Origin of the sequence: Methanobrevibacter sp. UBA188, from assembly GCF_905234905.1 — an archaeon.
Classification (GTDB): Archaea; Methanobacteriota; Methanobacteria; order Methanobacteriales; family Methanobacteriaceae; genus Methanocatella.
Map to the genome: position 1 here is coordinate 1 of NZ_CAJOJM010000009.1, position 56,129 is coordinate 56,129.

59 protein-coding genes and 1 pseudogene are annotated in these 56,129 nt (G+C 33.2%); 24 read left to right on the plus strand and 36 right to left on the minus strand.

All coding sequences use genetic code 11. From position 1 onward, the window contains the following. From QZ143_RS02930 to QZ143_RS02960, 6 genes and pseudogenes are all read left to right on the plus strand, one after another. A partial coding sequence (locus tag QZ143_RS02930; RefSeq protein WP_292881045.1) for a uroporphyrinogen-III synthase occupies positions 1–601 on the plus strand: 601 nt, incomplete at its 5' end. Next, on the plus strand, positions 594–1,697 hold the full coding sequence (locus QZ143_RS02935; protein ID WP_292881048.1) for a glycosyltransferase: 1,104 nt from the start codon (positions 594–596) through the stop codon (positions 1,695–1,697). The genes QZ143_RS02930 and QZ143_RS02935, both read left to right, overlap by 8 nt. A gap of 4 nt (positions 1,698–1,701) precedes the next feature. Continuing rightward, positions 1,702–2,777 (plus strand): annotated as a pseudogene (gene glf, locus QZ143_RS09930) (UDP-galactopyranose mutase). Positions 2,778–2,785: 8 nt separating this feature from the next. Then, positions 2,786–3,055 carry a signal recognition particle subunit SRP19/SEC65 family protein gene (locus QZ143_RS02950; RefSeq protein WP_292606971.1) on the plus strand — a complete coding sequence of 90 codons (270 nt, stop codon included), beginning with the start codon at positions 2,786–2,788 and terminating at the stop codon, positions 3,053–3,055. A gap of 5 nt (positions 3,056–3,060) precedes the next feature. Beyond that, positions 3,061–4,467 (plus strand): single-stranded-DNA-specific exonuclease RecJ, encoded by a 1,407-nt coding sequence (recJ, locus tag QZ143_RS02955; protein WP_292881060.1) that lies wholly within the window; start codon positions 3,061–3,063, stop codon positions 4,465–4,467. A 58-nt stretch (positions 4,468–4,525) separates the two neighbouring features. Further along, positions 4,526–5,329 carry a winged helix-turn-helix transcriptional regulator gene (locus tag QZ143_RS02960; RefSeq protein WP_292881063.1) on the plus strand — a complete coding sequence of 268 codons (804 nt, stop codon included), beginning with the start codon at positions 4,526–4,528 and terminating at the stop codon, positions 5,327–5,329. On the opposite strand, the gene QZ143_RS02965 is transcribed toward QZ143_RS02960, so the two are convergent. Together QZ143_RS02965 and QZ143_RS02970 are read right to left on the minus strand one after the other, a co-directional pair. After that, a complete protein-coding gene (locus QZ143_RS02965; RefSeq protein ID WP_292881066.1) occupies positions 5,330–6,610 on the minus strand; it encodes a DEAD/DEAH box helicase in 1,281 nt (426 codons plus the stop codon). A gap of 28 nt (positions 6,611–6,638) precedes the next feature. Then, entirely contained in the window at positions 6,639–7,478 is an 840-nt protein-coding gene (locus tag QZ143_RS02970; protein ID WP_292881070.1) for a radical SAM protein, read from the minus strand. Positions 7,479–7,563: 85 nt separating this feature from the next. Between QZ143_RS02970 and cas4 the strand changes: the two genes are divergently transcribed. Beyond that, positions 7,564–8,256, plus strand: coding sequence for a CRISPR-associated protein Cas4 (cas4, locus tag QZ143_RS02975; RefSeq protein WP_292606984.1), 693 nt, complete (start codon positions 7,564–7,566; stop codon positions 8,254–8,256). Positions 8,257–8,258: 2 nt separating this feature from the next. Continuing rightward, positions 8,259–8,726, plus strand: a complete 468-nt coding sequence (locus tag QZ143_RS02980) for a thermonuclease family protein (RefSeq protein WP_292606986.1) — start codon at positions 8,259–8,261, stop codon at positions 8,724–8,726. Position 8,727: 1 nt separating this feature from the next. On the opposite strand, the gene QZ143_RS02985 is transcribed toward QZ143_RS02980, so the two are convergent. The 8 genes from QZ143_RS02985 to QZ143_RS03020 all read right to left on the minus strand — a co-directional run bounded on the left by QZ143_RS02985 (position 8,728) and on the right by QZ143_RS03020 (position 12,650). After that, on the minus strand, positions 8,728–9,366 hold the full coding sequence (locus QZ143_RS02985; protein WP_292881072.1) for a hypothetical protein: 639 nt from the start codon (positions 9,364–9,366) through the stop codon (positions 8,728–8,730). Positions 9,367–9,398: 32 nt separating this feature from the next. After that, a complete protein-coding gene (locus QZ143_RS02990; protein ID WP_292881074.1) occupies positions 9,399–9,806 on the minus strand; it encodes an RDD family protein in 408 nt (135 codons plus the stop codon). A gap of 9 nt (positions 9,807–9,815) precedes the next feature. Continuing rightward, a complete protein-coding gene (hypE, locus tag QZ143_RS02995; RefSeq protein WP_292881076.1) occupies positions 9,816–10,835 on the minus strand; it encodes a hydrogenase expression/formation protein HypE in 1,020 nt (339 codons plus the stop codon). A gap of 107 nt (positions 10,836–10,942) precedes the next feature. Beyond that, positions 10,943–11,317 carry a 30S ribosomal protein S8e gene (locus QZ143_RS03000; RefSeq protein ID WP_292881078.1) on the minus strand — a complete coding sequence of 125 codons (375 nt, stop codon included), beginning with the start codon at positions 11,315–11,317 and terminating at the stop codon, positions 10,943–10,945. A gap of 193 nt (positions 11,318–11,510) precedes the next feature. Beyond that, complete coding sequence (locus tag QZ143_RS03005) at positions 11,511–11,744, minus strand: hypothetical protein (RefSeq protein WP_292881081.1); 234 nt, start codon at positions 11,742–11,744, stop codon at positions 11,511–11,513. A gap of 2 nt (positions 11,745–11,746) precedes the next feature. After that, positions 11,747–12,028 carry a hypothetical protein gene (locus QZ143_RS03010; RefSeq protein ID WP_292881084.1) on the minus strand — a complete coding sequence of 94 codons (282 nt, stop codon included), beginning with the start codon at positions 12,026–12,028 and terminating at the stop codon, positions 11,747–11,749. A 12-nt stretch (positions 12,029–12,040) separates the two neighbouring features. Beyond that, positions 12,041–12,208 (minus strand): hypothetical protein, encoded by a 168-nt coding sequence (locus QZ143_RS03015; RefSeq protein WP_292606600.1) that lies wholly within the window; start codon positions 12,206–12,208, stop codon positions 12,041–12,043. Positions 12,209–12,305: 97 nt separating this feature from the next. Further along, on the minus strand, positions 12,306–12,650 hold the full coding sequence (locus QZ143_RS03020) for a hypothetical protein (protein ID WP_292881087.1): 345 nt from the start codon (positions 12,648–12,650) through the stop codon (positions 12,306–12,308). A gap of 200 nt (positions 12,651–12,850) precedes the next feature. On the opposite strand from QZ143_RS03020, the gene QZ143_RS03025 reads away from it, so the two are divergent. After that, positions 12,851–13,534, plus strand: a complete 684-nt coding sequence (locus QZ143_RS03025) for a DNA polymerase domain-containing protein (RefSeq protein ID WP_292606604.1) — start codon at positions 12,851–12,853, stop codon at positions 13,532–13,534. A 38-nt stretch (positions 13,535–13,572) separates the two neighbouring features. Beyond that, a complete protein-coding gene (locus QZ143_RS03030) occupies positions 13,573–14,265 on the plus strand; it encodes a TIGR02253 family HAD-type hydrolase (protein ID WP_292606606.1) in 693 nt (230 codons plus the stop codon). A gap of 21 nt (positions 14,266–14,286) precedes the next feature. Here the strand turns inward: QZ143_RS03030 and QZ143_RS03035 are convergent, their stop codons facing one another. The 8 genes from QZ143_RS03035 to hemB all read right to left on the minus strand — a co-directional run bounded on the left by QZ143_RS03035 (position 14,287) and on the right by hemB (position 21,153). Next, positions 14,287–15,060, minus strand: a complete 774-nt coding sequence (locus QZ143_RS03035) for an exodeoxyribonuclease III (protein ID WP_292606608.1) — start codon at positions 15,058–15,060, stop codon at positions 14,287–14,289. After that, the gene (locus QZ143_RS03040) at positions 15,060–16,601 is read right to left on the minus strand and encodes a phenylalanine--tRNA ligase subunit alpha (RefSeq protein ID WP_292606610.1); all 1,542 of its coding nucleotides are present in this window, start codon (positions 16,599–16,601) and stop codon (positions 15,060–15,062) included. The genes QZ143_RS03035 and QZ143_RS03040 overlap by 1 nt, the downstream gene beginning before the upstream one ends. Positions 16,602–16,727: 126 nt before the next feature. Further along, positions 16,728–17,117, minus strand: a complete 390-nt coding sequence (locus QZ143_RS03045) for a putative zinc-binding protein (RefSeq protein ID WP_292881091.1) — start codon at positions 17,115–17,117, stop codon at positions 16,728–16,730. Positions 17,118–17,213: 96 nt separating this feature from the next. Then, positions 17,214–17,945: an NAD(P)H-dependent oxidoreductase gene (locus tag QZ143_RS03050; protein WP_292606614.1), complete on the minus strand. Its 732-nt coding sequence runs from the start codon at positions 17,943–17,945 to the stop codon at positions 17,214–17,216. Between the two features lie 2 nt (positions 17,946–17,947). Beyond that, positions 17,948–18,559, minus strand: coding sequence for an N-acetyltransferase (locus QZ143_RS03055; protein WP_292881095.1), 612 nt, complete (start codon positions 18,557–18,559; stop codon positions 17,948–17,950). A gap of 7 nt (positions 18,560–18,566) precedes the next feature. Then, entirely contained in the window at positions 18,567–19,181 is a 615-nt protein-coding gene (locus tag QZ143_RS03060; protein WP_292881098.1) for a TetR/AcrR family transcriptional regulator, read from the minus strand. Positions 19,182–19,272: 91 nt separating this feature from the next. Beyond that, a complete protein-coding gene (locus tag QZ143_RS03065) occupies positions 19,273–20,151 on the minus strand; it encodes a triphosphoribosyl-dephospho-CoA synthase (protein WP_292606619.1) in 879 nt (292 codons plus the stop codon). Beyond that, the gene (gene hemB / locus QZ143_RS03070; protein WP_292881101.1) at positions 20,152–21,153 is read right to left on the minus strand and encodes a porphobilinogen synthase; all 1,002 of its coding nucleotides are present in this window, start codon (positions 21,151–21,153) and stop codon (positions 20,152–20,154) included. A 194-nt stretch (positions 21,154–21,347) separates the two neighbouring features. Between hemB and aroC the strand changes: the two genes are divergently transcribed. After that, complete coding sequence (gene aroC / locus QZ143_RS03075; RefSeq protein WP_292881104.1) at positions 21,348–22,442, plus strand: chorismate synthase; 1,095 nt, start codon at positions 21,348–21,350, stop codon at positions 22,440–22,442. On the opposite strand, the gene QZ143_RS03080 is transcribed toward aroC, so the two are convergent. Both QZ143_RS03080 and QZ143_RS03085 read right to left on the minus strand, forming a co-directional pair. Next, positions 22,439–23,368, minus strand: coding sequence for an MBL fold metallo-hydrolase (locus tag QZ143_RS03080; protein ID WP_292606664.1), 930 nt, complete (start codon positions 23,366–23,368; stop codon positions 22,439–22,441). The genes aroC and QZ143_RS03080 overlap by 4 nt on opposite strands. A gap of 10 nt (positions 23,369–23,378) precedes the next feature. Beyond that, positions 23,379–24,299, minus strand: coding sequence for a DUF2121 domain-containing protein (locus tag QZ143_RS03085; RefSeq protein WP_292606625.1), 921 nt, complete (start codon positions 24,297–24,299; stop codon positions 23,379–23,381). Positions 24,300–24,653: 354 nt separating this feature from the next. Between QZ143_RS03085 and acs the strand changes: the two genes are divergently transcribed. The 3 genes from acs to QZ143_RS03100 are packed head-to-tail and all read left to right on the plus strand — an operon-like array spanning position 24,654 to position 27,796. After that, positions 24,654–26,750 (plus strand): acetate--CoA ligase alpha subunit, encoded by a 2,097-nt coding sequence (gene acs / locus QZ143_RS03090; RefSeq protein WP_292606627.1) that lies wholly within the window; start codon positions 24,654–24,656, stop codon positions 26,748–26,750. Between the two features lie 60 nt (positions 26,751–26,810). Further along, positions 26,811–27,173 carry a hypothetical protein gene (locus QZ143_RS03095; RefSeq protein WP_292606629.1) on the plus strand — a complete coding sequence of 121 codons (363 nt, stop codon included), beginning with the start codon at positions 26,811–26,813 and terminating at the stop codon, positions 27,171–27,173. After that, complete coding sequence (locus QZ143_RS03100) at positions 27,170–27,796, plus strand: DUF447 domain-containing protein (RefSeq protein ID WP_292881107.1); 627 nt, start codon at positions 27,170–27,172, stop codon at positions 27,794–27,796. The genes QZ143_RS03095 and QZ143_RS03100 overlap by 4 nt, the downstream gene beginning before the upstream one ends. Before the next feature lie 21 nt (positions 27,797–27,817). Here the strand turns inward: QZ143_RS03100 and QZ143_RS03105 are convergent, their stop codons facing one another. The 6 genes from QZ143_RS03105 to QZ143_RS03130 form a co-directional block, all read right to left on the minus strand. Next, positions 27,818–28,789 carry an ABC transporter substrate-binding protein gene (locus tag QZ143_RS03105; RefSeq protein WP_292606633.1) on the minus strand — a complete coding sequence of 324 codons (972 nt, stop codon included), beginning with the start codon at positions 28,787–28,789 and terminating at the stop codon, positions 27,818–27,820. A gap of 160 nt (positions 28,790–28,949) precedes the next feature. Further along, positions 28,950–29,150 carry a MoaD/ThiS family protein gene (locus tag QZ143_RS03110; RefSeq protein ID WP_292881110.1) on the minus strand — a complete coding sequence of 67 codons (201 nt, stop codon included), beginning with the start codon at positions 29,148–29,150 and terminating at the stop codon, positions 28,950–28,952. 69 nt (positions 29,151–29,219) lie between these two features. Further along, the gene (gene fdhD / locus QZ143_RS03115) at positions 29,220–30,050 is read right to left on the minus strand and encodes a formate dehydrogenase accessory sulfurtransferase FdhD (protein WP_292606636.1); all 831 of its coding nucleotides are present in this window, start codon (positions 30,048–30,050) and stop codon (positions 29,220–29,222) included. Between the two features lie 37 nt (positions 30,051–30,087). Further along, entirely contained in the window at positions 30,088–31,476 is a 1,389-nt protein-coding gene (locus tag QZ143_RS03120; protein ID WP_292881113.1) for a glutamate--cysteine ligase, read from the minus strand. A gap of 17 nt (positions 31,477–31,493) precedes the next feature. Then, the gene (locus QZ143_RS03125; RefSeq protein WP_292881115.1) at positions 31,494–32,891 is read right to left on the minus strand and encodes a hypothetical protein; all 1,398 of its coding nucleotides are present in this window, start codon (positions 32,889–32,891) and stop codon (positions 31,494–31,496) included. Beyond that, positions 32,884–33,681, minus strand: coding sequence for a class II glutamine amidotransferase (locus QZ143_RS03130; RefSeq protein ID WP_292881118.1), 798 nt, complete (start codon positions 33,679–33,681; stop codon positions 32,884–32,886). Before QZ143_RS03130 ends, QZ143_RS03125 begins: the two co-directional genes overlap by 8 nt. 175 nt (positions 33,682–33,856) lie before the next feature. On the opposite strand from QZ143_RS03130, the gene QZ143_RS03135 reads away from it, so the two are divergent. The 3 genes from QZ143_RS03135 (at position 33,857) to QZ143_RS03145 (ending at position 36,427) form a co-directional block, all read left to right on the plus strand. Next, positions 33,857–34,471, plus strand: coding sequence for a class I SAM-dependent methyltransferase (locus QZ143_RS03135; RefSeq protein ID WP_292881121.1), 615 nt, complete (start codon positions 33,857–33,859; stop codon positions 34,469–34,471). A gap of 184 nt (positions 34,472–34,655) precedes the next feature. Further along, positions 34,656–35,663 carry a 7-cyano-7-deazaguanine synthase gene (locus QZ143_RS03140; RefSeq protein WP_292881125.1) on the plus strand — a complete coding sequence of 336 codons (1,008 nt, stop codon included), beginning with the start codon at positions 34,656–34,658 and terminating at the stop codon, positions 35,661–35,663. Between the two features lie 8 nt (positions 35,664–35,671). Next, positions 35,672–36,427, plus strand: a complete 756-nt coding sequence (locus tag QZ143_RS03145; RefSeq protein ID WP_292606648.1) for a HesA/MoeB/ThiF family protein — start codon at positions 35,672–35,674, stop codon at positions 36,425–36,427. Positions 36,428–36,443: 16 nt separating this feature from the next. Here the strand turns inward: QZ143_RS03145 and QZ143_RS03150 are convergent, their stop codons facing one another. Next, entirely contained in the window at positions 36,444–38,915 is a 2,472-nt protein-coding gene (locus tag QZ143_RS03150) for an ATP-binding cassette domain-containing protein (protein WP_292881128.1), read from the minus strand. Positions 38,916–39,062: 147 nt separating this feature from the next. Between QZ143_RS03150 and QZ143_RS03155 the strand changes: the two genes are divergently transcribed. Continuing rightward, positions 39,063–39,746 carry a CPBP family glutamic-type intramembrane protease gene (locus tag QZ143_RS03155; RefSeq protein ID WP_292606652.1) on the plus strand — a complete coding sequence of 228 codons (684 nt, stop codon included), beginning with the start codon at positions 39,063–39,065 and terminating at the stop codon, positions 39,744–39,746. Between the two features lie 87 nt (positions 39,747–39,833). Here QZ143_RS03155 and QZ143_RS03160 read toward each other — a convergent pair whose 3' ends face one another. The 3 genes from QZ143_RS03160 to QZ143_RS03170 form a co-directional block, all read right to left on the minus strand. Further along, entirely contained in the window at positions 39,834–40,949 is a 1,116-nt protein-coding gene (locus QZ143_RS03160; RefSeq protein ID WP_292881131.1) for an SPFH domain-containing protein, read from the minus strand. An 18-nt stretch (positions 40,950–40,967) separates the two neighbouring features. After that, positions 40,968–41,732, minus strand: a complete 765-nt coding sequence (locus tag QZ143_RS03165; RefSeq protein ID WP_292881134.1) for a hypothetical protein — start codon at positions 41,730–41,732, stop codon at positions 40,968–40,970. A 179-nt stretch (positions 41,733–41,911) separates the two neighbouring features. Further along, the gene (locus QZ143_RS03170) at positions 41,912–42,931 is read right to left on the minus strand and encodes an adenylosuccinate synthetase (protein ID WP_292606658.1); all 1,020 of its coding nucleotides are present in this window, start codon (positions 42,929–42,931) and stop codon (positions 41,912–41,914) included. A gap of 157 nt (positions 42,932–43,088) precedes the next feature. Between QZ143_RS03170 and QZ143_RS03175 the strand changes: the two genes are divergently transcribed. From QZ143_RS03175 to QZ143_RS03195, 5 genes are read left to right on the plus strand one after another with little or no spacing between them, the layout of a single operon-like run. Beyond that, on the plus strand, positions 43,089–44,972 hold the full coding sequence (locus tag QZ143_RS03175; RefSeq protein WP_292881137.1) for a histidine kinase dimerization/phosphoacceptor domain -containing protein: 1,884 nt from the start codon (positions 43,089–43,091) through the stop codon (positions 44,970–44,972). Continuing rightward, positions 44,969–46,843 carry a histidine kinase dimerization/phosphoacceptor domain -containing protein gene (locus QZ143_RS03180; RefSeq protein ID WP_292881140.1) on the plus strand — a complete coding sequence of 625 codons (1,875 nt, stop codon included), beginning with the start codon at positions 44,969–44,971 and terminating at the stop codon, positions 46,841–46,843. The genes QZ143_RS03175 and QZ143_RS03180 overlap by 4 nt, the downstream gene beginning before the upstream one ends. Before the next feature lie 59 nt (positions 46,844–46,902). Further along, positions 46,903–47,313: a response regulator gene (locus tag QZ143_RS03185; protein ID WP_292609955.1), complete on the plus strand. Its 411-nt coding sequence runs from the start codon at positions 46,903–46,905 to the stop codon at positions 47,311–47,313. A 6-nt stretch (positions 47,314–47,319) separates the two neighbouring features. Further along, positions 47,320–49,065 (plus strand): glycosyltransferase, encoded by a 1,746-nt coding sequence (locus QZ143_RS03190; protein ID WP_292881143.1) that lies wholly within the window; start codon positions 47,320–47,322, stop codon positions 49,063–49,065. Continuing rightward, a complete protein-coding gene (locus QZ143_RS03195) occupies positions 49,065–49,682 on the plus strand; it encodes a hypothetical protein (RefSeq protein WP_292609951.1) in 618 nt (205 codons plus the stop codon). The genes QZ143_RS03190 and QZ143_RS03195 overlap by 1 nt, the downstream gene beginning before the upstream one ends. Before the next feature lie 117 nt (positions 49,683–49,799). On the opposite strand, the gene QZ143_RS03200 is transcribed toward QZ143_RS03195, so the two are convergent. Genes QZ143_RS03200 through QZ143_RS03215 form a run of 4 tightly spaced genes read right to left on the minus strand, consistent with a single transcriptional unit; the run spans position 49,800 to position 52,905 of the window. After that, positions 49,800–50,393: a hypothetical protein gene (locus QZ143_RS03200; RefSeq protein WP_292881146.1), complete on the minus strand. Its 594-nt coding sequence runs from the start codon at positions 50,391–50,393 to the stop codon at positions 49,800–49,802. Beyond that, the gene (locus tag QZ143_RS03205; protein ID WP_292881149.1) at positions 50,394–50,999 is read right to left on the minus strand and encodes a hypothetical protein; all 606 of its coding nucleotides are present in this window, start codon (positions 50,997–50,999) and stop codon (positions 50,394–50,396) included. Beyond that, entirely contained in the window at positions 50,992–51,669 is a 678-nt protein-coding gene (locus tag QZ143_RS03210) for a DUF6882 domain-containing protein (protein ID WP_292881151.1), read from the minus strand. The genes QZ143_RS03205 and QZ143_RS03210 overlap by 8 nt, the downstream gene beginning before the upstream one ends. Next, on the minus strand, positions 51,670–52,905 hold the full coding sequence (locus QZ143_RS03215; RefSeq protein ID WP_292881154.1) for an LL-diaminopimelate aminotransferase: 1,236 nt from the start codon (positions 52,903–52,905) through the stop codon (positions 51,670–51,672). Between the two features lie 208 nt (positions 52,906–53,113). Between QZ143_RS03215 and QZ143_RS03220 the strand changes: the two genes are divergently transcribed. Further along, positions 53,114–54,730 carry an ATPase gene (locus QZ143_RS03220; RefSeq protein WP_292881157.1) on the plus strand — a complete coding sequence of 539 codons (1,617 nt, stop codon included), beginning with the start codon at positions 53,114–53,116 and terminating at the stop codon, positions 54,728–54,730. A 138-nt stretch (positions 54,731–54,868) separates the two neighbouring features. On the opposite strand, the gene QZ143_RS03225 is transcribed toward QZ143_RS03220, so the two are convergent. Both QZ143_RS03225 and QZ143_RS03230 read right to left on the minus strand, forming a co-directional pair. Further along, entirely contained in the window at positions 54,869–55,336 is a 468-nt protein-coding gene (locus QZ143_RS03225) for a hypothetical protein (RefSeq protein ID WP_292881160.1), read from the minus strand. Between the two features lie 9 nt (positions 55,337–55,345). Then, the coding region (locus QZ143_RS03230) for a glutamate--tRNA ligase family protein (protein WP_292881163.1) at positions 55,346–56,129 on the minus strand (784 nt) is incomplete at its 5' end.

Here is a 56,129-nt window from a genome sequence, read left to right on the forward strand (position 1 = left end):
GATTATCTTTACATCCCCAACAACTATCGTTTCACTGAATAAATTTTATCCAGATTTTATTCCAACTTTAAACTGCAAATTAGCTGTAATTGGAAATAAAACCGGAAAGTTAGCTGAAAAAAACGGACTGACTGTTGACTTGATGCCTGAAGACTTTACAGCCGAAGGCCTGATTGAAGAGTTCAAAAAACGTGAAATTACCAAAAAAACCATAGGCATTCCAAGAACCGCTTCTGCAAGGCCAGTTCTTCCACAGGAACTTGAAAAACTTGGAAATGAAGTGATTTTGGCTGAAGCATACAAATCATTGTTTCCAATGGATGAAAATGCGGTGCAGGAACTGATACGAAAAATCGAAAATAAGGAAATCGATGCAATCACATTTACAAGTCCTTTGACTGTTGAAAATTTCTTCCAGATAGCAGAGAATAAAGAAAAACTTGCACAACTGTTGAATGACAACCTGTTAGTTGTCTGCATTGGCCCGATTACCGCAAAGGTTTTGAAAAAATATAATATTGCCTACATTTACCCTGACACTTACACAGTTCCAGACATGATGGAATTATTATTCAAGACATGGAGGGAAGAAAATGAATGATAAGATAAGCATTATCCTACCAATATTTAATGTTGGAGACCATCTTAGAGGTGGAATCGACTCTCTTATAAACCAAACAATTGGAAATGAAAATCTGGAAATAATCATGGTTAACGATTGCTCTACAGACGGATCAGACAAGGTAATCGATGAATATGCTGAAAAATACGATTGCTGTGTTGCAATCCATCATGAAACCAACAGCGGCGGCGCTCACACCCCCCGTAACACAGGTATCGAAGCGGCCACCGGTGACTATATCATGTTTTTAGACCCTGACGACAGATACACTCCGGATGCATGCGAGACATTATACAATACAATCAAAAAATACGATGTCGACATGGCATTTGCAAGATTCAGAAGAATATTCGAATACGGAGGATATGTCCAGAAATCCTACTCCCCTTATGAGGATGAGCTTGAAAAGGCATATCCTAATGAAACCTTTGAGTCTGCAAACTTTTTGGATATTCCGGACGTCATATGGGACAATGTTGTTGAAAGGGTTCTTTACGGTAAAAACCTGGAGGTAACCTATCCAAGAGACAAGCCAATCGACATAATCCATGTTGACAATATTGAAGAGGAGCCTGACTTATTGAAAATGCAGCCTTCAGTATGGTGTAAAATCTACAGAAGAGAACTGATAATGGACAATAATATCCGCTTCAAGAAGTTCGTTTCAGGAGATGATCTTGCATTTACCCTGGAAGCCCTTTTAAACTCAAACGGAATCGTATATCTAAACAATTTCATCTCCTATGATTATTATATTCGCGATTTGCCGGATGACAAATCCATTACCAATACCGTCAATGTAAGGCTTCTTGATGAGCTGATGGAATCCTACATTTACTGCAGAAAACGTACCGAAGGATTTTCAAAGGATGTTCAGAACGTTTCCATCAATCCGCACCTGCTTCACTGGATGCACACATGGAAAAATTCACCGTTTACAAAAGAAGAGAATAGATTATTATTGAAAAAGGTAAACAGACTTAGAAAGATTCATAAAACCGATTTTAAAACTAGAATGCTATTGGGCTCAATGACAACTGCCATTGAGTCAAGAATACAGATTTCAAAGGAGTGAAATGATGGCTGATTATAAATATGTAATTGTCGGCGCAGGTCTTTCAGGCCTGACAATAGCCGAAAGAATAGCCAATGAACTGGATGAAAAAGTCCTCGTCATTGAAAAGAGAGACCACATAGGCGGAAACGTATATGACTTTTATGACAACGGCATCTTAATCCAAAAGTACGGACCTCACATCTACCATACAAACGACAAGAAAGTTCACGATTACCTTTCACAATTTACAGAATGGAACGATTATGTCCACAGGGTTTTAAGCTGCGTTGACGGAAAACTCGTGCCTATGCCTATTTGCATCGATACATTGAATGCATTATATGACCTTGATTTGGATGAAGACTCCATGCGCCAATGGATTGATGAACATAAGAAGGATCCGAAGACGTGGTTTTAAAGAATGCCGGCCGTGACATTTACGAAAAATTATTTAAAAACTACACAGAAAAGCAATGGGGAACATCAGCTGCCAACTTAAGCTCCAGCGTAATTTCAAGAATCCCATTCAGGTTCAATCATGACGACAGATACTTTGCAGATACCTATCAAGGAATGCCGAAAGAGGGTTTCACCAAAATGTGTGAAAATATGGCAAAAAGCGACAATATCCACATAGGTCTCAAATCAGATTATAAGGATTACATAGATAAGATAAACTATGAAACCCTAATCTATACAGGTCCGATTGATTACTTTTACGATTACAAATACGGAGAACTGTTATACAGATGTCTTAACTTCGTTTATGAAATTTTAGATGAGGATTCATTCCAGGAAGTTGCCGTAGTCAACTATCCCAATGACCCTTACTTTACAAGAATTACCGAGTTCAAGAAATTGACCTGGCAGGAAGTGGAAGGAAAAACTGCAATCATGAGAGAATATCCCGGATTCAACGGTGAGAAATGCTACCCTTACCCGACACAGGAATATCTCGACAAGTTCAAGTTATATGAAGCTGAAATGGAAAAAGAAGAAAACGTGATATTTGCGGGAAGACTAGCCAAATACAAATATTACAATATGGATCTGGTTGTCCGAGAAGCATTGGACATCTTTGAAAATCAAATTAAATAGGTGAAAATATGATTACTGTATGGCCACAATATATGGATAAAAACTTAAGCCTTTCTGAAGGCCGCAAAATTGCAAAAAACGACTGCATTAGCGAACCGACAGTTAAGGACATTGAAACCGCATTGAAAAGACTTAATTTAAAGTATAATGTACAAAAAGAATTTTCATATCCTGGAAAATGGTATGAAAAATCCGGAAGAGTACTGGTGGAATGGGAAGGAACAAAATTAGACCTCATTCGTGAAATTAGTTTAAAGATTAAAGAAATAAGAAATTGATTACTATGGAAATACCACAACAAATGTCTGAACAATACCAAAAAGCCAAAGAGATAATTGAAAACTCCGAAGACATCAAGATATACTCACACATTGACTGTGACGGAATCTGTTCAGGCGCTATATTATCAACCATCCTAGATAGGCAAAACAAGGAACATGACATCGAATTCGTTAATCTGGATGTCCTGGACGACATTGACCTGGACCATGAACTCACAATATTTTCCGATTTGGGTTCAGGCCAAAGAATTGATACGAAAGCACGTGAAGGCCAGAAGATAATTATCCTGGACCACCACCCCCCATTAAGAGACCCAGACTATAAAGACGACAAAGACTACACTTACCTTGAAATCAATCCGATTCATCACGGAATTGATGGGTCATACTATGTCTGCGGCGGAGGATTATGCTATTTTCTTGCAAAAGAATTCGGATATGATGACTTGAGTTGGATCGGTGTTCTTTCAGCCATTGGAGATATGCAGAATACCAAAACAGGTCGTTTTGAAGGTTTAAATAAGATTATTCAGCAAGATGCAATTGACGGAGGATATCTTCAGCTGACCGAAAACGACATCAACATTTACGGAAGAAATACACGGCCGCTATTCGTTGCACTTTCATATTTCAGTGACGTCAAGCTTCCGATTACCAACAATACAACTGAAACCATGGCAATACTGGAAGAATTGGGAATAGATGAAAAGCACAACAGAAAAACCTTAAATGAACTTACTATGGATGAGAAGGTCAAGCTGTTCCAAAAACTTCTTGAAATGATTTCCAAAGTTGTTCCGGGAAGATATGTCAAATATATACCCCAACTGATTATTGGAGATTCATATACCTTTTTAAAAGAAGATGAAGACAGTTTCTTGAGAGACGGTTCCGAATTTTCAACAGCAATGAACGCTTGCGGAAGAAACCATGAAGAAAAGGTAGCCATGGAAGTTTTAAAGGGAGATAGAATTGAAGCTCTTGACGAACTTGAAGCCATAAGCAAAACCCACCGTTACAATCTGGCAACATCCATTACACAGATTGCTGAAAGTGATGAAGCCAATATTATAGAACTGGAAAACCTCCAGTATTTTGATGGAACAGGAATCAAGCCAGAAATAGTCGGGACTGTTGCAGGAATGATTTTGGGATACTGCAATTGGAAAAAACCAGTAATAGGATTTGCACAAACCGATGAAGAAGGTCTTAAGATTTCACTTAGATGCTCCAGACTCTTATCCTATGACGGAATTCATTTTGGACATATAATTCGCAAGATTTCCAGCGAAGTTGGAGGCAGTGGAGGAGGACATGCAATGGCATGCGGTGCATACATTCCAATCGATAAAAAAGATGAATTCATAGAACTATTCAATCAGGAATTGGAAGGAAAATTAACAAACTAATATATACTAATAACAAAATAAATAAATATATCATATTAAATTAGAGAGATGAAAAAATATGAAAGCATTTAAAAAAAGAGGTGCACTTACACATTTTCAAATTTTAAGTGAAATATCTAAACAAGATCCTCACCTCAAACAAAAAGATTTGGCTAAAAGTTTGGGAATTACAATACAAGCGGTTTCCGAAAATATCAAAACATTGATGGAATTAGGTTATATCACTTCCAAAGATGGCAGATCTCCTTATAAAATAACTCAGGCAGGTATTGATAAAGTTAAAAGAGATGCCATCAGTTTAAGAAAGTATACTGATTCCGTTTTAGAAACTATGAACCATTACAAAACCATATGGCCAGCAATAGCAACTGAAGATTTGAAAAAGGATGACATTGTCGGATTGTATATGGAAGATGGAGTTCTTTATGCTCATAAAAAAGAGGAAAATGCAACAGGTATGGTTTTAGATGATGCTGAAGCAAATAGCGACGTATCACTATCCAATCTTACTGGAATCATTGACATGAGTGTTGGGGAAGTTACTGTTATCAATGTTCCTACAATAAAGGATGGCGGTTCAAAGTCATGTGATTTGGAATTAATAAAAAACATTTATAAAAATGGAACAAACAGCGGACATGAAATCGATAAAATCGCTGTTGCAGGTACTGTTGCACGTGCTGTTGCAAATAAGCTTGATATACCAATCGACATCGAATTTGCAGCCCCTCAAGCAACTGCCAATGCGGCCCGTAAAGGATTGAATGTTATTGCAATATGTGTTGGGGATATGAGCAAGGCATTTATCCGTGAACTTGAAAATGAAAAAATCAAATTTAATATTATAGATGGCGGGAAATAACTAATTTTCCCTCATCATTTTTAATAGACCAGCAGCCATTTCATCAACTGTAAACTCCTTTGAAGAATTCTTTTTTATTATCTTCAGATAGTCATCCAGATTATCGTTTTTAATTGAGTTTTTAACCTTATCAAGAATTATCTGATTTTTTAATGCATTCATTTCTTTATCAGTCGGCAAATCCTTTTCAATTATTTTTACATTGCTTTTGCGTTTGATATTTTCAAATAAGAATGAATCTCTGGAAGTGACTAAAGTAAATGCAAAACCTGCATTTCCAGCCCTGGCGGTTCTTCCGATTCTGTGAACATAATCATCAAAATTTTGAGGAACATCATAATTGACAATGATATCCAGATTGGAGATATCCAATCCCCTTGCAGCCACATCCGTTGCAACCAGATAATTGATATTTCCATTTCTGAACCTGTTCATTACCTTATCCCTTATCTTTTGTGTCATGTCCCCATGCAATGCATCAGATGAATAATCATTCTTTTTTAAATTTTTAAATACAAAATCAACGCCTTTTTTAGTATTGCAGAAAATCAATGCAGATTTGACATCATAAGCCTCCAATAACCTGCACAAATCCTTGAATTTATATTTGGGATTAGTCCTGAATGAATATTGAGTGATTTTTGGAGTTGTCTTCTTATTGGATTTGATTTTGATGAATTTTGGATTTTTCTGATAATTTTTAGCAATTTTTTTAATTTCCTGAGGTATTGTAGCGGAAAATAGCAAAGTCTGCCTTTGGCGAGGAGTATTCTTTAAAATTGTTTCAATATCCTCTCTAAAACCCATGTCAAGCATTTCATCCGCTTCATCCAAAACAACACTTTCAATGCCAATCAATTCAAGATTGCCTCTTTGAATATGGTCAATTACACGTCCGGGAGTTCCAACAACAACATGGACACCTTTCTTAAGGACTCTTGTTTGCTTTCCAATAGGCTGGCCTCCATAAACGGCAAGAACCTTGAATTTTTTAATGTATTTCGCAAGTTTTTCAATTTCGCCAGCCACTTGAATGCACAATTCCCTTGTTGGACACAAAATGATGGCCTGAGGAGATTTATCGGCAATGAAAATCTTTTGAAGAATTGGAATGGAATAGGCAATTGTTTTTCCACTTCCTGTTTGTGCCTGAGCGGTAATGTCTCTACCTTTTAATCCAAGAGGAATCGCCTCTTTTTGAATGGGAGTTGTGTTTTTAAAACCCATTTCACTAACTGCTTTTTTAATTTCATCCAAAATATCCAAATCATTAAATTTCATCATTATTAATATTTAAAAAAACAGTTATTTAAATTAGCTTAGTCTGGTAGGACTTTTGAGGAAAATCATGCAGGTACTCAAATATTTCATCAGGAGTGTTTAAAATATTGTTTTTGGAGGTTTTCCTTTCAAATAACCTCATTAAATTATCGCTTTCAGGAGATGGAATCGAATAGCTATTGCCATATTCCCTGACATATCTCTCTTTAAGACCCGGAAAATTCTCATCCAGCTTTTTATAGAAATATTCCCTATTGCCTTTCCTTAATGTGAGACCCATTCCAAAGCACAGCACTCCCTTTACATTGGTTTCAATGCATGAATCCAAAAGAGAATTGATGTTTTCATCATTATCGTTGATATATGGCAGAATTGGACATAGCCAAACAACGGTTGGAATTCCTTCTTCATTTAAAATATAAGTATTGCAGACATTTGGCTCCAAAACAGAGCACAATTCATCATCGGAAGTTGTCAATGTCATTTGAATCACAACTTTTGATTTGGAATTGATCTTTTTAAGCAAATCCAAATCCCTTAAAAGCAAATCTGACTTTGTAATGCAGGTAAAACCGAATCCGTATTTGTAAATCAGTTCAAGTGACTGCCTGAGATATCTTAAATGCTTTTCCAATGGAACATATGGGTCAGTCATTGCTCCGGTTCCAATCATAGCCCTTGGCCTTTTAATCAATTCCTTTTTAAGCAATTCTATGGAGTTTTTCTTTACTTCAATGTCCTCAAACTTATGGTCCATGCCATATACCTCACTTCTGGAATCGCAGTATATACATCCATGAGTGCATCCCCTATAGAGGTTCATTCCATTATTTTTTGAAAGAATGCTTTTTGACGAAACGTAGTGCATGAAAATATTTTGAACAGGAAAATATTTAAAGCATACCCAAGAGCGGCTGTAAAGTAATAAGTATCAAGAGAAATAAAATAAAATTATGCAACAGAAAAACATTACAGGATATGGAAAAGAATATGAAATTAAAAAGCATCCTGATATAAAAGGAGTTCAAATAATTGAAGGAAAAAACAATTTCCCGATTAGTTGGCTCAACCAGCAAGGATATTGTGAATACCAGATATATCTCGAATACATGAAAGGAATAGAAACTGCACCTACAAGTGCAATGACACATGGAAGCGAAATTCACAACCAGCTTGAAAACATATTCAAGCAGGATGCAACACCTGCAACATTTGAAGAGGTTGTTGAAACATCCAAAAGCGAAGCAAGCATGTCAAGAGAATGCTTTGTAATTTCACCAAGCTACGGAATAAGAGGATACATTGATGAAATCTGGATGACACCAGAAGAAATTGTAATAATTGATGACAAACCTGGCAGAACACCATACCAATCAACAATGAATCAAGTAAGGGCATACTGCCTGGCCTTCAAAGACATGACAAACGATTCAAGGATGATAAAGGGAGCTTTAAGAGAACGTGGCACAAACAACCTATTCTGGATTGAAATTTTTACTCCTGAAATTGAAAAGGAAATTGAATTTACAATAAATAGGATGCAAGGATTATTGGATAGCTCAAAACCATTCATTCCAACCAAAAATCCAAACAAATGCAGATCCTGCAGATACAAAAGGTATTGTGAACACTACAAAAAAGGATAGCCATGAACAAGCAAAAACTCTCAGTGATATTTTTAATCATATTCATTTTAGGCATTTCACTGACAATAGCTAATTCGCTAATGAACGACACACATACAATCGAGAACAAAACAGGAACACTGACTATTGAAAACAAGACCATAAACTACGAAAATGCAGGAAAATGCGTTGAAGTAATAGACGGCAACACAATACAGGTCTACGGCGTGGGAAAAGTTCAACTGTCCCAGGTGAAGACCCCTCAAAAAAATGAATCTGGATTCAGCGATGCAAAGAAATTTGTTGAAGACAAATGTCTTGGAAAAACAGTATATCTTGATATAGACAATGCACAGCCTAAAGACAAATATGAACGAACACTAGCCATCGTATATACAGACTCAGAAGACATAAACAAAGCACTGATTGAAAATAAGCTGGCTGAAATATCATATTTCGAGCCAAGTGAATTTAAAAAGGGTGAAATATGAGTTAAACAACTCTATTCAAACCCAAATATATTTTATTTTTATTATAAACATTATCTAAAATTTCATTCCATTCTTCAGAAGTGATGCGACCCTTTTTTGGAATCAAATTGTCTAGAGAAGATTCATTTATATTTAAGATATCTGCAAGAACATATGATAATGTTTTACCTGTCAATGACAAATCATAAGGGTCATAACCAGTCACAGCCAACACCCACAATTTTTCACGGGTTAATATCTTGTATTCTTTTTTAAGTGAATCAAACCAGCTGACAATCCTATTGCCATCACAGCCTATTCCATCACCAATGGAAATATAATAATCTTCACCGCTGAACTCAATGGATTTAATTGCATTATCGATTTTGGATTTGAGTTCCGGGGAATCAAGGCTCAATTCGAATTCATTATTTGTTATAAAATCAGAAACATAATTTTCAATTTCTTTTTTATTTTTAAAAAATCCGATAGGTTCCAGCCTATCCGAATCAATATCACACAAATCATAGATTAAATCTTCATCGACATCACAGATTTCATATCCTTCAAGCTTATGTGACTTGTATTCCTTAAAATCAATGCAGTAATTTTCCAAATCTTCTTTATTTAGATACCATAAAACTTGGATTTTCCTAATCATCTTATCAAATTAAAAAAAATAAAATAGAGAACTTATCTAAGCTCATCAATCACAACAGTTTTTGTAACGCTTCCAAGGAACCTATTATTTCCTGCACCTAATAATTTACCGATAAGCCAATCGAAAATAACTGGAATCCAATAAATTTTAGATAAATTACGAACAATAGCCTGAGCCCAATTTATCCTTGCACCGTTTCTTGATCTGACTTCCAAATACATTAAAGCTTTACCCACAGTAGCGCCTTTGGACTTTTCAAGCACTATGAAGTATATCAATATTATAATAGGCAGTACTATTGGGAAAAACTGATAAACTGCAAATGTTTCATATGGATTCATTAAGAAATAACATAAATATGATACAATCCACATGAATGCGGAAACAACAAAAAAATCAAGAATGTATGCAATCACTCTTCTTGTAAATACACTTGCCATTTAAACACCTCAACAAACTCTTGGAACTGGATCTGCTATTGGTGCTTCAAGAATTCTTTCACCACCAATAGGAGTATTAACAATTACATAATCTCCTTCAACCACTTCACCAATAATTGCAGCATTTTCACCATATTTTTCACCCTTAATTGCCTCAAGGATCTCATCAGCCTTATCGGCCTTAACTCCCATAACCACTTTTCCTTCATTGGCTACTTCAAATGGATCAATACCCAACATTTCGGATACAGCATGAACTTCTTCTTTTATTGGGATTGAATCTTGCTCTAAAACAACACCAACACCCGCTTTTGAAGCCATTTCATTAATAGCATTAGCAAAGCCACCGCGAGTAGGATCTTTCATTGCTGTAACTCCTCCAATTTCTAAAGCTTTATTAATAATATTCCACATTGGAGCAACATCAGATTTTAAGTCAGTTTCAAAACCGAAACCTTCTCTGAAAGACATCAAACTCATTCCATGGTCGCCTAAGCTACCTGTAACAATAATTTTGTCTCCAACTTCCAAAGTTGAATCACGAATCACTTCACCTTTTTTAGCTATTCCAATACCTGTAGTCACCATTACAATTCCATCAAGCTTATCTTGTGGCATTACTTTAGTGTCTCCAGTAATTACTGCAACATCAACCTCACTGCAAGTCTCATTTAAGGACTTCATTATCTTGTCCAAATCTTCAATTGGAAATCCTTCTTGCATGATTATTGCATTAGAAATAGCTAATGGACGAGCACCCATTACAGAAACATCATTGATAGTTCCTGCCGCTGAAATTCTACCGATATCCCCGCCAGGGAAGAATAATGGATCGATAGTATGACCATCAGTTGTGACGACAATCTCATAATCGCCTAATGGGATAGATGCACCATCATCCAAATCATCTAAGCTAATACCACCATTTACACTCTTTTTAGTGATATTATCCAAGACTGTGCTAGCTATTAAGTTAGCCATTACTTCTCCACCAGCACCATGATTCATATTAATTTTATCATCTGACATTTTATCTCCTAAAATAAATAATATTTAATGAAATAATATCTGTAAAAACAAGTATATAATTATTAGTTAAAAAGTTAAAAAAAAAAGAGAATTTAAATATGAAATATTTAAATTAAAATTCCGTTAATAACACCGTCTTGACCAGGTCTGGATGTTACTTTAGCATTACCTTCAGTGGTTTCTACAATAGCACCTTTGGTAATGATGTTCCTTCTTACGTAGTTAGGGTTTGCGGTGTTTTCTATTACTCCAAGAATATCTACTACTTGGGTTTTACCGTTAGCGTCAGTAACATTGATTTTATTACCTGTAGCTAATCTGAGTTTTTCGTTTCCGCCACGGGTTCTGATTTTTCTTAATTTTTTTTCATCTAATCTAGTTTCAGCAGGATCTCTTCCTAATTCTGATTTTCTTTTTCCACGGTTTGCAACATTTCTTGCACCAGATGGACTTCTAGTTGATTTTCCTTGAGAAATTGCCATTATTTCACCTAAATAAATATAATATATTAATTAATAATCGCGTCAATAAGACTCTTTCAATTAAAACTGTAAAGCAAGAAAAAATAACAGTTCAATTATGAGAGCAATAAAGAGCCCTAAAGAATAATGATAATAAAATATTACTTTTTCATTATATATAAATGTTTTATTTTTTGTTAAAAAAGGAGGAATTTTATTTTTTATTGTTTGAAATAAAATTATCAAGCAATCTGTCAAAATCTTCTTCACTGAGATTTTTATCCGAAGCCGCATCCAGTATTTTTTGAATTTCTTCTTCGGAAACGGAATCTCCTAAAAAATCAATCAGCAATTCCCTCAAATCACCATCATCAATATAAGCTTCCTTGGAAGATATTGAGTGGGAATTTCCATCATCATCCAAAATGTAGTATGGGACTTCCTTCATTTTTAATCCTCATCATTGACAAACTCATAATAGACTACATCATAAGGATCATCATCAAAACGCCATTCGTTAGGTTCATCCATTTCATCATCTTCCAAAAAGAGTTCATCATCGTCTGAACCTTCACCTTCAACTTGAATGACAATATTGACATCTCCTTCAAGGTTTTCAACATCAATTCCCAATTCATCCAAATCTATTACGATTTCATCTTCATCAGTACCTTCAGGAACCACAATAACAATTTCATCTCCAGGTTGAATATTGACTTTTTCATCACGCATATTATCACTCCATCAATCTATATTTCCTTCAAATAATTCTATAGAATTATTTTGGATATTGCTGGCCAATAAATAGCCTTTTGCAAATAATTCTTCCACATCTATATTACATTCAGGGCATACAAAACTTCCTTGAGTCAGTTCACTGCCGCATGAAGGACAAAAATTTATTGCAACCATCAAAATACCTCAACAATAATTATTATAATTTTAAACAAACTCATATTTAAACGTTAACTTAGAAATTCCGAAAAAAAAATAAAAAAATGGATGCAACTCATAAGCTACTATCCATCAAGCATTTTAAATTTGGGATTCCAAAACTGTTAGGGCATTTAACAGAACATATTTTGGAATTTTCAACAAACATATTAAATAGCAAACAATTTTCGTCACAATCAATGTCTATTTTTACATCATCACTCTCCAAACACTGTTTTGGAATATTTAGAACTTCAGATGCACGGGAAACTAAAACAAAGGTTGGGAAATTAAAGATGTCAATTCCCAAATATATTCCATTTGAAATTCCAAAGTCTGCACAATATCCATTTTTACCATCAATTTTACCTACAAAGGTATCGTTTACCTCATCATAACTTGATATTAATCTTTTTTTCATTATATCAACCTCACACATACTATGACCAATATAACTTATATAATGAACCCAAGAGCATATGAAAAGTAATATAAAAACCTTATAATGTAAATAAGTCAATTTTAATGCAATAAAATTGATTTAATATTAAAAAATTGATTTAGAAAAGTATTATAACGACATGGCATATATTATACTATATCAACAAAAAGGTGTCCCGATTGATTGAAGAGACAGAAGAACAATTAGCTCTCGAAGCTGAAATCAAAAATCAAGCTCAAAAATTCATCTCATATATTAATTCAACCCTTCCGGAAAGCATGGAATTGGAATATGAAGGGTTTTACAGAAGAGGATTTTTTGTAAGTAAAAAAAGATATGCTGTAATTGAAGATGGAGAAATCATAGCTAAAGGATTGGAATTAGTCAGAAGAGACTGGGCACCGATTGTTAAAAAAACCCAGGAAGCTGTTTTAATGGCCATATTGAAAGAGGGAGATTCCAATAAAGCCATCAAAGAAGTTAAAAAAGTATTCAAAAGAATCAAAAATGGCGAAGTGGAAAACAAGGAACTGATTATCCACACACAAATCACCAAACCCCTTGACCAATACAAGCAGGTTGGACCACATGTTATTGCTGCAAGGAAAATAGAAGAACATGGCATTAAAGTCACACGAGGAACCATTGTACAGTATATAATCGTAAGGGGAAAAGGTTCTATTAGTCAGCGTGCAATACCTTATGAGTATAGTGAAGGATATGCATATGACAAGGACTATTATATCAATAATCAACTTATTCCAGCAATCGAAAGAATCATGTATTCATTCGGATATTCCAAAAAGGATTTGCAGGACATGTCACGGGGCGAGGTCCAGCAAAGTCTAGATGCATTTTTCTAAAAAAATATATAATACATCACCACCAAAACTAAAAGTATATGATTAATAATGATGAACGTGTTGTTTTCTTTGACGTAGATGGTACTCTACTTGACACATCCGATTTTGCTGAAACTGCAAGAAAAGCAGCTATTGGATTGATGGTGGATAATGGATTACCATTAGATAAAGATGAAGCATACGGTGTTTTAAAAACTATAATTCGAGAAAAAGGATCAAATTACGGAAGACACTTTAATGTATTGACCCAAGTTGTTCTCGGTCATGAAGATCCTATGCTTGTAGCACTAGGAATGATAACCTACCACAATGTTAAAATGGCGCTTTTAAGACCATTTCCAGAAACAATAAATACATTGATATATTTAAAAAGCCAAGGTTATCGCTTAGCAGTTATTTCAAACGGTATTACAATCAAGCAATGGGAAAAATTAGTTAGACTTAACGTACACTCATTTTTTGATGCAGTAATAACCTCCGAAGAAGTCGGAAAAAACAAACCGCAAAAATTGATTTATGATGTTGCACTTAGAAAAATGAACGGTAATCCTGAAAAATCTGTAATGATTGGAAATAAGTTCAAAGAAGATGCATTAGGTGCTGTTAATGCTGGAATGAGTGCTATTCTTGTAAATTCAGACATTACTGAAGAAGACAGAGAATACATAAAAAAAGAAAAATTAGACATTACAATTGCTGAAGATATTGGTGATGTAAAAACAATATTATAAATCACCAATCCAAACTATTTTTTAAAATTCCAATTCCAAAGTCACAGGACAGTGGTCGGAACCGTAAATTTCATTTAAAATTTTAGCAGATTTTACATTATCCTTAATCTCTTCATTAACATAGAAATAATCCAGTCTCCAACCGGCATTCCTTTCACGTGCGCGAGTTCTGTAACTCCACCAAGTAAAGTTATTTTCACCCTCATCAAAGATTCTGAACGTATCAACAAAACCGGCCTTTTCAAGTTCATCCAGCCATGCACGTTCTTCAGGCAAATAACCTGATTTTCCTTCACAATTTTTAGGGTTGTAAACATCAATAGGATTGTGAGCTATATTATAATCACCGGTAATGACAATGTTTTTTCCTGCATTTTTTAGCTCAACCAGCTGCTCCAATAATGCATTGCAAAAATCGACCTTAAAATCAAGTCTTTTTGCATTCATACCACTGTTTGGAAAGTAAATATTATATAAAATAAAATCAGGATACTCGATTTTTAAAACCCTGCCTTCACTGTCAAGATCTTCTACACCAAGACCTTTAGTAACCTCAACAGGTTCTATTTTTGAATAGGTTCCAACACCGCTGTATCCTTTCTTTTCAGCTTCATTGAAATACTGTTCATATCCATCGACATCAGCCAATTTCTTGGGAATTTTATCTTGGGTAGCCCTAACTTCCTGAAAGTTAATAATATCTGCATCAGTATTGTCAAACCAGTCCCAGAATTCATCCTTTTTGGAGACTGCCCTAATACCATTCACATTCCAAGAAACCAGCTTGATTGACATTATAATCTAACTCCTTTATCAAGAGGCACTTCACGAAGCCAGTTAATATCACTTTTGTAAAGCATACGAATATCTTCTACACCATATCTAATCATTGCAAGTCTTTCAATACCCATACCGAAAGCTAAAGCAGGTTGATTGATGCCTAATGGTTTTAATACTTCTGGTCTGAACATTCCAGCACCACCAAGTTCAATCCAACTGCCTTTTTCTTCCAAATAAATTTCAGATTCAGTAGATAAATAAGTATAAGGGAAATAAGCAGGTCTGAACCTTACTTCAAAACCTAATTTTTTATAGAATTCCTTCAAGGTTCCTAAAAGATTTTGATAACTGATATCCTCACCGCAGACAAGACCTTCAACCTGATGGAATTCAGGCAAATGTTTATAATCAAAAGTTTCTCTTCTAAATACCCTACCTACAGAAAACATTTTAATTGGAGGCTCATGTTCAAACAGATGCTTTGTTGAAATTCCAGTTGTGTGTGTTCTCAATACGCTTTGGCGTGCAATGTCTTCACTCCAATCATATTTCCAACCGATTGAACCTGTATCGGCACCTGTTTCATGAGTTTCAGCAGTAAGCTTTACCAAATCATCATCAGGCAAATCACAAGTCAAAGGATTTTTAAGATAAAATGTATCCTGCATTTCACGAGCAGCATGATCCTGCGGTTGGAAAAGTGAGTCAAAGTTCCAGAATGCAGATTCCACATATTCACCGTTGTCTTCTGAAAAACCCATATTTAAAAAGATTTCCCTAATTTCATCAATGATTACTCTTAAAGGATGTTTTTTACCAGCAAAAACTGTTGGCGCTTCTGCATTAATATCATATGGACGGTATTCTAAACTTTTCCATTCTCCTTCTTTTAAATGTTCATGGGTTAATTGGGTGGCCTGTTCTTTGATAGTGAAACCATGTTTAAGAATTTCTTCACCTTTTGGCAATATTATAAATGAGTGTGATGTTTCTTTTTTAATATTTAAAATATTTTTCCTACCAGTTAATTTTTTAAATCCTTCCATTAAATCATCAGTGAAGAGTTTAACTCCATCTGCATTAGCTTTAAGATAATCAAGAACTTTTTCGTCAACACCTGCTTTATTGGCAAAATCTACGCCCACATCCGTAATATTAACTACACCTTTATCGATTTGAGCCCAATTTTTACGGCGCAACCAACCAAGAGCAATATTAGCTTCTTTTTTGTCCATGCCTGTTTCAGAAGCCAAATCTTTCATGTGGATTTCTCTTTTTTCAGCCAATGCATCCAATATTTTTCTTTCAGGAAGTCCGTCTTCGGCATATTTTAAACCGTCATCAGTTAAGGAATAGATTTCCTGAACTTTTTTGTTTACTTCAATTATATCCTTTGAAGCAAGTGATCCTGCTGCACTCATAACTGATTTGATATCCATACCAGTATTTACAGATATCTGCATAGGAGTACTTACAGGATTAGCTTCCAGTTCTTTTAAAAGTTTCTTTTCATATATATGTAATTCTTTAATGGTTTTTTCAATATCATCACTCATTTAAACACCATGATTTATAAATTGATAATATAATAGTATATGTTTAAAATGATTTATAAAGATAGTGCTAATCTTGAATTACAACAACTTTATCAAATACATGAAAAAAGAATTTAAGTCGATAGTCTATAGCTTCTGTAAATTTTCTATTGTTTTATTTAATTCTTCGACAATTATTTTCACACACTCTTCAGCTTCATCATCCAATCTGAAAGGGTCTCTTGCAGATACTTCAAAGCATTCTAAAATTTCGTTTACTGCAATTGTACCAGCCACATTAATTCCCTTATTTTTTAGGATTTTGTTAACACATCCGTTAGGACATCCATTAACCGCAACAAGAGGATACTTTTTAAGCATTTCATCATTTTTGCCTTCAATATCTGCTGATGTTGAACCCATGCAAATAGATATTACATTTTCATTGTCTTTTTTACAGTCCCCAACTGCAACACGAGATACCAACCCATTGGGACTCATTCCGTTGCATGGGGCAAATGCAATTTTTTCCGCCATATTATCATCAATCAATTTATAAGTTTTAAAACCTTTTTCTTTTACTATCAAAATTAATTAGCATTGCTAGAACCTTTGATTTTACCAACATTTATACTATTTCATCACCCTTTTAAGTATGAAAAACATTGTTTTTGAAAATAGTTTCTTCAATGGATTTAATTTGATTTCAGGAGAAAAATCATTATTAATCAAATCAGTTTTTATCCAATATTGCTTATCCGCTTCCATGGAATTTTCTGAATGTGCCAAAGTTCTCCAAACATTATAAAAGACAATATCACCTAATTTTGGATTGTGCAATTTCCCTGATTCAACATCGCCACCAAATTTTTGTGAAATCTCATTGATGTTTTTTGAATCGATTGAATCCTTTCCACCACATGCATAAGTAATCTTATATGTCCTGTTTATACCCCAATGCCTTAATGTTTCATCAATATATTTGGCCACATCCTTTTGACCGGCTCCAGCCGTGGATACAATTACCAAAGCTTTTTTAGTGAAAAATTCAGGCCTGTGATATAGATAGGCAGTATGGTCAAAGAAATTCTTTAAAAGAGCAGATACATTCATGGCATATACAGGACAGGCTATAATGATGCCATCGGCCCATTTTATCTTATCAAGAATTTCCTTAATTTTATCATAGTGAGGGCATTTTTCTTCACTTTCCAGAATGCATTTAAAACAGCCATTGCAAAACGGAATTTTTTCCTTCATCAGATGGATTTCCTCAAAATTCCCGTTAAGATTCTTTTTTGCCTGTTCAACCATTTTCCAGGTATTTTTACGTCTCGGCGAACCGTTGATAATAACATAATTCATAATTACAACTCCTTAAGTTGAGTATCCAAAACTAATTTTTCCCTATATTCAAATCGTTTGTCAAATTCATCAACATCACTCTGATTAACATCAAACACATCCGGATTGTGAAATATTCCCATTTTACTTTCAGGTTTTGTCTCATTCAGCATCTTTATCATGAAAAAGGGACATTCATCTGTGGTATCGGTTCCCTCTAGAAAAATATTATAATTCGATGCACTTTCAAAGCCAAATCTTTGATAGTAATTTTCATCACCAACTACAAAAACGAATGGGATATCTTCTTTTTTTGCAAGATCAAGAGTATATTCGATTAATTTTGAACCCAAACCCTGATTTTGATAATTCTCATGGATTGATATTGGACCCAATATGGCAGCATCAACTTTTTCATCATCATAATCAATCAGACCCCATGAATAATTGATATGGCCAATAATTTCACCGTCACATTCGATTACATAAGCCAATTCACTAATGAAAGATTTGTCGTTTCTTAAATTATGAACAATGTAATGCTCAAATGCTCCCGGCCGATAGATATTCCAAAAGGAGTTTCTTACCATCTCTTCAACACTTAAATAATCATTTTCATTTTCCAATCTTATCATGATAACATTACCTCCTTACAGAATCATAAAGCAGTTTAATATGCTCTTGTGACTTGCCACATAACTCATCAACGAACTTGGCATCATCTTCGGGGTAATTTATGATATAATGCTCATAGAGCAAAAACAGCCCATACTTGTAGAATGATTCTGCAAGCTGTCTTGAGTCAACATCCTCCCTGATCAACCTTTTAGATTTCATTAAATCGAACAGCACAATCCAGCCGTTGACTGCCTCTTCAATTATGCTTTTTTTAAGAAAATCCCTTATTTTATCATTGTGATAGGATTCTATCAGGATTATTCTTGTGATTTTAGACATTTTTTCATCTTTCAGCTGTGATGCAAAGGCGTTTAAGCCGGCATTGTAAAAATAGTCAAAGCTTATGTCCAGATTCGCACTTGCTTCATTGAGTGGAATCTCCTCAGACAGCATCTTATCAATGTAATAATTTAGAATTGAATCCAAAATAGCTTCCTTACTTGGATAATGATTGTAAATGGAGCTTTCCTTTATTCCAACCTCTCGGGCAATCTGGCGAATCGATACACCATCATAACCACGCTCTGAAAACAAATCAACTGAAACGTTGAAAATTTTTTCCTTATTATTGACTTTCATATCATCACAACTAACAGGTGTTAGTTATAAATATATATTACAATTATATAAAACTAACGATTGTTAGTTTAAAAAATAATAAAAAAAGGAGTTATTCGAAATGGGATTTCAAATAACTGACAAATATTGAAGCTGCTGTTAAATCTGCAGTGGTTCCAGGATTATATTTATTTTTAAACATATAATCATCAAATTCACTAACCCTATCGATGAAGTCTGGTGAATCCTTCATTTTAAGCAAATCTCTGGTCATCAAGGATATCTTAAGCGCTTCCTCATCACCATATTTTCTAGATATTAATGTATCCGGAACATGTGACAGAATTGTTAAAAATGTTAAAAGGCAAGCATCATTTTGGGATTTTTCTTCCCTGAGATTGTGGTAAGTCGGATAGCCTATCTCAAAAACGGCAGGCATGTCAGAGGTCATTTCACGGGCAAGCATATCCCATGGAGCTGAAATCTTCAATACATCAAACATTGTTTGACCGTTTTCCCTTAACTCCTGTTTTGCATTGTCGCTTGCAACGTCATACTCATCCTGGTCGCCCATTCCACCAGCATCTGCAATATTTATTGCATCATACAAATCACAGGCATCGTCAACAGACGTATTTCCCATCAACAATTTGATATTTTCACGAATATCATCAAATGAATCACTTATTGATGCTGCAACAGCAATAGGTGTTGTCATCATAACAATACCAAGATTGGTGTTGTTTTTAATCCATCTGTCGGTTTCAGCTACAGCCTGTAAAATATATTTGCCCAATTTTGGATTGTCAACATCCACATCAGTACATGCTTCGCGAATGGTATCTCCAATTACGATTCCACTTATTACAAAGTCCTCAAAGACCATATCATCATAATCTCTAGTCCTGTGGACATTACCTGGCTTTGGATATCCGCTCACTTCAAGTGCTGATGCAATTTGAGCTATTTTTGCAATTTCATTAGCTTCCATTTATATCATCTCATTCAAAAGTAAATATGGTGCGAAATTAGTGATTATCAAGTCTGCTCCAGCACGTTTAATTGAAAGCAAAGCTTCCAAAATTGCTTTTTCTGTTAAAAATCCTTTTTCAATGGCTGCCACAAGCATTGCATATTCTCCACTTACATTATATGCAACAAGAGGCAACATGAACTCATCCCTAACCATGCGCACAACATCAAGGTACGGCAACGCAGGTTTGACCATTAAAAAGTCACATCCTTCAATCACATCAAGTTCACATTCGCGAATTGCCTCAACTGCATTGGCAGGGTCCATCTGATAGGATTTTCTGTCTCCGGCATGAGGAGATGAACATGCAGCAACCCTGAACGGTTCATAAAATGCTGAGGCATATTTTGCAGAATATGACATAATCATTACATTATAAAATCCATTTTCATCCAATGTTTCACGAATTGCCTTGACTCTACCATCCATCATGTCTGAAGGCGCTACAATATCCGCACCAGCCTGTGCATGTGAAAGAGCAACTTTAGCAATATACGGCAGGGATTCATCATTTAAAATCTCGATTCCATCATCAGTATCATCATTTTCAACTATCATTCCACAATGACCATGTGAAGTGTATTGGCATAAGCACACATCAGTGATAACGACCAGGTCTGTTTCCTTTTTAAGTCTTCTAACAGCTTTCTGCACAATTCCTGTAGATGAATAGTCAGGAGTTGCAATTTCATCTTTAGTATCTTCAGCAGGAATTCCAAATACAATAATTGATTTCAATCCTTTTTCTTCCAATTGTTTAGCAAATTCAACTCCACTATCCAAGGAATATCTATATTCACCCGGAAGAGAGGAAATCTCCTCTTTTTCATCACCATTGAGCTCTTCCTTAAAATAAATCGGATAAATCAAATCTTCTTTTTCAAGTTTTGTCTCACGAACAATATTTCTAATTTTGGCATTCTTTCTAAGTCTTCTCATTCTTGTAGTCGGAAATTCCATAACAATCACTCAAATATCAATTACTTATACTTTTTATCAATCAACATATATAGAAATTTTGAAAAAAATTCATATCATACACAATATTGATTTTGATTAAACTGTTTTAAGTTTCCAACAATGCAAAAATATTTGTGAAAATTTAAATGTTTAGAATACAAATATACCATCAATTATCATAAGAGGCCAAATTCATGTCAAATTCTATAGGAGAAAAATTCAGAATAACAAGTTTCGGGTCAAGCCATGGAAAGGCTTTAGGTGCCGTTGTCGATGGATGTCCTGCAAACTTAGAATTAACCGTTGAAGATATTCAAAAAGAACTGGATAAAAGAAAACCTGGAACAAGCAGTGTTACAACACCCCGAAAAGAAGGAGACGAGGTCCAAATACTGTCTGGAATTTTTGAAGGAAAAACAGATGGAACCCCAATTACAGGTGTTGTTTTCAACAAAAACCAACATTCTAAAGATTATTCAATGTTTAAAAATACTCCTCGCCCATCACATGGTGATTTTGGCTGGATGATGAAATACGGAAACTACGACTATAACGGAGGAGGTCGTGGAAGCGGAAGAGTGACTATTGGTCATGTAATCGGAGGAGCAGTAGCTAAAAAGCTCCTTGAAACAAAAGAAATTGAAATCATATCCCACGTTACACAAATCGGAGACATCACCGCAGACCCGCAAGATTTCAATGCAATAAAAGAAAACATAGAAAAGAATCCCATTCGCTGTGCTGATTTAAAAGCTGCAAAAGAAATGGAAGATTTTATTATTTCAAAAAAAGAGGAAGGCGATTCTGTTGGAGGCATTGTGGAAACAATAGCCATTGGAATCCCTGCAGGTATTGGAGAACCTGTTTTTGAAAGACTGGATGGAGACCTTGCAAGAATATTAATGAACATAGGTGCTGTAAAAGGTGTTGAAATAGGTCTTGGATTTGACGTTGCAAAGCATCTAGGTTCCCAAATCAATGATGAGTATCAAATTGAAAATAATCAGATAACAACAAAAACAAACAATTCAGGAGGAATAATTGGTGGAATGAGCAATGGAATGCCAATCATATCCCGAATTGCAGTAAAACCTACACCATCAATTTCCAAATGTCAGGATTCTATTAATCTGGAAAAAAGAGAAAATGAAAAAATAGAAATTAAAGGCAGACACGACCCTTGCATCTGTCCTAGAGTGACTGCTGTTGCCGAATCCAGCACTGCAATTGTTTTGGCAGATCATATGATTCGTTCAGGATTTATTCATCCGACAAATTTAAAACATTAATTTTTTCTTTTTCTTAATATTGAAAGTTCATCAAACTCGTTGTTTTTAAATGCGAGTTGATATGAATTTTTTCTTTCACTGTCATACAATGTATGGCTGGTGCTGTGAGCATGTGATTCTGTATCCTTAAGTGAGATTATTCTAAATCTTTTAGGATTTTTATAGTTAACATTGAATGACAGTCCATCAAAAGCGGCAATTACTTTAACGCCAGTTTCTTTAGAAATCTTTTTGGCTTCAGTAACAGGATTTGAAGAAATCATTTTAAGACCCAAATGAGTCATAACAGCAACTTTCGGTTTTACTTTATTTATCAAGTCAATGAAATTGCGAGAACACATATGCCCATTAATGGTTCTGTTACCAGGCCTCAATACACTGGCTATTAAAATATCCGCACCTTCATGACATTCACCCAATTCATCAAAGTATCCAGTATCAGAAGTGTAAGATACCTTAAATCCATTGTAATTTAGTTGAAAGCCAACACCTGCAGGATCACCATGTTGAGTTTTTGTTCCCTTTACTTCAATGCCATCAGCTTCAACAACCTCATCAGGCTTTAAAAGCACAGTATTGGACTTGGATTGATGGTAAGCAGAAATGCATGGACCCCATTTTTCAAAACCGTTTAAAACACTAGTGCTTCCAAAAATGGTTCCATATCTTCTGGTCATTCCTTTAGTCATAGCCTCAATAAGAATTTCAGCATCATTATAATGGTCAGTGTGTGCATGAGAAACAAATACTCCACTTAGATTGCGGGGATCAAAACCGAACTGATAAGTTCTTATAAGAGCTCCTGGTCCAGGGTCAATATGATAATTTTTTCCATTGATATTATCAATTCTAAACCCTCCAGTCATCCTTCTTTGAGAGATAGCGGAAAATCTTCCACCACCACTTCCTAAAAATGTCAATTTCATTTTAATCCCATCATATTGAACATAGAATAACATCACATTTCAGAGGAGACTTGTCTTTTTTAAGACATAAATCCTCATTATCTATAGTGACTTTATCTCCAATTTTAACATCATTGCTTTCTGTAAACATTATGACATTTTGACCAGGTGCTGCCAATTGTTTCCAATTTCCATCCATTGCCTGTGTTTTATCATTTAATTGAACATACAATATATTTCCATCAATGGAAACAACTTTTCCAATGTCACCATCATTGATGATTTTTTTGGCCAATTCGATTTCAATGCTTTGCTGAACAATCTGTTCGGTTAAAGTCTGTCTGAACTTAGCCAATACTTTTACATCATTATCAATAGTTACGTTCAAGTGTCTTTGAGCTTGGGATTCGTCAAAATTAGGTTCTTGTTTTAAAACATCACAATTAATACCGACAGTAGGGGTTTTAGCGGCTACTTCTCTTAAAATTTCTTCAAACATTTCTCCCTTGGATTTCAAACTGGAAGAAGGTTTTAATCTTTTTGAAATTAAACGTTCAGCCATTTTCTTGGCAAAATTATTACCGAAAATAACTATACCTGTTTTGCCGGAAGTACGTGATGTCACTTCAGATCCTACCAATTCAACCAATTGATAACCGTTACTGGTTCCGTAAACCCTTCTACGTTTTGTTTCAAAGGTTCCTTTGGTGCTCACTTCACCTCTAACACAATTGCCAACTATTTTTAACTTAGTTGCATCGTCAGTAATTTTTACAGAAATTCCCAATTCATCAGCCCTTCTTTTAAATTCGCCATCAGAACTGATGTCACCATTATACAATTCTTGTTCCAATATTTCTAAATTTTCCTTATCACCGAAATAACCTATTTTCCTTTTATCCGCTGCCATTACACATCCTTTTTTTCCAATGTAAGCAATAATTAAGCTCATATAATTCCCCTTGATACCATATATCATAATTTCAAAAAATTATAATATCAAAAATTTATTATTTATATATAATTATAGTTATCCTATATTATATAGTTTAAGAGAAAATCAGAATTTTTCAAAAAATTCCACATTTATTTTTTAGATAGTATCTGTTCAAGTTTAGTAAAAATAAGTGATTTAAAAATTTTTAAAAAAGCGATAAGTGTAAAATAATGCCGAATGTGTTAAATCAAACAACATATTTAAATATTAATATAACATATATTATAATTATAATAATTGTTAATTATTTATCATTATGAATCAGAATAATGTTTATAATATTAACAAAAAGAATAAGGAGAAAAACTTATGAAAGATCTCAATAAGATGTTTAAACCTGAATCCGTGGCTGTTATTGGTGCATCCAATACACCTGGAAAAGTAGGATACATCATTGTCGATAACCTCATCAATGATGGATTTAAAGGCGAAATATATCCAGTAAACCCAAAGGGTGGAGAGATTTTAGGAAAAAAAGCATATGCAAACATAAAAGATATACCTGAAAAAGTAGACTTGGCAATAATTACCATACCAGTTAAATTTGTAAACCCAACTGTCAAGGAATGTGGTGAAGCTGGCGTGGAAAACATGGTTGTTATTACTGCAGGTTTCAAAGAAGTAGGAGAAGAAGGTGCTAAATTAGAAGCTGAATTAACAGCACTTGGTGAAGAATACGGTATAAACATTATTGGACCAAACAGTTTAGGAATAACTGATTCACACACTCCATTAAACGGATCATTTTCACAAATGATGCCACCAAAAGGAAACATGGCATTCATTTCCCAAAGTGGAGCTATGATGGTAGCTATTATCGATTGGAGTGTAACTTCAGGAATTGGATTCAGTAAAGTAATCAGTTTAGGAAACAAAGCTGGTGTAACTGAAATTGAATTATTACAATACTTGGCAGACGATGACGAAACCAATGTAATCATCTGTTACTTAGAATCAATTTCCGATGACGACGACTTCGTAAGAACCATGAGAGAAACAGCTCATAAAAAACCTATTATTGTTCTTAAATCAGGTTCCAGTTCAGCTGGAGCAGCAGCTGCATCTTCACACACAGGTGCACTTGCAGGAAGTGACCTTGCATTCGACACAGCATTCCATCAATCCGGAATTATGCGTGTAGAAACCATGGCTGAATTATTTGACCTAGGTTTAGCATTCTCCAAAGCACCACTTCCAGAAGGAGATAATGTAGCAATTATTACCAACGCTGGTGGTGGAGGAGTATTAACCGTAGATGCAATGGAAAAAGCTGGCTTAAACCTCGTGCAATTTGATGAAGAAACCACTGCAAAACTAAAAGAATGCGTAACTGAAGAAGGAAGTGCTAAAAACCCTATCGATGTATTAGGTGATGCACCAGTAATCAGATACAAAGAATCATTAGAACTTGTTTTAGGTTATGAAGATGTTGACAGTTTAATCGTTATGGTATGTCCAACTGCATCTGCTGACCCTGATGGAATTGCAGAAGCAATCATTGAAGAGAAAAATAAATTTGAAAAACCTGTTATTGTCGTTAATATGGGAGGTCCATCATTTGAAGCCGCAAATGATGTTTTAAGAGAAAACGGTATACCAACCTACGTATTCCCTGAAACTGCTGTAACTGCTCTTGAAGCAATGGTTAGATTCAAAAGATTAGAAGAAAGAACCTATGATGATGTAGTTGAAAAAGTAGATGATGTTGACAAAGATGCCGTTAAAGCAATATTTGATAAAGTCAAAGCTGATGGAAGAGACACATTACTTGGTAGTGAAGCTTATGCAGTAGCTGAAGCTTATGGAATTTCCGCAGCACCTATCAAATTATCCACATCTGCTGATGAAGCTGCAAGTTTGGCAGAAGAAATGGAATTCCCTGTTGTACTTAAAATCGCATCCGATAAAATTTTACACAAATCAGATATCGGCGGTGTAAAAGTAGGAATCTCCTCAGCTGAAGAAGCAAAAGCAACCTATGAAGAAATTATTGCAAACGCTAATAAAGCACACCCAGATATTGTTCCTGATGGTGTAGAAGTACAAAAAATGATGGATTCCGGTGAAGAAGTCATTGTAGGTATGATTCGTGACAAACAATTTGGTCCTATGATTGCATTCGGTATGGGTGGAATCTATGTAAACCTTATTGAAGACGTTTCATTCAACCTTGCAAAAGGAATGAGCTCTCAAGAAATTGATGAACAAATTAATTCAACCAAAGTATCCAAATTACTTGAAGGATACAGAGGTGAAGCTCCTTGTGATGTCGAAGAAGTTAAAGAAGCTATTAAAAGAGTAGCTAGATTAACCTTAGACTTCCCAGAAATATCTGAGTTAGACATTAACCCAATCTTCGTATACGAAGAAGGTTCATCTGCACTCGATATTAAAATCAAATTATAATTTCTCATACGAGAAATTACTCTTTTTTTATTTTTTGAATCATTTATTATAAGTGATTTTATGAATGGTGAAATTGATTTAGAACTTTATACTATTTCTATAATTAGATTAAACAACGCTTTAGAAAAATTAGAAACTTCACAAAATAATGATGACATTAAAGAAATGTTCAAAGAAAGTTGTAGGGATTTTGAAGAGTTATATAAAGATATCATTTCTGATTTAAATGGAGAAGAAATACAGTTTAATGATTATTATCTATTTTTTGAAAACGGAAAACAGGTGTTTCCGCAGTATATTGACGCTTTGAAAAAAATTGAAAATGAAGAAATTAAAGAATACATTGATTCACTGATAAATGTATTTGCAAACCTTAACAAAATATCTAAATCTTTTCCAAGCCAGCAGGACATGGTAAAATGAGTTTTGATTTAGAAAAAATTGGAATTAACACCGAAGAAAGATACGAATGTATTTACACTACAATTGATGAAAACGGCATTAAAAACTCTGCCGCAATTGGTTTAAAGTATTTTGGAAAAGACAATGTAGGATGTAGGATATTTGAAGGATCAAAAACTCTGGAAAACATTCAAAAAAGCAAAAGATATGTTGTAAACATTACACAAGATCCAATAATATTTACTAAATCCACAATCGACAAACTTCCAAGCGAATATTACACAGATGATGAGGACATTGCCATTTTAAAGGATGCAGGATCATATATAATCGTTAATGTGGTTGATATTGAAGAACAAAAATCTGAAAATACTCCAATCGACAATGACCAAAGTATATTTTTAATCAAAGGCAAGATTGAAAGTGTGACAATCAATGATGAAAGTATTAAAGCATATAATCGAGGATTATCCGGTTTAATTGAATGCTTAGTTAACTTTTCAAGATATTGCATTGTCGATGATGAAAAAAGAGCAGTTTACATGGAAAGAGTCATTGAAAACGAAAGGATGATTGGAAGAATCGGAGATACACAAACAAAAGAAGCTATGAAAATAATCAAAAAAGAATACGAAAAAAATTAAAAAAAAAGCATAGTTAAGTAACTATGCTTCCCAGTACAATTTATCGTGAGAAACAGTACCGTTTAAGATACCAATATCCACTTCTAATTTTTGGAATGCATCCACATCTGCTTTGAAAGCATTATCAATACCAGAAATGAATGGGAAACTTTGTAGGGAATTTGCTTCTAAATGAGCATCTGAAACAATATCTTCAGGTAAAAGTTTTACAACTTCAGAAGAATTACCTGCGGCTACTTTATCATTAATGAATTTAGTAGCATTTTTATGGATATCTACAATATCTTTAGCTTTGTCTTCATGGTTTTTAATGAAATCATCTGATGCGACAACTACACAACATGGGTGATTTGGTAAAATTCCAGAAGAGTTTTCCAAAACAACATTGCTAGTATCGTTTGCTGCAATACTTACATAAGGTTGGAAAGTAATAATACCGTCAATCTGTTTGGTTTTTAAAGCATCATTCATTGAAGGCACTTTCATAGCAGAAATGTTTAAATCATTTGTTGACAATCCATTCTTTTTCAAGTAGTATGAAAGTAAAACATGCTGAATTGAAGCTTCACCAGGAGTTGCAATTGATTTACCTTTCAAATCAGCTGCAGAGTTAATTCCAGAATCTTTAGTTACAACAATTCCACTACCTTCAGTTTGAGCAGAGGAAATCACTTTAACAGGAACTCCTTTAGAAACAGAAGATAAAACAGGAGCAATTCCTACATATCCAACATCAACTTCACCACTAGCCATAGCGGTCATCAAGTCTCCACCATTATTAAACTGAACAAGTTCAGTAGTAATATTCTTATCAGCATATAAACCTTGTTTATCAGCGACGAACAATGCAGCGTCGTGGTCTGAAGGTAAATATCCTATTTTTACAGTGTTGTCTCCTCCCCCTAAGAAGTCGAAAAGACCTGCACTAGCTGAACCCATTACCAAAAATGCAGCAAGTGCCAACACTAAAACAAAAGTTATCTTTTTATTCATTATATTCACCGAATTAATTTAAATTAATTACAATTATTAATTATTATAAATATCCTATAAATATATGCTTAATTAACAATTGTTATATTTGAATCCCCAATTATACTATAAATTATAAATATTATATAAATATTTTGAAAAAATTTTACGACAAAACAAACTATCCGCCATAAATTATTTGAATCAACTGAATTGTATCACCATTATTAATCACACTTTCCTCAACAGCAATTTCACCATTCTGCTTTGCAACAATCGTTTGGCTGGATACGCTCAAATCATCAAACAAATTTTTTATAGAATAATTCTCATTTAAATTTCTTTCCTCATCAATATCATTGAATTTTAAATTAAACTTCATTATTTCACCTCTTCTAATCACATAAAAATATATTTAAATGGATTTTTCACAGCTGCATTATCCGATAAACTATTCCTCAAAATTCACTCTTTCAGGTGCAGTGAAAACCGTAAAACGATTATCCCTTACAAAACCTATCATTGTAATGTTACCTGCACGTGCAACATCAATTCCAGAGGATGCTGGAGCAGCATTTGAAATGATTATGGGAATACCTACTCGGATTACTTTTATCAGCATGTCCGCAGGCATTCTTCCACTGTATGAAACATAACATTGACTAAAATCATAACCCTCTTTTGCAGCAGCTCCAATGACCTTGTCAACTGCAACATGACGACTTACATCCTCACGAATTATGATGTTATCCTTATACTTGAGTTGGGCAACATGCACACCTGCTGTTTTTTGCCATATTTTTGCCTCATCTGTCAAATGTTCCATGTCTTCAATAATCTGAGTTGCATTAATCTTCAAATCCGAATCATTGCGCTCGATTGTTTTCAACTCTGATCTTATTCCTCCAGCATTATCTGAGTTTACCCCCTGATATTCCAGCAATCTGCAAACACATGCATGTTCACAGTTGCCTTTTCTCTCTTGAACAATACCATCCTGTTCCAGGTCTTCTTCAGGGTCATGGCTCAACTTTGTAGAAATTAGCAGGTTTGTTCCATCTACTGTTATTGACTCGATATCACTATAATCTTTTATTAAACCTTCTCCGAGACAATATCCTACAGCAAAATCTTTTAAATCTATTGGATAAGTTGAAAACTTGCGGGGAGGCAAATAATCAATAAACAGATAAGTATATTCATCATCAACACTATTTTCCTTAATTGTCTGGTATTCACCATCTTTCCACTGGATTACCTCAGTTTGTCTTAAAAACTCCATAATATCACTACATTCGAAATTAAATTAAAAATAAAAATTATTTGCCTGCCAATGCAACATCAAAATACTTTTTAACTTCATCACAACTATCAATGTCACAATTTCTCAAATTATCCATGCTGATTTGCTTATTATTTTTAGATAACATTATATGAGTGTTGATGTAACCATGTTGCTCGATTAAACTTAAAAGCATTTTACCATAAGTAAAATCTGGATTTAAAACACGATTCATCATTAAATTCAAAGTATCAAATCCATCTATACCCAATTCATCACACATATCATACATTTCATTTATAATTTCATGAGCCCAATCTTTAAGGGTTACTTCACAACCGTCCCTCAATAATCTCATTGAATCAACATAACCAGATTCGGCAGTTCTTTCCTCATTGATTTTAGCTTCATTTTGCCAAGCCAGATAATCCGATTCATCTTTGACAAGCATATAAATCAAAAACAAATGCAGGAATTTCATATCACGATTTACAATTCCACATTGATAAAACGGATTAATATCCAATGTTCTTATTTCAATATATTCTATACCACTGTCCTTTAAGGAATTCAATAAGTCTTTAGGATTTTTTGGTTTTAGTCTAATTTGAGTGTATAACTCTTTTGCTTCAGACAAATCCCCATTATCAATGAAACTGTTAATATCACCTACGAATTCATTAACAGAATTATAGGAAGGATACAAATCTTTTAAATTTTTATATCCGCAAGAAGCATTTCTAAATGAAGGACCTCTGGTGGAGTAATAACTGCCGTAATCGTCCTTAGCATCCATCAAGTGAATGCAATCATTTGAAAATGTTTTATGAGAACCGATTGAACATCCAGTCAGATAAATAATCAGCCAGCAATATCTCAAATAATTTCTGGCTATCTTTAAGTAAATGTCATCTTTAAAATCCTTAAAGCTTAAATCATCATTTTCCAGAGAGTATAATTTTTTTAAGAATCTTTCAGAAAACGAAAAGTTAAAATGGACTCCTGAAATCATCTGTTTTTTAACACCATATCTGCGGGCGAGATCTTCACGATATTTCTGTGATGATTCACCTTCCCCAGAGTACTGCGCTATTGGAATTTGGTCCCAATACGGCAAAATACATGGAATTGACTGAAACCAAAGATACTCATCCCGAGGAAGTGAGGCATTTACCATATCCGACAATAATGAAAAGTTTTCAAATGCATCATCAATAGTGTCAAAGGTTGGAGTTATTATTTCTATTTGACTTTCAGAAAAATCAGTAGTAATTAAAGGATTTGTAAGTTTATCTCCAAAAACAGCGGGATGAGGTGTTAAAGATAATTTACCATCATCTTTTGCCCTTAAAGATTCCCATTCAATACCAAATGAACCTTCCAAAATTTCATTTGAAGATAATTTAGATAAATTCGCCAAATTCATTTCATCACTTCCTTCATCTAAATTATGCTTAATCTACCATAATCATCAATCAGTTTCTCGATTTTGACATTATTTTTTATTGAATCAATGATTATCTTTCCAGGATTTGTATGTTTTTTAATACGATCATATAAAGGATTTAGGAATACCTCTTCACCAATTCCTCTTTCTTTAAGCCCATCTTTTGCCAAATCGACAATTTCTTTAGATAATGCACACAATTCCTTTTTGTTAAATATCTTTGGAATTTCATCCTGAATCAATAATTTTCTAAGTTCACCTGCAGTATATCCCTTATGATATATTGCAGTATCCTTAGTAATTATATCATCCAATTCATCGAGTTTTCCTTTAAGACCTAAATGAAATGCCGCAACGGACATGGAATCGCGAATTGGTTGAGTGCAAATACTTCTAAATTCAACTGTACCTCTGAATGTTAAATTAATAAATTTAAATGGCCTTAAATATTTAATGTCACTAATGCAAGGTTTTATTTCAATATCTCTATATTCTCCGTTGCAATAGATTTCGCCCCTAACATAATCTCTGCTGAAATATTCCAAAAGATTCATTGAAGGGAAATTGATATATGCTCCGTCTCTCATGACACAATATATATTTAAAGACTCAAGATAAGATTGAAGGTCATTTAAATCCTTAAAATCGACATCATACATTCCAATATTATGAGGATTTACCCCATGAGTTGAATATTCCCATAATGCATCCCTAAAGCAAGTAATATTATCATTTTGTCCAAATAAAACGGAATTAGAAAATAATAATGCCTTAATCGGTTCAATTTTAGAAAAGACATTGATTGTTTTTACCAAATCATCCCTGTAAATATCCAATTGAACCTGTGAAGCAGATGAAAACATTCCATATTCCGGGAATCTGTGAAAATGCATTGGAATGTCTTTATAATTCTTAAAAGATTTTAAATGATGATAAAGCATCAAATATCTTTCAGATGGAATAGGGATATTTTCATTATATTTTCTGTATGGATTTATGCCCATTCCAGTTAATGTATGATTATGCTCTTCAAAAGATTCCTTTACAAATGAATAATAGTCACAGAATCTGTCATTGATAGCAAATAGCTCCTCTTCACGACCCATTGCAAATTCTATATTATTATAAGAACAATCATAGCAAACGATATCATCAGTCTTCGGGTTTTTCAGTGCAAAAACATTACCCTCATAATCAATACCCTCAGTTTTGAAATCAGAGTATTGATTTTGAAATTTATGAGTAATTTCATGAACTAAATCAAAATCCACTGCTTTTTTATCAAGATTAATGATTGGAATTTCAATTTCAACACCAATAAAATCCTTTTTTTGATTAGTTGGCTGTATAAATTCATCATACAATTTGTTTCTAATCTGTTCCTTATTAATCATTAATCCCATCCCCATTTAATGAATTTAAAAATTCTTCAATAGCTTTTTCATGCTCTTCGGTCAATATAAATTCGTTTTCATGCTCACTACTTTCGAAAATAATATTTCCATCAATCAAACCGAACAGTTTATTTAATTCCACAGGTTTCCAATTCTCATCATCAGTCAGTGGAGTTGATGCAACTAAAAAGCCCTCTTCATTTTTTAAATAATATAGGGAATTCCTCATATTGGAATGAATATATGTTAAATCCCCATCATAAATCATTAAATTTAACTTATTATTTTTAGATAAATCTGATATTACTTCTGTTAATATATTAAATCGCTCTTTTATTGTTGATAAGCCACCTTTAGCTTTTTCAAAATCGTTAATTTTATCAATTATATATAATAGTATTCGCTCAGAATCAGTATCTCCAGATTCTTGATCAATGTAGTTGTCAAGCGGAGGATAATCGAATATAGTTCCATTATGGATTAACATCCAGGATCTGTTATTATCATCCACTTGTGTAAATGGGTGGCAATTGGGAGATATTATCTCACCCACAGTGGCTAATCTGATATGAGCGAATACATTTTTTCCAACAACAGGATTGGACAATATATTTTTTAAGTGTTGACTACATGTTGCTTTTACAGGTTCTTTATCTATAACAAATTCATTAGAGTGCATATTAGCTAATCCCCATCCATGCGGATGTTCCTCAGAGTGATTATAAAAACACTGTAGACATTCATTTACTTGCTTTGGCGTATTTGAATTAAAACAAAAAATTTCACACATATATTATCCTCCTATTATTGATTATCACAATAGTTATATTATGATAACAATTGTTATATTTATTTTAATATATAAACATTTCCTAAAAAAAGAAACACATTTTTAAATTAACATTAATTTTTTAACAATTGTTGTACCAAACTATTACCATATGCAAAATATTGAAGGTCTGATTATGGTAGATCAAAAAATTACCCAATGCATGAAACCCCATGGTGAAGAAGGCATTCAAACAATTAGAAATATGAATGAAAACCACAAGAACATATCCGAATTCGCTTTTGAATCCATAGACATTAACGAAGACGACAGAATATTGGATATCGGTTGTGGTGGTGGAGTCAATATTGAAAAATTCCTTAAACTGACTACAGCAAATGTGGATGGATTGGATTATTCTGAAGTTTCTGTGAAGGCTTCAATTAAGCAGAACCAACAAGCGGTCGATAATGGAAGATGCAATATAATTCAAGCGGATGTCAGTGATATGCACATTGATAATGACACATATGATTTAGTGAGTGCTTTTGAAACCATATATTTCTGGCCAGATATTGGTGAAACATTTAAAGAAGTATTCAGGATAATCAAACCTGATGGGCGATTCATGATTGCACAGGGAACAGATGGAACACACCCCGATGATGAAAAATGGCTAGCGACAGTTGAGGGAATGAGTGTTTATAATGCATCACAGCTAAAAGAATATTTGATTAATGCAGGATTTAAAAGTGTTGAAATCTTTAAAAAAGAAAATGATTATATTTTAGTAGTGATTGCTAAAAGATAACATGACTTTTTCAAAACATTTATATATCAATTTAACAATTAATTAATTATGGAAAAAATAACTATTGTTATATTTTTCCTAAAGCATTTCATTGTGCATGACTCCAAAATCTAAAATATAAATAAAACAAAAAATATTAATGAATTTGGAATATCAACACATTAATTATTTTGAAAGGGATAAGATGAATTTAGAAGATAAAATTAAAATCGTTGAAAACATTTTAAAGGACAAAAAAGTAGCTGTTGGTTTTTCAGGCGGTGCCGATTCAACACTAATAGCTTATTTATCTTCTAAAGTTTCTAAAGATACATTGGCCATTACCATCAACAATCACTTAATGCCAACTTATTTTTTGGAACATAGCGAAAGAATGGCCAAACATTTTGGAATCGAACATGAAATAGTTGATATTAACTTTTATGAAAACGAATATTTCCTATCCAATGATGCGAAGCGCTGTTTTACATGCAGAGATTTGATGTATACAAAAATCAAAGACATCGCCAAAGAAAATGGATTTGAATATATTTGTGATGGAAATAATATCAGCGATTTAGTTTGCGATAGGCCAGGGATTTTAATCACTTATGAAAAAGGATTTGAGACACCATTAATTACTGCAAATTTAACATCTAAAGAAATTCATAAATATCTGGACAGTCACAATATTCCTTATTCGAAATCCACTACCTGTCTTGCAACTAGAATCCCAACAAATACACGTACGACTAAAGAAAAGATTGAAAGAATTAGACACTGCGAAAATTTTATTTTAGATAGAACTAACTGCGAAATTGTGAAAGTTAGGGATTTAGGAGAAATTGGTATTATTGAAGTTGATAAAATAAATGAAATTTTCGATAAAGAACAATATAAACAGATAAATGATGAATTAAAAAGACAAGGTTTTAAAAAAATTGTTTTAAATTTATCACAAATTAATGATGATGACACAATAATAATCGACTATTTTGAAGGTTCATTTTCATACCAACTTCCATTTTCAGTCAACATGAAAAATACCAAAAAACAAATTAAAGACATTATATCCGAATCAAGTGAAAAGATAGAATTGGAAAACATTACTATTTTTGAAAACGGATTAATTGAAGGCCATGATTTTGAAAATTATGACCTTGCGCTTAATGAATTTATGGAAATATTGAAAAAATTGCGGAGAAACGTATAGGTGATAAAATGCCAACAAGATATATCGGTGATGGATATTGGGAAATTGCATCACGTCAAATGAGCATAGTAACAAGAAGCGAACAACAAAGATTCAAAGATGCGAAAGTCACAGTAATCGGCTGTGGTGGAATTGGTGGAGAGACTATCGAAATGCTTGCAAGAATGGGTATTGGAGAACTCGTTCTAGTTGACAAGGATGCATTTGACTTATCAAATTTAAATCGTCAAACATTAGCTACAATTTCCGATTTGGGACTTGATAAAAGTAGTGTAGCAGCAGAAAAAGTCAGATTAATCAATCCCTACGTAAAAACTACAATATTCAATGAACATGTTGACCAGAACAATATTGAAAAAGTAATTGGAAACTCCAATATTGTTATTGATGCTCTTGATAATGTCTTAACAAGAGTCATCGTATCACGAAAAGCCAATGAGCTTGGAATTCCCTACATTCATGGTGCAATTCATGGAACATTAGGTCAAGTTACAGTATTTTTACCGAATAGCGACAAAAGTTATGAAGAAATGTTTAACTTGCCTTCACTCGGCAAGGAATTAACTGAAGATGTCATCAGCGATTTGAAAAATGTTACTTCAGGTGTTCCACCAGTTATTGGACCAACACCAAATTTAATCGGATGTCTTGAAGCTTTTGAAGCATATAAAATAATAACCGGAGTTGGAAAAGTAACTGTTGCTCCGAAAATATTAACATTTGATTTATTAGATTTAAGTTCATTTTCACTAAATGAACTTTAAACAATATTTTTTTGAATTACAAACCATCCCACAACTCTTTTTCAGCCAAATATTTACCTGTTAAACTTTTTTTAGATTCAATTATATCTTTCAGACTACCTTTGGCCAGAATCTCTCCTCCACTATTGTCATCATCTATTCCAATATCAACAATATAATCTGCATTAGCTATCAAATCCAAATCATGTTCTATTACGATTACCGTTGCACCCTTTTCAATCAAATGATTGAAAACATCAATTAAGACTTTTACATCCAAAGGATGAAGGCCTATTGTTGGTTCATCGAATATGAATATTGAATTTCTTTGGGATTTTCCAATTTCAGAAGCTAATTTGAGTCTTTGTGCCTCACCCCCAGATAAACTTGGAGTTGCTTCACCCAAGGTCAGATAACCCAAGCCCAAATCAGAAAGTTTTTGCAGTTTGTTTGTAACTTTTTTAAGACCAAATAATTCTTCCAATGCCTCATCAACTGTTAAACTCATAATATCCGATAAAGAAAGACTATTATATCTAACCTCTTCAATTTTTTTGCTGTATCTGAGTCCATCGCAATCAGGACATGTCAATTCAACATCAGGCAGGAACTGTATATCCATTGACACACTTCCAGTACCATTGCAAGTTTCACATCTTAGTTTTCCAGTATTATATGAAAAATCAGACATTTTATATTCATCCGTTAGTTTAGCAAATTCACGCCTCAAATCATCTAAAACCTTTGAATATGTTGCAACAGTGCTTCTGACATTTTTACCAATCGGAACGCTGTCAATCAAATCAATCTTTTTAATTCCATCACAATCAATATCATAAACTCCATCAGGCAGTTTTTCATCATTAATATATGATTTAACAGCAGGGTATAATGCTTCCAAAAGTAGAGTGGTCTTTCCACTCCCGGAAACTCCGCTGACTACTGTCAATTTTCCTTTCGGTATTCCAACATCCATTTCCTTAACATTGTGTATCTCATTTGTTTTAATTCGAATTTCACCATTCTCAAAAATATCCGAAGACTTTTCCCTTACAATAACATTTTCAGAGTTTGTTAAAAATGGAGCGATTTGAGATGAAGAATTCTTCTTGATTTCATCTAAAGATCCCTGTGCGATAATATTTCCTCCATCAGCACCAGCTTCAGGACCCATTTCAACCATGTAATCAGCAATATTCAATATCTTTGTGTCATGGTCAACCAAAATAATTGAATTTCCATCATCAACCAATCTTTTAATAACATTAATGAGACCATCAACATTATTGGGATGAAGACCTATTGAAGGTTCATCCAAAACATATAGAACACCAGTCGTCCTATTTCTTAATGTTTTTGCAAGCTGAACTCTTTGCAATTCTCCAGTGGACAATGTATTTGACGGCCTATCAAGGGAAATATAACTTAAACCCAAATCAAGCAAAATCTTTGCATTGTCCATGAATTCCTCAGTTATATCCTCCGCCATTTCCCGTACATTATCAGGCAATTCTCTCACCACATCCTTAACCCATGAAACCAAGTCTTTCAGATTCATTTCACAAGCTTGAGATATATTGATTCCACCCAATAATGTCTGTCTAGCTTTGAAATTTAATCTAGTACCTTCACAATCCCTGCAAACTTTAGTTGTTAAGAATTTATTAATTTTTGTCAGTCCCTTTTCGGTTTTTGCATTCTTCAAAGCCTCTTCAATAGCTCGATGAGCATTTCTATATTCCGCATTCAATTCAAACAGCTTACCGTTTTTGGAAGGAATATTTATATATTTTTTAACTGCCGGACCATTATAAACAATATCCTTTTCATCATCTGTTAATTCATTAAATGGAACATCCACTCTTACACCAAGCTCTCCTGCAACATGATACATCCAGGAAATACCAAACTGATTCCATGCGTCAACGGCACCTTCCTCCAATGTTTTTGACTCGTCAGACACTAATTTAGCACCATCCACATCACGAATGTAACCTGTACCACTACATGACGGACATGCTCCATCTGAATTGAATGCATATTCCTCAGCCCCAAGACCATAGAACTCTTCACCACATTCAGGACATTTCAATGGAATTTCACGAGCCACATTTAAAGTTGGCTCCTGCATATGCCCATTTGGACAAAAATAGTTACCGCACCGTGAATATAATAACCTTAGAGAGTTTAAAAGTTCTGTTGAAGTTCCAAAAGTAGATCGAATATTTGGAATATCAGGTCTTTGATGAAGAGCCAAAGATGCAGGAACATATTGGACCAAATCAACCTGAGCTTTTTGAGATTGTGTGATTCTGCGACGAGTATAAGTTGACAAAGCATCCAAATATCTTCGAGACCCCTCAGAATACAATACACCCAAAGCAAGCGATGATTTGCCGCTTCCGGAAACTCCGCTAATTGCCACAATTTTTCCAAGCGGAATATCAACGTCAATATTTTTTAGATTATGAACTTTTGCTCCCCTAACGATTATCATATCTTTATACATAAAAAATTATTTAAAAATAAGAATTAATAAAGTTTAAGATAATTGTAAAATATATCTATTAATATATTCTAGAACGGATTTTATTTAGGAAATATAATCATGTATCCAATTTGAAATCCTATCTTCAAATCAATCAAGGTGTTTTTAATGTTAAATTTAGATAATAATAGAGACTTTCCATATTATAATGAGAATCCGAAGATGTCCAAGATTGGATGGTTGGTATTGTTAATATGCATTCCTGTTGCATATTATGCTAACGGATTCGTCAGCGTTTTTTCAAATGAAATAATAGGCAGCATATCTTTCCTTCTGATATTGTTAATTCCATTGTTATACTTTTCAAATTGGGATTATTCCTTGTTTTTTCAAAAACCAACAAAAAATGAACTTATTCTTGCAGTATTGATGTGTTTGGCATATATTGTTTATTCAAGTATACTCACCAATCTATTAGGTACTTGGGGCATTCCAGATGTTGGAAATAGCAATGCGAATATTGTTACAATTGTATCTTTGATATTTTCCATGATGGCTGAAGAATTAATAAAATTCATTCCATTGATGTTCTTATTGAGGGTTTTATTCAAATACACTTCCAATCGCAGATTATCAATTATAGTATCATCCATATTTACATTAATCTTTTTTGGTTTGATACATTTAGAACCTAGCACAACTATTCTCTCAGTACTGGTGATTCAAGGAGCAGGTTCAATATTTCATTTATATGTCTATTTAAAAACTAAAAACTTGTTCGCATCTTATTTGTCTCATCTGATGACAGATGCATCTGTTTTAATCCTAGTCATGATGGGACTTATAGGTTGAACATTCAAGAATATTTTCTTGCATAATCAACACATAGACTGGTGATGGACTTACTAGTGAAAATGAATGATGAAAATATTATTTCATCTATTCATTAGTAGGATGACCACATCCTGAACAGAACATGTCACCGGGTTCAAGTGATCTTCCACAGTTGCTGCATTTTAGCTCTTGCTGTACCTTGTTTCCACATTTAGAGCAAAACATTGCATCAGGAGCTAATTTGTTGCCACATTTGGTACAAAATACTGCATCACCTTGTGGTTCATTACTAACTGGTTGTTGTTCCTGACTTGCTTGTTGTTGGTTAGCTCCGAAGTTCTGACCAGCTGCAAACAATCCTCCAGACATGTTTCCACCAACATTGTTTCCCAACATTTGGCCAAAAGCCATAGCCATAGGAAAACCGGTCACCATACCATTAACGCCACTTTTATTTCCAGGATTTTCCGCATATTTTTTAGCGACATCAGCCATTTGTTCATCAGCCCAATTGAATCCTAGAGTACCATATTCCATTTTTTTGTTTAATACATCCTCAAGTTTTTTGGTTTCTTCTTTAGGAACAACAATATTGGATATGTAAAATGTAACGAGATTTACACCATATTCCTTAAAATCTTCTTTCAATTTTTCATGTAATGCCTCTGAAATTTCTTCCAGATGCTGTGTAATATTGTAATAGCTTACTTCAGACATTATTTTTGACAGATAGTTTTTGACCTTAGTGGTGATTTTGCCTTTGAAATAATCAGTAACTTGATCAATTGTGTTGAATGTTTGTGTTCCCACAACATTTACCATGAATTTTTTAGCATCATCAATTACAATGTCCATAGCACCTGATGCACCAACATTTATTGGTATTTGGAATGTTGGTTCAATTACTGGAAAACGGCTGCTTGTTCCCCAGATTACATTTAATGATGTTGCCTTGTTGATGAAATAAACTTCACAATGAAATTGGCTTACTCCTTCTGTAGGAAGATCAATAAGTGCCCTCAAAATTGGTATGTTTCCAGTTTCTAATGTGTATTTTCCAGGACCAAATTCATCCAAAGCCTTTCCGTCTTTATAAAATATTGCTACTTGAGATTCATGAACAATTAGTTTTGAATGTGTGTTGAAATCTTCGGCAGGATGTTTCCAGACTAAAGTGTCCTTGTCTCCTTCAAATTTAATTACTTTTAAAAGTTCAACCATTTAATTCCTCCATATATTTTATATTATACCAAATAGTTTTTTAGGTTTAGGTTTTTGATAATCAGGATCATATTCCCGTATTTTTTCAACATAATCATCTATATATTTATCATGATCCCCCTTATCAAAAAAGCCTATGTGACTATACATTGGTGTGTGAAGGTCTATGGAATAAATCCAAGAGTCCATAGCATCCTGATATGTATCATCAGTTACGTTCTCAACCAAATCACCATAATAATTTAATAGATAGCATAATTCTAAAAGAACATTGACATACCATGTATAATACTCGCCGTCAGGGGATTCATATTCCATTTCTTCAAAATATGATTCGTAAAAACTACCGACAAGCCCAAATGTTTCATCTGTAAACAGACTTATCGCATCGTTTTTCTCTTCAACATCATCAATGCCTTCAACAATTGATACTGCGGATGCAGTTGAATTGTAAAAATCATCAATTGCATTTTCATCCAAAAAATCATTTAAAAATGCTCTAAAGTAACCCACATAGTATTGAGCTTCCCAGTCGTTAGGTTCTTTTATCAGAATCTCACTGTAATATTTGAATCCAAACTCACTGTCTCCATTGTCACGTGCTCTTCTTGCGAGTTCATATAAATTATCTAATTCTGCAGAAGATTCACCGCCAAATTGGTGATTTTCACCTGTTTTGGAGTCGTTAATGGGAAATTTAGTACCGCAAGCTTGACAGACATAAAATCCGCCTTCGATTATAACCATGTTGCTTCCACACATTTCACACATCAATTCATTCATTTAAACTACCTTTTAGATTAAATATATTAATAATTATGTAGCTTATTGTATTTTAACGTTTATTTAAAATTAAAAAATATTGCCGAAAAACATCCAAATGACAATATATTCAACAGCTAGTGATTACTATGGTAATCAATACCACATTTATTATAAAAAAAAGAGAGTTGAAAAAGAATTTATAACAATTCTTTTCTTAAATCAATTGTATCTTTTAAATCTGGTCCAGTAGAAATAATGGTTACCGGCACGCCAGTTTCAGTTTGGATATCTTCAATGAAAGCTTTAGTCTCAACAGACAATTCATCGTAGTTTTGGACACGTGCACAGTCAAATAACCTATCAACACAAGTAAGAGCAATTTGAGTTGCACCATTGATTCTGCAGGATTCCTTTGCAAGTTCCATATCAAAGTAACCTATTCTTCTACGTCTTCCAGTTACTACACCATATTCTTCAAGACCTTTGCTTTCAGCTTCTTCCTGAGTCATTTCTGTTGGGAATGGACCTTCTCCAACACGGGAAATATAAGCTTTAAATACATCGATTACTTCATCTACTTTAGTTGGTCCGACTCCCACATCAGCAGCGAATGTTGATGCGGTGGTATCTTTACTTGTTACATATGGATATGATCCATAGTAAAGTGAAAGAGCAAAACCCTGTGACCCTTCAATAAATACGTTCTCACCATTATCAATAGCTTCATTACAAGCCATTGACACGTCAGTAATATACTCTTCAAGTTCAGGAATATCTTTTGCAAGCTCTATTGTCCTCATTACACGGTCTGAGTTTGCAGGCCCACAGCCAGAACCAGTACTTCCTATTTTTTTAGCTAAATGTTCTGAAGATTTATCACGAGTCATGTGATCCTCATTAATTATTGCACATCTAGGATCAACGCACATTCTTTCTTTAACATTATACTTTTTCAGGTTTTCAAATTCGCTAAACAATACATCAGGATTTACTAAAACACCAGCACCGATCATGAGTTTAGCATCAGTATGTACAAAACCTGATGGGGTTAACCTTAATCCATATTTTTCTCCATTAAATTCGACAGAGTGGCCTGCATTTGGCCCAACTCCTGCACGAGCGATAATATCCGGCTTATCATTATCACAAAGGTAAGTGATACATTTTCCTTTACCTTCATCACCCCATGCACCACCAACTAAAATACTACAAGTCATTTAATAACTCCTATAAAATTAATATTAAAATGAAAATTAGAAAATTTTCATACCACTATTATTTTATCATTTAATTATTAAAAAGTTTTTCCAATATTATAAATATTAAATGAATTATAAATATATTATGTATTAATGAAACTTTAGGGTAATACGCATGCATATTGAAAGACAATACAGAGAACTAGAAAAAATAGAAGAGATTCGAGTTTATAATGTAGACTCTTCAAAATTTTATCAGGAAGCCCCTCAAGTAATGAAACCCGATAAAGTTCCTTTTAGCAAGCTTATGAAACATGTTCCTGCAGATATCGATGTATTTTTACCAGTTGATGATGGAGAAGATTTTATAATAGAAAGAATTGGATGGAACATGCTTCAAAGGGCAAACGTGAATCCTGAAGATGTTGAGTATAGATTATTTAGTCAATGTTCTCCATTTTTCTATGATCTTTTAAAAGATGATTTAAAAGAGGTTTATAAAACCGGAAATACAAAAGCCTTAAGAATAATTTATTACATAAGCGATAGAATTAGAACACTGACAAATATACACATTATTCTAGAGGAAGATGAAATATATTTAATTTCCGATTTCAAAGAAAATAAACCCGAAGCAGAAATTAGTGAAGAAGAACAGAAATTGCAGGATAATGAAAATAAAGCCAATTTAATAGAATATTTCTCCCAAACCGGAAGCTATTATAAAACAAGAGACGAATATGTTTGGACACCAGGAATATATAACATTATAAATCGTTCAAAAGAGCCAAGGGACGCATTTTATAATATAATTTTTGATTTGGTCATACCTGAAGACAAGCCTCTAGTTGAGGAATTACTTGAAACCATGAGTCCTGAAACAGATACCTATGAAAACATCATTAGGATTTCAACACCTGGAGGCCAGATAAAATATCTGGATACTTATCTTTACTCCAAATTCGATTCAAATGGTGAAGAAATAAGCCATTATGGACTATTTAAAGACATCAGTGTCGATTCACACAAACATATGACCCGGCCTGTTGATTTTATGTTGAATGGTTTTAATCAGAATTCCAAACTCTCTTTACTAGTGGAACCATTAAGCAAAAGGTATGAGTTTAGCGAAGGATTTTATAAAATCATCGAAATACCAAAAGAAGATTATGTTCACAATGAAAGCATTATTGACTATATCGAAGAAGAAGATGTTAGAGAAAAGCTTAAGATGTTAATTAATGGTGAAATTGAAGAAATAAATACTATTCTAACTTTTAATGTCAATGGTAATGAAGAAAATCAAAAGATTTGTGAATTATTCATCGAAAGATTCACTTACGGAAATAAAATTCACAGTATCGGATTTCTAACTGACGTGACAATTGCACGCCAAAAACAGAAAGAATTAATTGAATCCAATGCAACCAAAAATATCCTAATTAAAGAAGTTCACCACAGGGTTAAAAACAACTTACAGGTATTGAACAGTTTTCTAAACCTTGAAAGGAGAGCATACGGAAGTAACCCTAATAAAATTATAGACAATATGCAAGCCCGTTTATCTTCACTAGCCCTACTTCATGAAAAAACCTACAATACAGCAGATTTCATCAATGTCAATCTTAAAGACTATATCCTAGACCAGGATGAAACCCTTCAAAATCTGTTTACAGCAAAAGACATACAATTTAAATCATATATTAATGAAGAGATTCACCTATCCATGGAAATTATTACGCCTTTACTTTTAGTTATTGATGAATTAACAATGAATGCAATAAAACATGCATTTCCTAATGAAAATCAAGAAGATAAAACAATTTACAAAAAAATCGATTATATCGATGATAATGTTTGCGAATTAATTTTAAAAGATAATGGAGTTGGTATTGAAAGTCCTGAAATATTAATTAACCATAATTTGGGTTGGGAGATAATAATGAGCCTAACAAGACAAATAAATGGTAAAATTGAAGTTTTGGAACTTGACGTTGGAACTGGATTTAGATTAACATTTCCAAAAACTTTTGAACACGAAATTGAGGGATTACAATGAGAATACATAAAGAATATAGAAAATTGGAGAATGTCGAAGAGGTGAACGTTTATGACGTTCATGAAAAGGAATTCTATATACAGGCTCCCAAAGAATTTGAAATGGAAAAAATTCCTTTTCCAATAGTAATGAAAAATATTAAAACAGACATAAACATTTTCGTGCCATATAAAGATGGGGAAGATTTTATCATACATGGATTGGGAAATAGTGCACTTAAAAGAGGAAATATTCAACAAGAAGATATTGAAGGAAGATTATTGAGTAAAGCCTCCCCAATGTTTCATCAACTTCTTCATGAAGCATTATTCGAAGTATATAAAACCCATGAAATAAAACACGTGCGATTCTTATACCATCATAAAGAAAAATTAGCCAGACTCACAAATGTTAAAATAATATATGAAATGGGTAGGATTTTCATCCTTTCAGACCATATCGATACAAGCGAAAGTACATTATATATTCCAGAAGATGAAAATCGCGATGAAGACAAGGCCAATTTAATAGAATATTTTGCACAAACTGGAAGCTATTATAAAATCAATGGAAAATACTCCTGGACTCAAGGTATTTATAACATCATTAACCGTCCAAGAGACGAATACGATGAATACTATAACATCATATTCGATTTAACAATCCCTGAAGATAAACCATTAATCGAAAAAATCAACAAAATCATGGATTCAGGAACTTCCCATTACGAATCAATCATTAGAATCAGAACCCATGATGGAACATTAAAATATCTTGAAATGAATCTATACTCTAAATTTGATAATAATGGTAATCTGATTAGTCGTTATGGATTAATTAAAGATGTGACCACATATTCACATAAAAAGATTACAAGACCTGTTGATTTCTTGTTAAGCGGTTTTAAAAATAGTAAAAAATTAGCATTGCTTATTGAACCCTTAAATCCAAAACAATATGAATTTTCAAAAGGATTTTACCATCTTATTGAAGAGGATCCAGAAGATTATTCCCATTCCCGTGCAGTAATACAAAATATTGTTGAGGAAGATGTAATAAATAATATTATACAACTCATTGACGGTCAAATCAACGAACTTGAAGAGACTTTCACATATAATGTAAAAGGAAATGAGAATAACCAAAAAATATGTGAAATATATCTCGAAAGATTCGAATTTGGTTCTGATACACACAGTATTGGATTTTTAACTGACGTTACTGAAGAAAGAACAAAACAGCTAGAATTGATGGAAGCAAATGAACATCAAAATGTGCTAATAAAAGAAGTTCACCACAGAGTTAAAAACAACCTGCAGGTACTAAACAGTTTCTTAAACCTCGAAAAAAGAGCATATAAAGATAAACCAAGCATAATTATTGATCATATGCAGTCCAGATTATCCTCTCTTGCTATTCTTCATGAAAAAACATATAATACTACTGACTTTAAGAATATCAACTTAAAAGAGTATATTGAAGACCAAGACGGCCAATTAAGAAGTTTAATTGGTTTAAGAGATGGAATTGAATTTGAATCAGAAGTGGATGAAGATTTAGTTTTAACAATCGAAGTTATCACACCATTATTACTGGTTATCGATGAATTAACAATGAACGCAATAAAACATGCATTCCCAGATAAAACCAAACCTAACAAGAAAATTACCAAAAAGATAACCAAAATCGACAATGAAAACGCAGAACTCATCCTTCAGGATAATGGTGTCGGCATAAATGATCCCGATAAAATTACTAAAAATCTCGGTTGTGAAATCATTAAAAATCTTACAAAACAATTAGATGGACATATAGAGCTGTTCGAACATGAACATGGAACAGGATATAAACTAACTTTCCCAATCTATATGGACCATACTATTGAAGGATAACTTGAAAAATAAAAAACAATATATAATAATAAAAAAAAATTTAAATGTGAGGGTAGAAAATGAATGAAAGAATTTTAATTGTTGAAGATGAAGCAATTACAGCATTAGATTTAAAGTACAGTTTAGAAGATTTAGGTTATGAAGTAATTGACACAGTCGATACTGGTCAAGATGCTATTGATGTTGCAGCAGAAAAAGTACCTGATGTTGTCTTAATGGACATCAAATTAAAAGGAGATATGGAAGGAATAGAAGCTGCAGAAGTAATTTCTGAATTAAGAATACCTGTAATCTATTTAACTGCAAACACAGACACAGATACTTTTGAAAAATCCAATGTAAAAGGATCTTACGGCTTTGTTTCAAAACCATATGACATAAACAAATTAGACAAAACTCTTAAAATAACTATTAACCGAGCAAAATTAGAAGAAAACAAACTGAATGACGCAAGTGGATTTACTCAATAGATTTAAATGACTGAACTAAAATTAATCCAAGGAAAACCTAAAATTTTCACCATCAGCTCTGAAGAATTGATGCTGTCACAAATTAAAGAATACGTCGAAGATTACGAATACGAATATGTAGGGTCAGCATCCGAAAAAGATGAAATCTTTAAAAAAGTAGACGAACTATCTCCAAATTTGATATTTTTAGATACTGAAGAACAAGGTTTAGATTTGCTTGAAACAGCAAGTGATTTGGAGCTTTTCAATGTTCCAGTAATCATTATTGTTGGAGATGTTTTTGATGCAACAATAGACCAGCTATTAATGAGTAATCCATATAATTATTTACTAAAACCTGTAGATAAAGATGAACTGCAAAGAGCTATGGCAGTTTCATTGAAAAAGCATGAACAGAACATATTAAGTGTTCAGACTGCACAAAATAAAATACAGGAAAAAAATACTGAACTTTTAATAGAGAAATCTGACTCCAGTTTTCTGTTAATTCTTTGTATAGCATTAATCATCATAGCTATTTTAAGCAGAAATGCTACATGGCTTCAATGGGTGCTTTTAATTCCAACATTAGCAATGCTTATAAATTCCATCGTAAGTCTCAAAAAACAAAAGGAAGTTATTCCATTTGAAGAAGAAGACCTTCCATTTATAAGCGTATTTATTCCAGCACACAACGAACAGTACACAATTGAATCAACTGTCAGAAGTGTTTGTGATTCAGATTATACTAAAAATGGAGAATCTAATTTTGAAGTTATTGTCGTTAATGATGGATCCACTGACCGTACTGGAGAAATATTATCTGATTTAAAAAAGGAAATTCCGGAACTTAAAATCGTTACAAGACATCCTCCAAGGTCAGGTAAAGGAAAAGGTTTTGTTTTAAACGATGCATTGACATTATCACAAGGAGAGGTGATTGGTGTTTTTGATGCAGACACACAAATCAAAGATGATTATTTGATGACTATTGTCCAATACCTCAATAACGGAATCGATGGAGTTCAATCAAGGGTTAAAATGTGGAACAAAAATGAAAATTTTTTGGCCCGTATGCAACATGTGGAGTTTGCAAGTTTTGGAAATACATTAATTGCAAAAGACAATCTCGATTCTACTGGATTTTTAGGAGGAAATGGACAATTTGTAAGAAAACAAGCCATTATAGATTCCGGTCGTTGGGACGGATTTGCGGTTACTGAAGATTTGAATTTAGCAATAAAGATTATCCTTAATGGAGGTCAAATACGTTATTGCGGTGAATGTGCAGTTTATCAGGAAGCAGTTACTGAGTGGAGAGCATTTTTCAGACAAAGAATCAGATGGGCTATCGGTAACTTTGAAACATTATTTGTTTATTTGCCCCAGATTGTAAGGTCAAAAATATCCATCGGAAAGAAATACAATATCATTGAGCACATTTCATTTTACAGTTTTAATTTATTAATTTTCTTCGGTTTCTTAGTGACAATAGCCAATGCAATTTCATGGTTCCTTTTCCATCAAACTACAGTTATTAGAATGGAAGCACCATTTATTGTGGGGGTCTTATCAATGATTGCATTTTTCCCAGGAATCTTAATTGCTCTTTCAAGAGACAAACCCACAATAGGAGAATACATCAAAGACCTTGTAAAATATTATCTTTATTGTTTCCACTTAATTCCATTATTTTTTATGACTATGGTAACAATGCTTACAAGAAAAGAAAGAAAATGGTCTAAAACAGAGCATAAAGGGGGGAATAAATAATGAGAAGAGGAGATATGATACGTGGAGTAATACTCATAATCATTATTATATTTTTTGCAGCGAATGTCAATAGTATAAATAGTTTCTTAAGCGTCAATACTGATAGGACTGTTGAATTTGGTCATAGCGCAACAATTGTACCCCAAGCATGGAATACAACAGATGAGTTGAATTTAACCAATGAATCCAAAACTCCTCATGCCATTACAAACGAATACGTTTATATTGACCATTGGGATGATTGGCCCGAAGACCACATAACATCCATTTCAGAAGCGAAATTTAGATCGATGGAAAATGGAAATTATAAAGTTCTTAAAACTGAAAATGCCACTGCAAGTGGTGTTCCTGTTTCAAAACAGTATTTCTCAAATCCATCAAAAGATACAAATACATCCTGGAATCATATTGGTGTTAATTATGTTTTCCCTAGAGAGGATACAAATTATGCAATTCAAGTGCATTATTTCTCATCACATGATTACAACAATACAACATTTTTAAAAGAAGTGGATGACCGTATTGAAGACGATATGAGTAATATTCATAATAACGAATATAACGGATTTGTTTCAGGTGTGCGTGATATTTACAATTTCATAATATCCCACATCTAAAAACTTTTTTTAAATTAAAGAATTAATTAAAAATTTTAATATCTTCTTTTAGAAACTCAAAAAATAAACAACCACAAAATTAAAATTTTTAAAGAAAAAATAAAAATAGAATGAAAATTATTCTTTAGGATATGTCAATGGATGATTTTCACACATTGGATCCTTAATAATATTTCTTTTAAGATGATATTCCAAAAAGTAAAGCATCCACTGATTGGATAGTTCCCTTAGAGATGCATCATCTAATTTTTCATGTTTAGTAAAGAAATCAAGTTGATTTCCACCAACAACAATAGCAATCTCTTTTGTCTTGACCAACATGAAAAAATCGTTGCGTATGTTGTGAATGCTAAAATCATCAACAACAGAAATTGATTTTTCCTTTTTATAATCATAGAAGAAATCATTAAGATATTCAAAATCGACAAATTTAATATCTTCTACATCAAACAGAACGTCTTCACTAAGCAACTGATTTTTAAAATCGTATTTTGAAAAAAATTCAATGTCCCAGATATTATTGTAAAATACTGTGAAAAAGGAGTCAACTGCAAAACGAGCTGTTAAAGAGAAATCTTCAGTTTCCTTTGGAGTTCCAAGTTCAACATCCATAAACTCCAAGTAAATAGAGTCCTGAGATATTTCTATTGAAGTCAATTTACCTGAATTAATAATTACATCCCTGATTAATTTAAGTGACCTGCCATTCATTTAACCACTCCTTTTTGTAAAATTTTCATATGCTCCTTCAATTTCAAATTCCTTTTCGCCATCATAAGATTTATCCCATTTAAATGAAACTAATTCTATTTGGTTGTCAATAGTTTCATCCCAATTCAATTCAAAACCTTCTGATTTAAAGGAATCATACACCATTTTTCCAATTTCTAAGGCTTTATTTTCATTTCTTTCAAAATCACCAAAAGTTATGTTTAGTTTCTCTTCAAGAATTGCCTGTTCAACATCCTCAAAAGTATAAAAACAAAAACCATCTGGAAAGTACTTGTTGTTTACCAAATGAACATAAAGTTCAAAAACATCATTAACACCCTCTTTTATATCATAACCGCAATTATGAATGGCTACGATATTTTTAGAGGTTAATGAATTGAAAACATCATCCAATCTATTGAAATTAATATTGTCAAAGTCATTTAAAGAGATATTAAATTGAGAAAAATCCACATTTTCCCCAATAAATTCATCTTCCAAAATTTCCAATATTTCTTCAGTGCTAAAAAAACCAGATTTAGAAAGGGCATTGATCATATACTCAATTTCTTCAGCTAAATCCGGATTCATAATATCATCACTCATCATCACCAAACACTATAATACGAGTGACATTTCCTCTTTCAGTAAATCCCGCCATTACACGGCTTTCACCAATTTTTGCTAGAGCAAAATCATCATGAGGTTTAAATCCATATCCTTTAAGCTTTGTATAAGCTTCAAAAGCAATTCTTGGATGAATATTGAAATTCTTTTGGAAAGTATAATAAGTATCCCTAAATTTTGTGACAGAATTATTTTCTTCAATCAAATCTGAATTAATAGCTACAAATATATCGATTCCATCTTCGGAAACCGCATAATATGCATCCATATCTAATAGAGCTATTGAAACCATTGCCACAGTATGGCAATCATCATAGTTAGATCTTAGAATTGGAGAGGTGAATTCAGCCACCTCAAATTCCTTTGATGCCTTGATTAAATTTTCACCGAAAATATCTTCATTATCCCATGCCCAGCACCATTGACTTAAGTCTTTAGAGAAAAACCCTAAAACCTGAACTGGAATAGTAATATCATCAAAGGAGATAACTCCTTTTTCAAGATCTAACTGACCAACATTTTCACCGATTAATTCTGAAAAATTTTCCTGTTTATCTAAAGATAATGCACCATATTTAGATAGCAATACTTTGAAAGAATCTCCTTTTTCAATAGTTATTGGTTTTTCGACTACTTTCAATATTAACACCTAAAATTCTAATTTTGAAATTCTGTCCATTGCTTCTTTGGTATTTTCTAATGTATTGAATGCAGTTAATCTTAAATATCCTTCACCACTTGGACCGAATCCTGAACCAGGAGTTCCAATAACATTTGCTTCATTTAATAATAAATCGAAGAATGCCCAGGAATCCATATCATTAGGAGTTTTTACCCAAATGTAAGGGGAACTTACTCCTCCATAAACATCAAGACCGAGGTCAGTTAAGCTTTTTCTGATGATTTTAGCATTTTCCATGTAATATTCAATGATTTCACCGATTTGTTTTTTACCTTCATCAGAGTAAACTGCTTCTGCAGCTTTTTGAACCGGATAAGATACACCATTGAATTTTGTGGTTTGTCTTCTGTTCCATAATGGATTAATTTCAACTTCATTGCCTTTGGAATCATATCCCATTAATTCTTTAGGAACAACAGTGTAAGCACAACGGGTTCCGGTAAATCCTGCAGTTTTGGAAAAACTCTTAAATTCAATAGCTACTTCTTTTGCACCTTCAATTTCATAAATTGAGTGAGGAACATCATCTTCATTGATAAATGCTACATAAGCTGCATCAAATAATATTAATGCATTATTTTCTTTTGCATAATCAACAAATACTTTTAATTGATCTTTGGTAAGTGTAGTGCCTGTTGGATTATTAGGATAACATAAATAAATAATATCTACAGGTTCTGATGGAAGTTCAGGAACAAAATCATTTTCGGAATTACATTTAAGATATGTTAATCCTTCATACATACCATCATCTTTCATTTCTCCAGTTCTTCCAGCCATTACATTAGTATCAACATATACAGTGTAAACAGGATCAGTAACAGCAATTTTATTATCTATTCCAAATATATCCTGGATGTTTGCTGTATCACTTTTTGCCCCATCACTAATGAAAACTTCAGAAGTGTCTAAATCAATTCCATATGTTTTATATTCATTTTCAATAATTGCTTCAGCTAAAAAGTCATAACCTTGTTCAGGACCATATCCCATAAATGTTTCAGCATCAGCCATTTCATCAACTGCTGCATGAAATGCTTTTATAACAGCCGGTACTAACGGTTTTGTAACGTCCCCAATACCCATTTTAATAATATCTGCATCAGGATTAGCTTTTCTAAATTCTGCTTCTCTTCTTGCTACTTCAACAAAAAGATAACTACTTTTCAATTTAAGATAGTTTTCATTAATTTTTACAACCATGATTAAACCTCATAAATATTAATCTAATTTATATTTTATTTTCTCAATATATAAAATGAATGATTATTTTTAAGATGCATTAAATGCTTTTCAAAAAAAATTGTCAAGAACATATTTTTATAACAAAAAGCCATCATATGAAAATATTTAAATTAACTATTTTACATAAATATATTATACTAAAAACATTGATAAGGAAGTTGGAAAAATGAATGGAATAACTATATTAATTTGGGTAACAATTGCAATTATAGCTATTATTGCAATAATATTAGTTAAATTGCACTACAGAGGAAAAGAGCTGGAAAATGATGAAGGATCAATACTTGAAGATGCAGAATCCTTAACTAAAGTATTTTCTTCCGGAAAAAGTATGCTATCTAAAGATAATGATGATAATTCCAATAATCCAACTAATCTTAATCAATCCAAACCCAAAAGCTTAAAAAGTGAAAATTCTTCAACAAGTAATGTGTATTATGAAGAACCTGCAATTTATGAAGTTGACAATACTACTTACGAAAATATTGAATACGAATCACAAAATCAAGTACTTGTTGATTATGGTACTACCGTAGAAAAATTCCAAGAACCAATTAAACAAAGCCAGATGGATATTATGAGCCAAAATAACGACCCTAAACCTGAAAAGCATGAGTTAAAAGATTTATTTACAATTGATGAATTAATCAAAGAATCAAAAAGAAAAGATAGTGAACGCGAAAAAGAAGCATATAAAAATGATTCTGAAGATAAGGAACTCGCCGAACTTAAAGAAAGCATAAAACAAAAACAAGAAGAGAAAAATATTGAAGAAATTATCGATGACATTCCAGAAGAAACAATTCAAGATATTCTTAATGAAACCGAAGAAGAAACTACTGCTGAAACAATCACCGAAAGCACAGAAGAAGAAACCATTACTGAAACAATCACTGAAAGCACAGAAGAAGAAACAATTGCTGAGGTTATTAATGAACCTGTATCAGAAGAAACTAAATCAGATTCAGTGCCTGAAACAGTAGAATCTAGTGAAAGTGAAGAAAGTAAAATTGAAGCACCTACAGTAACATCTCAAGATATCGAAGAGGCAATAACTACTGCAAGTGAAGAAAGTAAAGAAGAAGTTGAAAGCATTTCAGAAAGTGCTGGTATTACTGACGCTTTACTTAATGACAATGAAAAAGAGGAAATTAAAGAGCCAAATCTTAAAACTCCAACAAAAATCAAAGAGGATTACAAATTTGGAGAGGATTTGAAAGATGAAAAGGTATTTGGAGAATACGACAGTGATTTAGACTATAGAAAAGATTTAGATAAAATCACCAATACAATCAAAGGTTCTAAAATATTCAAGAATGTGAAAGAAAAGCTCACATTTGAAGAGCCTGAAGAGGAAGAAGTAATTGAAGAAGAATTCATCAGAAATGTGAATGAATATGAAGAAGACTTTGCTCCGATTATCAATGAAACTCATGCAGATTATGCAACATACGAAGAATATCACAAACATGATTTCGAAGAACCAATAGTACCTGAAGAAACACCAAAAGCATTTGACGTGATACAAACTACACCAGAACCTCAACCAGAAATTAAAGAATCAAGGATTGCTCCTATTAAAGAAAAACCTTCAAGAGACAATATAAAAATAAAATTAAATAACAATGAAGTTGTTCTTAAAAAAGGTGATGAAATTATTTACAATCATCAAGGAGAAACCTATTCCAGCCAAGTTTATGCAATTAATGGTAATGATATCTCTGTAAAATACAGAAGAAAAAATATTGTTATCAAACCGTCTGATGTGAAAAAGGTATATTAAAATGCCTTTTTTACCAACATCACCACACCATACCCATTTAAACAAAATTTTATAAATATATAACTCATTTTAAAAAAAAAAATAATATATAATGTATTGAATTAGGAAAAAATAAACATTTAAGAACAAATGATTAGATCATTCATCCTTATTCAATTTATAGCTACCATTTTCCACAATATATTTTGGAACAATGATTTTTAAGGAACGAATAACATTTAAATAAAAATCGTCCAATTCCCTATCCGCATAAGGATAGGTGTATTCGAAAATATATAAATTATTGTCTTCCACATATAAAAATTCATTACGGCGAATCTCATTTTCACCATCTGAAAACGAAGAGACTACCATATAATAAATATCATCATTAATAGGTATGAAATCGGAAGCGATTAAGTTTATTTGAGTATTGTTTTTTATATTTTTTTCAATATCTGCCTTTATGTCCGGAAGGCCAACAAGTGTAGGAGTGGTTGAAAATTTAATGGACATAGGTATTTTGGTGTTTACCAGATACATGTCATTAAATTCATCTTTAGTTGCAACCGGTTCAAAATCTTCAGGCATTTGGAGTGTGGAAAATCCATTTGAAAACATTGTCATTATATTCACCTATTTATGTGCAAAGTAAAATATCAATTCATCATCAGCAATTTCATCAAGACGTGCAAATCCTACTCTTTCAAATTGAACAATATCTCCAACTTTCAAATCACGAAGTGCACCTTCACCAAGTCCGGTCTTAATTGATGCATCATCCATAACAATTTTAACATCAACATTGTCATCAACAGGGACCCATTGAATAATTCTTGCCTTGACACTTCTTGCATCTTCAAATGAAGTGGAATGATAAGTTATTTCACCACCATCGATATTCACATTCACAGCATCCATTAACCTGAATATTCCATCGTTAATGTCTGATTTTGCAAGATATGCACTGCCGTCAAATGGTAAAATCCTATTTCCCCTGTCCATGTGGTCTGCATGAAGTGGTCTTTCAATGTCGACTTTACCGCCTTCATATCCCCCAACAGTGATTAATTGAGGATCTTCACAGAAGAAATACCTATTTGCCACAGGTTCTAAAAAGTTACGGTTCAAACCATAAATCTTCTTCCAGCTAATAGCTGAATCGGCCATTTTAACACCAATTTCAGTTATAAGATTATAAATGGTTCTTGGGTCGATTCCCCTTCTTGCAATGGCTCTTAAAGTTCCAAGTCTTGGATCATCCCATCCGCTGTAGGTTCCATCTTCAATTCCTGCCATTGCTTTTGAAGTGCTTAATGCAATATCTTCCATTTTAAGTCTGCCGTAGTGTATGTACTCAGGCACATCCCAACCCATATGGTCATATAGATATTTCTGTTTTTCAGTATTTGCAAGGTGG

Coding starts and splice junctions, on each gene's coding strand:
- QZ143_RS03110 (WP_292881110.1), bottom strand. CDS start 29,150: ATGAAGTTTAATTTAAAATTCAATGATATTGATGAGGAAAGAAATTTA.
- QZ143_RS02965 (WP_292881066.1), bottom strand. CDS start 6,610: ATGAAATTTAATGATTTGGATATTTTGGATGAAATTAAAAAAGCAGTT.
- QZ143_RS03000 (WP_292881078.1), bottom strand. CDS start 11,317: ATGGCAATTTCTCAAGGAAAATCAACTAGAAGTCCATCTGGTGCAAGA.
- QZ143_RS03215 (WP_292881154.1), bottom strand. CDS start 52,905: ATGGTTGTAAAAATTAATGAAAACTATCTTAAATTGAAAAGTAGTTAT.
- hemB (WP_292881101.1), bottom strand. CDS start 21,153: ATGGAATTTCCGACTACAAGAATGAGAAGACTTAGAAAGAATGCCAAA.
- QZ143_RS03130 (WP_292881118.1), bottom strand. CDS start 33,681: ATGTGTGAAATTTTTTGTTTTAATTCAAATACGCCAAAGCAAGTAAAT.
- QZ143_RS03220 (WP_292881157.1), top strand. CDS start 53,114: ATGAATGGAATAACTATATTAATTTGGGTAACAATTGCAATTATAGCT.
- QZ143_RS03105 (WP_292606633.1), bottom strand. CDS start 28,789: ATGAATAAAAAGATAACTTTTGTTTTAGTGTTGGCACTTGCTGCATTT.
- QZ143_RS03150 (WP_292881128.1), bottom strand. CDS start 38,915: ATGTATAAAGATATGATAATCGTTAGGGGAGCAAAAGTTCATAATCTA.
- QZ143_RS03180 (WP_292881140.1), top strand. CDS start 44,969: ATGAGAATACATAAAGAATATAGAAAATTGGAGAATGTCGAAGAGGTG.
- QZ143_RS03195 (WP_292609951.1), top strand. CDS start 49,065: ATGAGAAGAGGAGATATGATACGTGGAGTAATACTCATAATCATTATT.
- QZ143_RS02985 (WP_292881072.1), bottom strand. CDS start 9,366: ATGATTAGGAAAATCCAAGTTTTATGGTATCTAAATAAAGAAGATTTG.
- QZ143_RS03050 (WP_292606614.1), bottom strand. CDS start 17,945: ATGAATTATGTTATTATCAACGGTTCGCCGAGACGTAAAAATACCTGG.
- aroC (WP_292881104.1), top strand. CDS start 21,348: ATGTCAAATTCTATAGGAGAAAAATTCAGAATAACAAGTTTCGGGTCA.
- QZ143_RS03185 (WP_292609955.1), top strand. CDS start 46,903: ATGAATGAAAGAATTTTAATTGTTGAAGATGAAGCAATTACAGCATTA.
- QZ143_RS03030 (WP_292606606.1), top strand. CDS start 13,573: ATGATTAATAATGATGAACGTGTTGTTTTCTTTGACGTAGATGGTACT.
- QZ143_RS03080 (WP_292606664.1), bottom strand. CDS start 23,368: ATGAAATTGACATTTTTAGGAAGTGGTGGTGGAAGATTTTCCGCTATC.
- QZ143_RS03095 (WP_292606629.1), top strand. CDS start 26,811: ATGAATGGTGAAATTGATTTAGAACTTTATACTATTTCTATAATTAGA.
- QZ143_RS03055 (WP_292881095.1), bottom strand. CDS start 18,559: ATGATAAGATTGGAAAATGAAAATGATTATTTAAGTGTTGAAGAGATG.
- QZ143_RS03135 (WP_292881121.1), top strand. CDS start 33,857: ATGGTAGATCAAAAAATTACCCAATGCATGAAACCCCATGGTGAAGAA.
- QZ143_RS03005 (WP_292881081.1), bottom strand. CDS start 11,744: ATGAAGGAAGTCCCATACTACATTTTGGATGATGATGGAAATTCCCAC.
- QZ143_RS03045 (WP_292881091.1), bottom strand. CDS start 17,117: ATGGCGGAAAAAATTGCATTTGCCCCATGCAACGGAATGAGTCCCAAT.
- QZ143_RS03175 (WP_292881137.1), top strand. CDS start 43,089: ATGCATATTGAAAGACAATACAGAGAACTAGAAAAAATAGAAGAGATT.
- QZ143_RS02980 (WP_292606986.1), top strand. CDS start 8,259: ATGAACAAGCAAAAACTCTCAGTGATATTTTTAATCATATTCATTTTA.
- QZ143_RS03160 (WP_292881131.1), bottom strand. CDS start 40,949: ATGGTTGAACTTTTAAAAGTAATTAAATTTGAAGGAGACAAGGACACT.
- acs (WP_292606627.1), top strand. CDS start 24,654: ATGAAAGATCTCAATAAGATGTTTAAACCTGAATCCGTGGCTGTTATT.
- QZ143_RS03225 (WP_292881160.1), bottom strand. CDS start 55,336: ATGACAATGTTTTCAAATGGATTTTCCACACTCCAAATGCCTGAAGAT.
- cas4 (WP_292606984.1), top strand. CDS start 7,564: ATGCAACAGAAAAACATTACAGGATATGGAAAAGAATATGAAATTAAA.
- QZ143_RS03125 (WP_292881115.1), bottom strand. CDS start 32,891: ATGATTAATAAGGAACAGATTAGAAACAAATTGTATGATGAATTTATA.
- QZ143_RS03020 (WP_292881087.1), bottom strand. CDS start 12,650: ATGAAAAAAAGATTAATATCAAGTTATGATGAGGTAAACGATACCTTT.
- QZ143_RS02950 (WP_292606971.1), top strand. CDS start 2,786: ATGATTACTGTATGGCCACAATATATGGATAAAAACTTAAGCCTTTCT.
- QZ143_RS03060 (WP_292881098.1), bottom strand. CDS start 19,181: ATGAAAGTCAATAATAAGGAAAAAATTTTCAACGTTTCAGTTGATTTG.
- QZ143_RS03065 (WP_292606619.1), bottom strand. CDS start 20,151: ATGGAAGCTAATGAAATTGCAAAAATAGCTCAAATTGCATCAGCACTT.
- QZ143_RS02960 (WP_292881063.1), top strand. CDS start 4,526: ATGAAAGCATTTAAAAAAAGAGGTGCACTTACACATTTTCAAATTTTA.
- QZ143_RS02935 (WP_292881048.1), top strand. CDS start 594: ATGAATGATAAGATAAGCATTATCCTACCAATATTTAATGTTGGAGAC.
- QZ143_RS03155 (WP_292606652.1), top strand. CDS start 39,063: ATGTTAAATTTAGATAATAATAGAGACTTTCCATATTATAATGAGAAT.
- QZ143_RS02970 (WP_292881070.1), bottom strand. CDS start 7,478: ATGCACTACGTTTCGTCAAAAAGCATTCTTTCAAAAAATAATGGAATG.
- QZ143_RS03035 (WP_292606608.1), bottom strand. CDS start 15,060: ATGTCAATCAAGCTGGTTTCTTGGAATGTGAATGGTATTAGGGCAGTC.
- QZ143_RS03190 (WP_292881143.1), top strand. CDS start 47,320: ATGACTGAACTAAAATTAATCCAAGGAAAACCTAAAATTTTCACCATC.
- QZ143_RS03205 (WP_292881149.1), bottom strand. CDS start 50,999: ATGAGTGATGATATTATGAATCCGGATTTAGCTGAAGAAATTGAGTAT.
- QZ143_RS03040 (WP_292606610.1), bottom strand. CDS start 16,601: ATGAGTGATGATATTGAAAAAACCATTAAAGAATTACATATATATGAA.
- QZ143_RS03010 (WP_292881084.1), bottom strand. CDS start 12,028: ATGCGTGATGAAAAAGTCAATATTCAACCTGGAGATGAAATTGTTATT.
- hypE (WP_292881076.1), bottom strand. CDS start 10,835: ATGTCAGATGATAAAATTAATATGAATCATGGTGCTGGTGGAGAAGTA.
- QZ143_RS03165 (WP_292881134.1), bottom strand. CDS start 41,732: ATGAATGAATTGATGTGTGAAATGTGTGGAAGCAACATGGTTATAATC.
- QZ143_RS02990 (WP_292881074.1), bottom strand. CDS start 9,806: ATGGCAAGTGTATTTACAAGAAGAGTGATTGCATACATTCTTGATTTT.
- fdhD (WP_292606636.1), bottom strand. CDS start 30,050: ATGGAGTTTTTAAGACAAACTGAGGTAATCCAGTGGAAAGATGGTGAA.
- QZ143_RS03145 (WP_292606648.1), top strand. CDS start 35,672: ATGCCAACAAGATATATCGGTGATGGATATTGGGAAATTGCATCACGT.
- QZ143_RS03120 (WP_292881113.1), bottom strand. CDS start 31,476: ATGAATTTGGCGAATTTATCTAAATTATCTTCAAATGAAATTTTGGAA.
- QZ143_RS03140 (WP_292881125.1), top strand. CDS start 34,656: ATGAATTTAGAAGATAAAATTAAAATCGTTGAAAACATTTTAAAGGAC.
- QZ143_RS03100 (WP_292881107.1), top strand. CDS start 27,170: ATGAGTTTTGATTTAGAAAAAATTGGAATTAACACCGAAGAAAGATAC.
- recJ (WP_292881060.1), top strand. CDS start 3,061: ATGGAAATACCACAACAAATGTCTGAACAATACCAAAAAGCCAAAGAG.
- QZ143_RS03200 (WP_292881146.1), bottom strand. CDS start 50,393: ATGAATGGCAGGTCACTTAAATTAATCAGGGATGTAATTATTAATTCA.
- QZ143_RS03015 (WP_292606600.1), bottom strand. CDS start 12,208: ATGGTTGCAATAAATTTTTGTCCTTCATGCGGCAGTGAACTGACTCAA.
- QZ143_RS03170 (WP_292606658.1), bottom strand. CDS start 42,931: ATGACTTGTAGTATTTTAGTTGGTGGTGCATGGGGTGATGAAGGTAAA.
- QZ143_RS03085 (WP_292606625.1), bottom strand. CDS start 24,299: ATGAGCTTAATTATTGCTTACATTGGAAAAAAAGGATGTGTAATGGCA.